Origin of the sequence: Modestobacter italicus (assembly GCF_019799965.1) — a bacterium.
Classification (GTDB): Bacteria; Actinomycetota; Actinomycetes; order Mycobacteriales; family Geodermatophilaceae; genus Modestobacter; species Modestobacter italicus_A.
On sequence record NZ_JABGCJ010000008.1, the window covers coordinates 1 to 57,381 of the forward strand.

At 74.9% G+C, this 57,381-nt stretch carries 47 protein-coding genes (1 of these 47 only partly in view); 26 read left to right on the plus strand and 21 right to left on the minus strand.

Annotated features, from left to right (window positions below; translation table 11 throughout):
• Nucleotides 1–316: 316 nt before the first annotated feature.
• Together HLA93_RS17930 and HLA93_RS17935 are read right to left on the minus strand one after the other, a co-directional pair.
• The gene (locus HLA93_RS17930; RefSeq protein WP_222195804.1) at nucleotides 317–1,519 is read right to left on the minus strand and encodes an alpha/beta hydrolase family protein; all 1,203 of its coding nucleotides are present in this window, start codon (nucleotides 1,517–1,519) and stop codon (nucleotides 317–319) included.
• Between the two features lie 116 nt (nucleotides 1,520–1,635).
• Nucleotides 1,636–2,385 carry a hypothetical protein gene (locus HLA93_RS17935; protein WP_308128224.1) on the minus strand — a complete coding sequence of 250 codons (750 nt, stop codon included), beginning with the start codon at nucleotides 2,383–2,385 and terminating at the stop codon, nucleotides 1,636–1,638.
• A gap of 250 nt (nucleotides 2,386–2,635) precedes the next feature.
• Between HLA93_RS17935 and lysS the strand changes: the two genes are divergently transcribed.
• Together lysS and HLA93_RS17945 are read left to right on the plus strand one after the other, a co-directional pair.
• Nucleotides 2,636–6,070, plus strand: coding sequence for a lysine--tRNA ligase (lysS, locus tag HLA93_RS17940; protein ID WP_222195806.1), 3,435 nt, complete (start codon nucleotides 2,636–2,638; stop codon nucleotides 6,068–6,070).
• A gap of 34 nt (nucleotides 6,071–6,104) precedes the next feature.
• Nucleotides 6,105–7,523, plus strand: a complete 1,419-nt coding sequence (locus HLA93_RS17945; protein WP_222195807.1) for an amino acid permease — start codon at nucleotides 6,105–6,107, stop codon at nucleotides 7,521–7,523.
• A 5-nt stretch (nucleotides 7,524–7,528) separates the two neighbouring features.
• Here HLA93_RS17945 and HLA93_RS17950 read toward each other — a convergent pair whose 3' ends face one another.
• A complete protein-coding gene (locus tag HLA93_RS17950; protein WP_222195808.1) occupies nucleotides 7,529–8,434 on the minus strand; it encodes a DMT family transporter in 906 nt (301 codons plus the stop codon).
• Entirely contained in the window at nucleotides 8,431–9,636 is a 1,206-nt protein-coding gene (locus tag HLA93_RS17955) for a cation:proton antiporter (RefSeq protein ID WP_222195809.1), read from the minus strand. The genes HLA93_RS17950 and HLA93_RS17955 overlap by 4 nt, the downstream gene beginning before the upstream one ends.
• A gap of 344 nt (nucleotides 9,637–9,980) precedes the next feature.
• Here HLA93_RS17955 and HLA93_RS17960 point away from each other — a divergent pair, with 344 nt between their 5' ends.
• The 3 genes from HLA93_RS17960 to HLA93_RS17970 all read left to right on the plus strand — a co-directional run bounded on the left by HLA93_RS17960 (nucleotide 9,981) and on the right by HLA93_RS17970 (nucleotide 14,059).
• Entirely contained in the window at nucleotides 9,981–10,376 is a 396-nt protein-coding gene (locus tag HLA93_RS17960) for an STAS domain-containing protein (RefSeq protein ID WP_222195810.1), read from the plus strand.
• A complete protein-coding gene (locus HLA93_RS17965) occupies nucleotides 10,373–10,987 on the plus strand; it encodes a hypothetical protein (RefSeq protein ID WP_222195811.1) in 615 nt (204 codons plus the stop codon). The genes HLA93_RS17960 and HLA93_RS17965 overlap by 4 nt, the downstream gene beginning before the upstream one ends.
• Before the next feature lie 420 nt (nucleotides 10,988–11,407).
• On the plus strand, nucleotides 11,408–14,059 hold the full coding sequence (locus HLA93_RS17970) for a helix-turn-helix transcriptional regulator (RefSeq protein ID WP_222195812.1): 2,652 nt from the start codon (nucleotides 11,408–11,410) through the stop codon (nucleotides 14,057–14,059).
• Nucleotides 14,060–14,078: 19 nt separating this feature from the next.
• Here HLA93_RS17970 and HLA93_RS17975 read toward each other — a convergent pair whose 3' ends face one another.
• From HLA93_RS17975 to HLA93_RS17990, 4 genes are all read right to left on the minus strand, one after another.
• Nucleotides 14,079–15,920 carry a LamG domain-containing protein gene (locus tag HLA93_RS17975; protein WP_222195813.1) on the minus strand — a complete coding sequence of 614 codons (1,842 nt, stop codon included), beginning with the start codon at nucleotides 15,918–15,920 and terminating at the stop codon, nucleotides 14,079–14,081.
• Nucleotides 15,921–15,975: 55 nt separating this feature from the next.
• The gene (locus tag HLA93_RS17980) at nucleotides 15,976–18,006 is read right to left on the minus strand and encodes a LamG domain-containing protein (protein WP_222195814.1); all 2,031 of its coding nucleotides are present in this window, start codon (nucleotides 18,004–18,006) and stop codon (nucleotides 15,976–15,978) included.
• 302 nt (nucleotides 18,007–18,308) lie between these two features.
• On the minus strand, nucleotides 18,309–20,087 hold the full coding sequence (locus HLA93_RS17985) for an alpha-keto acid decarboxylase family protein (RefSeq protein ID WP_308128225.1): 1,779 nt from the start codon (nucleotides 20,085–20,087) through the stop codon (nucleotides 18,309–18,311).
• Between the two features lie 267 nt (nucleotides 20,088–20,354).
• Nucleotides 20,355–20,840, minus strand: coding sequence for a DUF1269 domain-containing protein (locus HLA93_RS17990; RefSeq protein WP_246627036.1), 486 nt, complete (start codon nucleotides 20,838–20,840; stop codon nucleotides 20,355–20,357).
• A gap of 126 nt (nucleotides 20,841–20,966) precedes the next feature.
• Between HLA93_RS17990 and HLA93_RS17995 the strand changes: the two genes are divergently transcribed.
• Entirely contained in the window at nucleotides 20,967–23,882 is a 2,916-nt protein-coding gene (locus HLA93_RS17995) for an AfsR/SARP family transcriptional regulator (protein ID WP_222195816.1), read from the plus strand.
• Between the two features lie 339 nt (nucleotides 23,883–24,221).
• Here HLA93_RS17995 and msrA read toward each other — a convergent pair whose 3' ends face one another.
• On the minus strand, nucleotides 24,222–24,734 hold the full coding sequence (msrA, locus tag HLA93_RS18000; RefSeq protein ID WP_222195817.1) for a peptide-methionine (S)-S-oxide reductase MsrA: 513 nt from the start codon (nucleotides 24,732–24,734) through the stop codon (nucleotides 24,222–24,224).
• 186 nt (nucleotides 24,735–24,920) lie between these two features.
• Nucleotides 24,921–25,352: a VOC family protein gene (locus HLA93_RS18005; RefSeq protein WP_222195818.1), complete on the minus strand. Its 432-nt coding sequence runs from the start codon at nucleotides 25,350–25,352 to the stop codon at nucleotides 24,921–24,923.
• 98 nt (nucleotides 25,353–25,450) lie between these two features.
• Between HLA93_RS18005 and HLA93_RS18010 the strand changes: the two genes are divergently transcribed.
• Nucleotides 25,451–26,518, plus strand: a complete 1,068-nt coding sequence (locus HLA93_RS18010; protein WP_222195819.1) for a helix-turn-helix transcriptional regulator — start codon at nucleotides 25,451–25,453, stop codon at nucleotides 26,516–26,518.
• 156 nt (nucleotides 26,519–26,674) lie between these two features.
• Complete coding sequence (locus HLA93_RS18015; protein ID WP_222195820.1) at nucleotides 26,675–28,030, plus strand: aminotransferase class V-fold PLP-dependent enzyme; 1,356 nt, start codon at nucleotides 26,675–26,677, stop codon at nucleotides 28,028–28,030.
• Between the two features lie 15 nt (nucleotides 28,031–28,045).
• Here the strand turns inward: HLA93_RS18015 and HLA93_RS18020 are convergent, their stop codons facing one another.
• Nucleotides 28,046–28,858, minus strand: coding sequence for a MerR family transcriptional regulator (locus HLA93_RS18020; RefSeq protein ID WP_222195821.1), 813 nt, complete (start codon nucleotides 28,856–28,858; stop codon nucleotides 28,046–28,048).
• Nucleotides 28,859–29,217: 359 nt separating this feature from the next.
• Here HLA93_RS18020 and HLA93_RS18025 point away from each other — a divergent pair, with 359 nt between their 5' ends.
• From HLA93_RS18025 to HLA93_RS18040, 4 genes are all read left to right on the plus strand, one after another.
• Nucleotides 29,218–30,201: a VanZ family protein gene (locus tag HLA93_RS18025; RefSeq protein WP_222195822.1), complete on the plus strand. Its 984-nt coding sequence runs from the start codon at nucleotides 29,218–29,220 to the stop codon at nucleotides 30,199–30,201.
• Nucleotides 30,202–30,205: 4 nt separating this feature from the next.
• Nucleotides 30,206–30,403 carry a hypothetical protein gene (locus tag HLA93_RS18030; protein ID WP_222195823.1) on the plus strand — a complete coding sequence of 66 codons (198 nt, stop codon included), beginning with the start codon at nucleotides 30,206–30,208 and terminating at the stop codon, nucleotides 30,401–30,403.
• 149 nt (nucleotides 30,404–30,552) lie between these two features.
• A complete protein-coding gene (locus HLA93_RS18035; protein WP_222195824.1) occupies nucleotides 30,553–31,956 on the plus strand; it encodes a threonine/serine ThrE exporter family protein in 1,404 nt (467 codons plus the stop codon).
• Between the two features lie 267 nt (nucleotides 31,957–32,223).
• Nucleotides 32,224–32,403 (plus strand): hypothetical protein, encoded by a 180-nt coding sequence (locus HLA93_RS18040; RefSeq protein WP_222195825.1) that lies wholly within the window; start codon nucleotides 32,224–32,226, stop codon nucleotides 32,401–32,403.
• Between the two features lie 79 nt (nucleotides 32,404–32,482).
• Here the strand turns inward: HLA93_RS18040 and HLA93_RS18045 are convergent, their stop codons facing one another.
• From HLA93_RS18045 to HLA93_RS18055, 3 genes are read right to left on the minus strand one after another with little or no spacing between them, the layout of a single operon-like run.
• Nucleotides 32,483–33,325 (minus strand): SDR family NAD(P)-dependent oxidoreductase, encoded by an 843-nt coding sequence (locus HLA93_RS18045; protein WP_222195826.1) that lies wholly within the window; start codon nucleotides 33,323–33,325, stop codon nucleotides 32,483–32,485.
• On the minus strand, nucleotides 33,322–34,251 hold the full coding sequence (locus HLA93_RS18050) for an alpha/beta fold hydrolase (RefSeq protein ID WP_222195827.1): 930 nt from the start codon (nucleotides 34,249–34,251) through the stop codon (nucleotides 33,322–33,324). The genes HLA93_RS18045 and HLA93_RS18050 overlap by 4 nt, the downstream gene beginning before the upstream one ends.
• On the minus strand, nucleotides 34,248–35,762 hold the full coding sequence (locus HLA93_RS18055; protein WP_308128226.1) for a flavin-containing monooxygenase: 1,515 nt from the start codon (nucleotides 35,760–35,762) through the stop codon (nucleotides 34,248–34,250). The genes HLA93_RS18050 and HLA93_RS18055 overlap by 4 nt, the downstream gene beginning before the upstream one ends.
• A gap of 82 nt (nucleotides 35,763–35,844) precedes the next feature.
• Here HLA93_RS18055 and HLA93_RS18060 point away from each other — a divergent pair, with 82 nt between their 5' ends.
• The 4 genes from HLA93_RS18060 (at nucleotide 35,845) to HLA93_RS18075 (ending at nucleotide 39,544) form a co-directional block, all read left to right on the plus strand.
• On the plus strand, nucleotides 35,845–37,092 hold the full coding sequence (locus HLA93_RS18060; RefSeq protein WP_308128227.1) for a PucR family transcriptional regulator: 1,248 nt from the start codon (nucleotides 35,845–35,847) through the stop codon (nucleotides 37,090–37,092).
• 69 nt (nucleotides 37,093–37,161) lie between these two features.
• Nucleotides 37,162–37,935, plus strand: a complete 774-nt coding sequence (locus tag HLA93_RS18065) for an ABC transporter ATP-binding protein (protein WP_222195830.1) — start codon at nucleotides 37,162–37,164, stop codon at nucleotides 37,933–37,935.
• Nucleotides 37,932–38,696, plus strand: a complete 765-nt coding sequence (locus tag HLA93_RS18070) for an ABC transporter permease (RefSeq protein WP_222195831.1) — start codon at nucleotides 37,932–37,934, stop codon at nucleotides 38,694–38,696. The genes HLA93_RS18065 and HLA93_RS18070 overlap by 4 nt, the downstream gene beginning before the upstream one ends.
• Before the next feature lie 26 nt (nucleotides 38,697–38,722).
• Nucleotides 38,723–39,544, plus strand: a complete 822-nt coding sequence (locus HLA93_RS18075) for a MerR family transcriptional regulator (RefSeq protein WP_222195832.1) — start codon at nucleotides 38,723–38,725, stop codon at nucleotides 39,542–39,544.
• Here HLA93_RS18075 and HLA93_RS18080 read toward each other — a convergent pair.
• Nucleotides 39,523–40,098: a hypothetical protein gene (locus HLA93_RS18080; protein WP_222195833.1), complete on the minus strand. Its 576-nt coding sequence runs from the start codon at nucleotides 40,096–40,098 to the stop codon at nucleotides 39,523–39,525. The genes HLA93_RS18075 and HLA93_RS18080 overlap by 22 nt on opposite strands.
• A 172-nt stretch (nucleotides 40,099–40,270) precedes the next feature.
• Between HLA93_RS18080 and HLA93_RS18085 the strand changes: the two genes are divergently transcribed.
• Nucleotides 40,271–41,560, plus strand: a complete 1,290-nt coding sequence (locus HLA93_RS18085) for a HupE/UreJ family protein (RefSeq protein ID WP_222195834.1) — start codon at nucleotides 40,271–40,273, stop codon at nucleotides 41,558–41,560.
• A gap of 16 nt (nucleotides 41,561–41,576) precedes the next feature.
• On the opposite strand, the gene HLA93_RS18090 is transcribed toward HLA93_RS18085, so the two are convergent.
• The 4 genes from HLA93_RS18090 to HLA93_RS18105 form a co-directional block, all read right to left on the minus strand.
• Complete coding sequence (locus HLA93_RS18090; protein WP_222195835.1) at nucleotides 41,577–42,014, minus strand: MerR family transcriptional regulator; 438 nt, start codon at nucleotides 42,012–42,014, stop codon at nucleotides 41,577–41,579.
• Nucleotides 42,014–43,489: a SulP family inorganic anion transporter gene (locus HLA93_RS18095; RefSeq protein ID WP_222195836.1), complete on the minus strand. Its 1,476-nt coding sequence runs from the start codon at nucleotides 43,487–43,489 to the stop codon at nucleotides 42,014–42,016. Before HLA93_RS18095 ends, HLA93_RS18090 begins: the two co-directional genes overlap by 1 nt.
• 187 nt (nucleotides 43,490–43,676) lie before the next feature.
• A complete protein-coding gene (locus HLA93_RS18100; RefSeq protein ID WP_222195837.1) occupies nucleotides 43,677–45,362 on the minus strand; it encodes a ribonuclease J in 1,686 nt (561 codons plus the stop codon).
• Nucleotides 45,363–45,488: 126 nt separating this feature from the next.
• Complete coding sequence (locus HLA93_RS18105) at nucleotides 45,489–47,774, minus strand: diguanylate cyclase domain-containing protein (RefSeq protein ID WP_222195838.1); 2,286 nt, start codon at nucleotides 47,772–47,774, stop codon at nucleotides 45,489–45,491.
• A 196-nt stretch (nucleotides 47,775–47,970) separates the two neighbouring features.
• Between HLA93_RS18105 and HLA93_RS18110 the strand changes: the two genes are divergently transcribed.
• Genes HLA93_RS18110 through HLA93_RS18120 form a run of 3 tightly spaced genes read left to right on the plus strand, consistent with a single transcriptional unit; the run spans nucleotide 47,971 to nucleotide 50,752 of the window.
• On the plus strand, nucleotides 47,971–49,077 hold the full coding sequence (locus HLA93_RS18110) for a Gfo/Idh/MocA family protein (RefSeq protein WP_222195839.1): 1,107 nt from the start codon (nucleotides 47,971–47,973) through the stop codon (nucleotides 49,075–49,077).
• On the plus strand, nucleotides 49,074–50,009 hold the full coding sequence (locus HLA93_RS18115; protein WP_222195840.1) for a PmoA family protein: 936 nt from the start codon (nucleotides 49,074–49,076) through the stop codon (nucleotides 50,007–50,009). Before HLA93_RS18110 ends, HLA93_RS18115 begins: the two co-directional genes overlap by 4 nt.
• Nucleotides 50,006–50,752, plus strand: coding sequence for a cupin domain-containing protein (locus tag HLA93_RS18120; RefSeq protein ID WP_222195841.1), 747 nt, complete (start codon nucleotides 50,006–50,008; stop codon nucleotides 50,750–50,752). The genes HLA93_RS18115 and HLA93_RS18120 overlap by 4 nt, the downstream gene beginning before the upstream one ends.
• Here HLA93_RS18120 and HLA93_RS18125 read toward each other — a convergent pair.
• The gene (locus HLA93_RS18125; RefSeq protein ID WP_222195842.1) at nucleotides 50,719–51,810 is read right to left on the minus strand and encodes a 2-hydroxyacid dehydrogenase; all 1,092 of its coding nucleotides are present in this window, start codon (nucleotides 51,808–51,810) and stop codon (nucleotides 50,719–50,721) included. The genes HLA93_RS18120 and HLA93_RS18125 overlap by 34 nt on opposite strands.
• Nucleotides 51,811–52,396: 586 nt before the next feature.
• Here HLA93_RS18125 and HLA93_RS18130 point away from each other — a divergent pair.
• The 3 genes from HLA93_RS18130 (at nucleotide 52,397) to HLA93_RS18140 (ending at nucleotide 55,694) form a co-directional block, all read left to right on the plus strand.
• Nucleotides 52,397–53,035, plus strand: coding sequence for an HD domain-containing protein (locus HLA93_RS18130; protein ID WP_222195843.1), 639 nt, complete (start codon nucleotides 52,397–52,399; stop codon nucleotides 53,033–53,035).
• A gap of 192 nt (nucleotides 53,036–53,227) precedes the next feature.
• The gene (locus HLA93_RS22115) at nucleotides 53,228–54,346 is read left to right on the plus strand and encodes a transglycosylase family protein (protein WP_308128228.1); all 1,119 of its coding nucleotides are present in this window, start codon (nucleotides 53,228–53,230) and stop codon (nucleotides 54,344–54,346) included.
• 130 nt (nucleotides 54,347–54,476) lie between these two features.
• A complete protein-coding gene (locus HLA93_RS18140; protein WP_222195844.1) occupies nucleotides 54,477–55,694 on the plus strand; it encodes a 3-deoxy-7-phosphoheptulonate synthase in 1,218 nt (405 codons plus the stop codon).
• Between the two features lie 40 nt (nucleotides 55,695–55,734).
• On the opposite strand, the gene HLA93_RS18145 is transcribed toward HLA93_RS18140, so the two are convergent.
• The gene (locus HLA93_RS18145; RefSeq protein WP_222195845.1) at nucleotides 55,735–56,013 is read right to left on the minus strand and encodes a hypothetical protein; all 279 of its coding nucleotides are present in this window, start codon (nucleotides 56,011–56,013) and stop codon (nucleotides 55,735–55,737) included.
• Nucleotides 56,014–56,272: 259 nt separating this feature from the next.
• On the opposite strand from HLA93_RS18145, the gene HLA93_RS18150 reads away from it, so the two are divergent.
• From HLA93_RS18150 to HLA93_RS18160, 3 genes are all read left to right on the plus strand, one after another.
• A complete protein-coding gene (locus HLA93_RS18150) occupies nucleotides 56,273–56,725 on the plus strand; it encodes a helix-turn-helix transcriptional regulator (RefSeq protein WP_222195846.1) in 453 nt (150 codons plus the stop codon).
• A 5-nt stretch (nucleotides 56,726–56,730) separates the two neighbouring features.
• Nucleotides 56,731–57,141 (plus strand): VOC family protein, encoded by a 411-nt coding sequence (locus tag HLA93_RS18155; RefSeq protein WP_222195909.1) that lies wholly within the window; start codon nucleotides 56,731–56,733, stop codon nucleotides 57,139–57,141.
• Between the two features lie 69 nt (nucleotides 57,142–57,210).
• A protein-coding gene (locus HLA93_RS18160; RefSeq protein WP_308128229.1) for an excinuclease ABC subunit UvrA crosses the window boundary here: on the plus strand, nucleotides 57,211–57,381 show its 5' portion. It continues 2,196 nt past the right edge of the window; only the first 171 of its 2,367 coding nucleotides appear in the window; it begins with the start codon at nucleotides 57,211–57,213; its stop codon lies off the right edge, out of view.

A 57,381-nucleotide genomic window follows, 5' to 3' on the forward strand; every position in this document is an offset into this window, starting at 1 on the left:
GGCGAAGCGCGCGGCGACTACGACCACGTCGTCGCGACCCTCAACCACCTCGACCCGCACGGCCACTGACGCCCTCGAGCCCGTGCGAGGCGCGGCATCGCCGCTCCGGGACATGACCTCCGCCTGATGCAGGCACCGGTCGAGCTGCCCGACCCCGCCGAGCAGGAGGTTCTGCGCCGACTGGCCCGCGACGACGACCGCACGGTCGCCCTCGTCGCATCGGGGTCCTCGACGAAGGCCCCGGGAGGACGACGGATGAGCGTGGACCACGGGCCCCGCCACCGGTCGGGCGCCGGGCCCGCCGCCGTCGGGTCGCTCAGGCGGGGACGCAGTCGTCGAGCCAGTCGAAGACCCGCTCGTTGCGCAGCCCCACCGCCGCCGGCTCGCAGTGCGAGTCGGCCCCCTCGTCGGCGGTGAAGGGCAGCAGCGTCACCGGGCAGTTGAGGGCGGCGGCCATCCGGGCGGACTGACCGGGCCAGAACTGCTCGTGCTCCGGATCGGTGACCAGCATCGGGCAGGTGATCGCGGCCAGCTGCTCGTCGGTCAGCGCGTACTCGCGGGCGGCGGTGAAGAAGTCGAACGGTGACGTGACGCCGTAGGGCCGCATCCGCCACTCCATCATCGTGCGGGTCGCGGGGGACAGCTTCAGCGCCCACGCCATGTCCCGGTCGAACTGCTCCCGCTTCCCGGCGTCCAGCAGGTCCACGAGGAAGTGCGGGAGCTGCTGGAGCATCGTCGTGGAGACGTCGACCACCCCGGGGTCGGCGACCGCGGCCGCGATGCGGTGTTCGTGGGCGGCCGCCCGGGGGACCCAGTAGCCGCCCTGGCTGATGCCCATGACCGCGATCCGTTCCGGGTCGACGGCCGGCAGCGTCACCAGGTGGTCGATGACCGGGGTGAGCACGGCCTCCCAGTCCGGGCGGAAGGGCAGGCCCTGCCGCATCAGCGCGGCGTTCTGCCCGGGGCCGTCGTAGGTCACGGCGGTCCAGCCGCGGGCGAGGGCCTCGGCGATGCACCGTGACCAGGCGCCGGTGACGGAGCCGTCGCTGCCGTTGGTGTGGACCAGCGTCCGCCGGGCGTCGTCGGCCGACGCTCCGCGGAACAGGTAGCCGGGCAGGGTGGTCCCCTCGTAGGGGACGGCGATGCGCTCCACCGCGACGTCGCCGACGGCCGCGGTCAGGTCGACGAACCGGTCCCAGGCGTGCCGATGGGACTCCCACAGGTCCGTGGCGTCGCCGGGGCCGTCGGCCTTGTCGGCCGCCTCGGACCAGTAGCTCGACGCGCGCAGCCAGCGGGCTGCAGCGGTCCGGACGTGCCCGGCTCGTTCGGCCGCGCGCGCCTCCCCGGCGACCCGCTCGGCGGTCGCCGTCCACTGCTGGACCCAGGCGCGCGCGGAGCGGTTCGGGATCCGGTCGACGGTCGTCAGGACCTCGCCGACGTCGGCCGCGCGCGACCAGGTGCTGCCGAGGACGCCCTCCACGGCGAACTGGAAGTCGTCGTCCTTGAAGAAGGCGTGCACGGGGTTCTCCGTTCCGCTGGGGTGGTGCCCGGTCGGTGCACTGTCCCGGCGCCCGCTCCAAGACCTCTCCAACCGCACCACGCCGGCGTGCCCGATCGGGTGGCGGCGGCGCCGCGTCAGCGCGTGACGGCGTCCGGGGCGCGGGGCGCGGCGGAGGGCGGGACGACGGCGAACAGGTCGACGAGGGCGTCCCAGCGGTTCCGGCGCCCGGCCGGGAACCGGCTCCTGCTGCGGGCCGCCCGGCGGCCGCCGGGCGGGTACCAGCGGCGGGCCCACGGCGACGTCGGCCGCGCCAGGCGCACGGATGCGACGGCGGCGACGAGGGGGACGAACACGCCCAGGACGCCGAGCACGACCCGCCCCTTCAGTATCGAGACGACCGCGAAGCAGAGGTTGAGCAGGACGGTGAGGGCCAGGACGCCCTCACCTCGAGCCCGGTCGGCGTCGAACGGGTTGGCGCCGATGAGCAGCATGCCGCCGACGACCGTCGCGAGCAGGACCGCGTCCACCGAGCTGCGGCCCTCCCGCGCCCAGTACACGTCCTCCAGGTGCACCCAGAGCGCGAACTCGTCGAGCGTGAGGGCCGCACCGGCGCCGAAGAGGACGGCGAGCAGGCCGGCCCACGCACCGTCCGGCCGGTAGGCGAACTCGACGGTGCCCGTGCCCAGCAGCAGGAAGATGCCGTACACCTCGTGGTGCACGTGGACCCCGCCGACGCTGGCGTCCCGGAACGGGCCCCGGCCGGTGCGGATCGTGTGCGTGACGAACCGGGTGACCAGGAAGGTCACGAGGAACCCCAGCACCAGCCAGGCGACGAGCTCCCGCCGGCCGGTCAGCGCCGGCAGCAGTTCCGGTCCCCAGTCCACGTCCACCTCCCCGCGTCCACCTCACCGCGTCCACCGCCTGCGTCACCGCTGCGGACGTCCCGGTCGGGGCGAGCCCGGCTCAGCGTGCGGGCAACTGCTCCAAGCGTGCGCCAACGGCAGCCGCCGTGGCCGCCCGGGCGACGGGCCCGCGGCTGGCGGGAGGGCTTGGAGCCGGGTTGGAGGCGCTGCCCCGACAGTCCTGCCACGGAGACGCCGGGGACGACGCCGGCCAGGTCGGAGGGAGGACCGGGTGGACAGCTCCATCGCGGGCGGGTCGGCGGACGGCGGTCGGGTGCCCGGTGCGCCGGCCACAGACCGGGGGGCCGGCCAGCGGGCGCGGCGGCTGGCGAAGCTGGAGGCGCTGCGGGCCCGTGGCGTGGGTGCCTACCCCCACCGGTTCCCCACGGACACGGCGGTCACCGACCTGCGCGCCGGGCACGCCGCGCTGGCTCCCGACGAGTGGACGACGCACCGGGTGCGCCTGGCCGGGCGCATCGAGCTGATCCGCCGTCAGGGACACCTGACCTTCGCCTCGCTGCGTGACCGCACCGGCGCGGTCCAGCTCTTCGTGGACAGCTCCGTGCTCGGCGCGGACCGGCACGCCGAGTTCGACGACGTCGACCGCGGCGACTGGCTCGGGGTCGAGGGCACGGTGATGCGGACGCGCCGCGGTGAGCTCTCGGTGTGCGTCGAGGACTTCGCCGTCCTGGGCAAGGCGCTCCTCGAGCCGCCGGACAAGCACCACGGCCTGACCGACGTCGAGACCCGGCTGCGGCAGCGCTACGCCGACCTGGAGGTCAACGAGCGGACCCGGGAGGTGTTCCGGATCCGGCACGCGGCCGTGCGCGCGATCCGGCACCACCTGGAGGACCGCGGGTTCACCGAGGTCGAGGGCCCGGTGCTGCAGACCATCCAGGGCGGGGCGAGCGCCCGCCCCTTCGTCACCCACCACAACGCGCTCGGCCTCGACCTCTACCTGCGGATCGCCCTGGAGCTCCACCTCAAGCGGCTGATCGTCGGTGGCATGGAGCGGGTCTTCGAGATCGGCCGGGTGTTCCGGAACGAGGGCGTCGACACCCGGCACAACCCGGAGTTCACGATGCTCGAGGCCTACCAGGCCTTCGCCGACCACGGCGACATGATGGACCTGGTCGAGGGCATGGTGACCGCGGCCGCCCGGGCGTCGCTGGGCGAGGACCTCACCGTCCACCACGGCGGGCAGGCCATCGACCTGGGCGCGACGCCGTGGCCGCGCCGGCGCTTCGCGGACATGATCGCCGAGGCGACCGGCGACACGATGCACCCGGCCATGCCGATCGCGGAGGCCCGGGCGGTGCTCGACCGGCTCGGCATCCCGTACGAGGCCGGCTGGGGCGCGGGGCGGCTGATGAAGGAGGTCTACGACGAGCGGGTGCAGCACACCATCGTCGGCCCGGTCTTCTGCACCGACTACCCGCGCGAGGTCTCGCCGCTCGCGCGGACGCACCGGGACGACCCCGCCTACGTCGAGCGCTTCGAGCTGATCGTCGCCGGCTTCGAACTGTGCAACGCCTACTCGGAGCAGAACGACCCGGTCGAGCAGCTGGCCGCCTTCGAGGCCGAGGCCCGGGCGAAGGCGCACGGCGACCCGGAGGCCGGCGACGTCGACCTGGACTACGTGCGGGCCCTCGAGCGCGGCATGCCCTGCACCGGCGGCCTGGGCATCGGCATCGACCGGCTGGTGATGCTGCTGGCCAGCGTGGACTCCATCCGCGAGGTGATCCTCTTCCCGACCCTGCGGCCCGAGTCCGGTCCACCGCCGGGCGGGGGAGCGCCCGGCGCGCCGCCGCCCCCCGCGGCCGGCGCCGGGCCGGAGGACGACGGCGCGCCGCCGGCCTCGGTGACGGCCCTGCCGCAGCTGGCCCCGTCGGCGGGCCCGGTCCCCACCGCGCCTGCGCGGGCGGGTGCCCACTGCCTCGCCGTCCGCCTGCTCGCCGGCCTCACCGCGCTGTGCGGCGTGCTGCAGCTGCTCGTCCACCTCCCCGTGCTGCACGACCGGCTCGGCGGTGGAGCTCCCGCGCTGGACCCGCTCTGGGTGCCCGTCGCCGGGACGGTCGGCTCGGTCGTCGCCGGCGCGCTGCTGCTCGTGGTCGCCGACCAGCTGGCGAGGCGGCGCCACCGCGCCTGGCAGGTGGCGGTCGCGCTGTTCGCACTCGCCGCCGTCGCCCACGTGCTCAAGGGCCCACACCCGGTCGCGGTGGCGATGTGCGTCGGGATGCTCGTGGCGCTGCTCCGCCACCGGTCTGCCTTCCGCGCACCCGGCGACCCGCCCTCGCTGCTGCGGGTCGCCCGCTTCGTGCCGGTCCACCTCGGCGCCGTGCTGCTGTTCGGTCTGACCACGTTGTGGGTCGAACGGGATCGCCTGGAGCCGGCGCTGACCCCCGGCGGTGCGCTGCAGACGGTGCTGGGCGGGCTGGTGGGCATCGACGGCCCGTACACCTACCGGTCCGCCCTCCTCGCCGAGTTCCTGCCCGCGGCCCTGCTCGCGCTGGGGGCCACCGGGTCCGTGCTGCTCGCCGTCCTGCTGTTGCGGCCGGTGGTCGCGAGCCGGCCGCACACCGAGGAGGACTGGGAACGGGCCGGCCGCCTGGTGCGCACCTACGGCTGGGACACCCTCGCGTACTTCTCGCTGCGCGACGACAAGAGCTTCTTCTTCGCCCGGGACGGCGAGGCGTTCCTCGCCTACACCTACCTCGGTGGCCACGCGCTGGTCTCCGGTGACCCGGTGGGCAGCCGGGAGTCGGTGGTCCGGGTCCTCGACGAGTTCCTCGCCATGTGCGACGAGCGGGGGTGGACGCCGGCCCTGCTGGCGGCCCGCGAGGCGAGCATGCCGCTGTACGCATCCCGCGGGTTCACGTCGGTGTACCTGGGTGACGAGGCGATCATCGACTGCCGCCGGTTCACCTTGGAGGGGGCGGCGCACAAGGGCCTGCGGGCCGCCGTCCGGCGGGTGGGCCGCACCCACTCGTTCCGGTTGGTCGCCGAGTCCGACGCGCCGCCCGCGCTGGTCGAGCAGCTCAACGCGATCAGCGCCCGGTGGCGGGGCAAGCACCCCGAGCGCGGCTTCACCATGTCGCTGTCCCAGGAGGTGCGGGGGGACGGGGCGAATCCCGAGTTCCTGCTCTGCGTCGCCGTCGGCCCCGACGGGGTCCCGGGCGGGTTCCTCCGGCTGGTGCCCGCCTACGGTCCCTCGTTCGGCTACACGCTGGACCTGATGCGCCACGACCCCGACTCCCCGAACGGGATGACGGAGTTCCTCATCGCCTCCACGGCCGTCGCGCTGCGCGGTCGCGGGGTGGCCCGGCTGTCGATGAACTTCGCGATGTGGGGCCGGTTGTTCGACGACGACGTGCCGGTGACGCCCGGGCAGCGGGTCGCCCGGTGGGCGGTGGGGGTGCTCAACCCGTTCTTCCAGATCAGGTCGCTGCGGGAGTTCAACGCCCGGTTCGACCCGGAGTGGCTGCCACGGGTGCTGGTGGTGCGCTCGGTCGCCGACCTGCCGCGGGTGGGGCTGCGCTACGCCGGTGCGGAGGGCTTCCTCTCCGTCCCCGGGCTGGGTGAGCTGCTCGTGCCGCGGGCGGTCGGTGGCGTGGCCTCGCCGTCGGAGCCCGTGCTGTCGGCACCGGTGGAGCGGACGGCGGCGTGACCGGCCGGTGCGCCCCGCGGGACGCGGGCACCGAGTGAGCGGGCCGGCGCGCACCGCCCGGCTGGGCGTGCTGGCGCTCGCGATGATCAACGTGGCGTCGATCGTCAGCGCCCGGAACCTCCCGGTGATGGCCGAGTACGGCTGGTCGATGCTCGCGCTCTTCGCGCTGTCCATCGCGGTGTTCCTGGTGCCGATCTCGATGGCCGCCGCCGAGCTGGGCACCGCCTTCCCACGCGAGGGCGGGGTGTACGCCTGGGTCAAGGAGGCCTTCGGCGGGCGCACCGGCTTCCTCGCGGTCTGGTGCGACTACGCCGAGAACGTCGCCTGGTTCCCCACCGTGCTGTCGTTCATCGCGGCGTCCCTGGCGTACGCGATCGACCCGTCGCTGGCCACGGACAAGACCTGGCTGGTCGTGGTCATGCTGGTGTTCTTCTGGGGGACGACAGCGGCCGCGCTGGCCGGCGTGCGTGCGTCGGCCCTCATCGGTGGGGTCGGCACGGTCGCCGGGTCGATCCTCCCGGCCCTGCTCGTGGTGGGCCTCGGGGCGGCGTTCCTGATGCGCGGAGAGACGTCCCAGATCCCCTTCTCGGCCGGCGCGCTCGTGCCGGACGTGCACCTGGACGACCTCGCCTTCCTCGGCGGGGTCATCCTCCTGTTCACCGGCATGGAGATGGCCGGGTTCCACGCGCGGGACACCCGGGACCCCGGCCGCACCGTGCCGCGGGCCATCGCCGTGGCAGTGGCGGTCACCGTGTCGTTCTCCGTCCTCGGCTCGCTGTTCATGGCCTTCGTGCTGCCCAGGGACGAGATCAGCCTGGTCTCCGGGACGATGGAGCTGTTCGCCAGCGTGCTGCACACCTTCTCCGCGGACTGGCTGCTCGCCCCTCTGGCGCTGGTGGTCGCCATCGGGGGGATCGCGCACCTGACGCCGTGGATCCTCGGTCCGGCCACCGGGGTGGCGGTGGTGGCGCGGGAGGGGCTGGCGCCCGCGCGGTTGGGCCGGACCAACCGCAACCACGTCCCGGTCGTGCTGCTGGTCGCCCAGGGCGTCGCCGGCTCGGTCTTCGCGCTGCTGTTCGTGGTGGTGCCCAGCGTGAGCACCTCCTACTGGATGCTGTCGGCGGTGACGGCGCAGGTCATCGTCACGATGTACGCGCTGGTGTTCGCCTCGGTCATCCGGCTGCGCTACACCCGGCCCGAGGTGCTCCGGCCCTACCGCATCCCCGGCGGGCTGCCCGGGGTCTGGCTGGTCGGCGGCGTGGGGCTGCTCGGCTGTCTGGCCTCGTTCCTGCTCGGGTTCGTCCCGCCCAGCCAGCTCGCCACCGGCAACACCGCCGTGTACGTGCTGCTGCTCGCCACGGCGGGAATGGTGCTCTGCCTGCCGCCGTTCGTGGTCGCCTTCCTGGCCCGCCGCCGGGACCGGGCGGCCCTGGCGGGGGTCCCGGCGGGCTGAGCGGGTCAGCCCACGGCGGCCGGTGCGGCCGGGACGACCGAGGCCCGGGACAGCGCGACGGTGGCGGCGACCATGGCGGTCACCAGCACCGCGATGAGCAGCCACTCCGCCCCGCCCGCCCGCAGCCGCTCCTCGAGCACGATGACGCCGAGCACGGCGGCCACGACCGGTTCGCCCACGGTCGCCGCCGGCAGCGACGCCTCCAGCGGGCCGGCCTGGTACGCCGACTGCTGGACGACGGTGCCGCCGAGGAGCGCCGCGGCGAGCAGGTAGGTGCCCCACGAGGAGAGGACGGCGCCCGGGCCGTCGCCGAGTGAGTCCACGACACCCTTGGTGAGGGCCGCGGCGAGCCCGTAGAGCAGGCCGGTGACCAGCGCCAGCAGGACCGCGCGTGCGCGGCCGCGGCGGAGCGCGGCGGCCATCAGGCACGCCGCGCAACTGGCCCCCAGCACCCCCCAGGCCGGGAGCCACTGCCGCCAGCCGACGGAGTCCACGCCCGGCGTGGGGTCACCGCTCACCACGAAGACGGCGAGCGCCACGGAGAGCACCGCCGCCCACGTCCACTCCGCCCGGCGCAGCCGCCGGCGCGCCCAGCGGGCACCCAGCGGGAGGGCGAAGAGCACGGTGGTCACGAGCAGCGGCTGGACCAGCAGCAGCGACCCGAGACCGAGCGCGGCGGCCTGCGCCATGAACCCGCCGGCGTCGGCGAGCGCGCCGGTCCACCACAGCCGCGAGCGCAGCAGCGACCGGACCAGCCGGAGCCCGCTCGCGTGCTCCTCCGGCACCGCCGCCGCCGACCGTTGCTGGGCCGCGGCCGCGAGCGCGAACAGCGCGGCCGCCAGCAGGGCGAGCACCGCCGCGAGCCAGCCGAGGCCCTCGGGCCCTCCGGCGGAGGTCGCCGGCAGGCTCATCGCGCCGGGCCCACCGGGTCACCGGGGGACGGCGCGGCCGCCGGCTGGACCGGTCGGCGGCCCAGCGCGACGACCACGGCGGGGAACACGAGGACGGTGACCATGCCCGCGCCCACGAGGGCCGCGGCGTCATCGGGTGCCATCGTTCGGCTGCGCACGGCGATCTCGGTGAGCGCGACCAGCACCGGCAGCGCCGTCGCGCTGACCAGGGCGGCCTGGCAGCGTTCGCGCGGGGCGAGCACCCGGCGGTGGACCAGCAACACCGGGCCACCCCGCACCGCGAGCATCAGCACCAGGAAGAGCGCCAGCAGCAGCGGCGCGGCGGCGATCGCGGGCAGGTCCAGGCTCATCCCCGAGTAGACGAAGAACAGCGGGACGAAGAACCCGTACCCCACGGCGTCGAGCTTGGACTCCAGCTCCGGTGCGGCAGTGCCCACCCACCGCCGCAGCACGATCCCGGCCAGGAAGGCCCCCAGCACGGCGTCCAGGTGGAACCGGTCGGTGATCGCGACCAGTGTGAGCAGCAGCAGGACCGTGCCGCGCAGGGTGATCTGGACGGTCTCGTGCTGGCCCGCGCGGACGACGTCGGCCAGCCGGCTGCCCTCCCGGACCCCGTGGCGCAGCAGGCCGAGCAACACCGCCAGCGTGGCCACACCGGACAGGGAGACCAGCGCGGCGCCCCGGCCCTGGCTGCCCAGGAAGACGGCGATGACGAGCACCGGCAACAGCTCACCGACCCCACCCGCGGCGAGCAGGTACGGCCCCAGCCGGCCACGGAGCAGGCCCTCCTCCCGGAGCACCGGCAGCAGCGTGCCCAGGGCTGTGGTGGTCAGCCCCAGCGCGACCGGGAGGAACGCCTGGACCACCCCCGCCGCGGCGAGCGCACCCACCACGGCGGCGGCCAGGCCGAAGGAGATCGCCCAGGAGAGCAGGGCCCGCCGTCCGGCGTCCTGCCGGAACAGCCGCAGGTCGGTCTCGTAACCGGCCAGCAGGAAGACGAACCCGAGCCCGACGTCGGCGAGCACCCGCACGTCCGCCGGCGCCCCGAGCCCCAGCACGTGCGGCCCGATGACGATGCCGCCGACCAGCAGCAGCACCACCTGAGGCACCGGCAGCCGCGGGAGGAGGCCGACGAGCAGGGCCGCGAGCAGCGCCACCGCGGCCACGGCGGCCAGGGTGTCGATCGACACGACGTCCTCCACCGGCGCTCCCGTCGGCTCCCGCGGCCGGCGCCGCTGCGTGCTGTGGATCGTGGCCGGAGTGCCTCCAACCCCGCTCCAAGAGCGAGGTCGGCCAACGGTGCCGCATCCAGTGCGCCGGACTTGGACTCCCGTTGGAGCAGGGGAGGAGAGCGTCTGCGCGACCTGTTCGGCGGACCTGGAGCAGCTCGATGAGCACTGTGGAGCCACCTGGGCATGGCGCGCGCCGTGCCCAGCGGAGTCGGCGCGCGCGTCGGCCGGCCTGGACCCATGGCTCGACCTCTGTTGCGCCTGACCACTCGCTGGCCCGACCCCGGGGGACACGCCGCCGGACCGAGGAGAGATCCATGACGACCGCCACGGCCGGTACCCGGCCCTCCTCCACCGGCGCCGAGGTCGTCCTCGCCCTGGACGAGGCCCTGCTCGCCGACGGGCCGGCCGACGCCCGCTGGCTGCTGCACCGCGCGCTGCTCGGCGGGGCGCGCACCATCGTGGTCGACCTGCGGTGCGTCCGGTCGCTCCCCGGGCCGGCGCTCGCCGCCCTGCTGTGCGCACACCGCAGCTGCCGCGCCCGGGGTGGGGGCCTGGTCCTGCGCGACCCGGACCGGACGACCCGGGACACCCTGCGGCGCACGGGGCTGTGGCGCGTGCTGGAGGTGCAGGACGCCCGGGGAGGTGTGGCGGTCGCCAGCCGGACCCCGGAGCCGGGGTGGAGCGGCCGCGGGGACGGTGACCGGCCATGAACCCGTCCTCCTTCGTCCTCGGCCTCCTGCCGTGGATCGTCTTCACCGTCGTGGCCGACCGGCTCGCCGCCGACGCCGTGGCCTGGAGTGCCGTGCTCGCCGTGGCGATGACCGGCGCCGCGCTGGTCCGCGGCGTCCGGCAGCACGGTCCGACGGCCCTGGACGCGGTCTCCCTCGTCCTCTTCGCCGGCATCGCCGTCGCCGGCTTCGCCGGTGGTGCGGACGTCGACGACTGGCTGGTCACCTGGGGTCGGCCGCTGGTGGGGGTCGTGCTCGGCCTGTACGTCCTGGCCACGGCCGCCTTCCGCCCCTTCACCGAGGAGTACGCCCGCCTGTCCACCCCGCGCGAGGTGTGGGGATCGCCCACCTTCCGGTCGATCAACCGGGTCATCAGCACGGCGTGGGGCGCCGGTCTGGTCCTCATCGGGGCGGCCGGGCTCCTGGTCACGGTGCTGGGCGAGCACGCCACCAGCCGCGACTCGGCGCACCTGCTCGAGCTGGCACTGAACTGGGTCGTGCCCATCGCCGTGGTCTGGGCGCTGGTCCGGTTCACCGGCGCCTTTCCCGACCGGGTCACCTCGCGCGCCCAGCAGGACCCTCACGCGGCCTGAGCGGCTCAGGGACCGGCAGCCCGGCGGCTGGTCCCCCCGGCCGGCCGGACCGTGTCCAGCGGAGGGCCCAGTCCCACGGCGATGGGTGAGGGGCGGTCGCCTGGAGCGGCGTTGGAGGCACGGCCGCGAGGGTGACCGCACCGACCGCGCCGCCGCCGCGGCGCAGTCAGGACGACCCAGGGGGAGCCCGTGACGAGCGCGCCGGAGACCAGTGGTGGACGTGGGGGAGCAGGACGACAGCGGAGCCAGGCCTCCCCGTTCGGATCCGTGGGGCAGCACCACGTCGTGGTGCGGACAGCTGCAGACCCGCTGGCCCGTCCAGCACGGTCGGAGGAGGGACCCGCCGCGTCCTCGCGGGGCCGAGGCGAGCCTGCGCTCCTGTCGGCAGCCGTGCGGTCGGCCGGTGCCGGACGACCGACCGTGCTGGTCGCCGAGGGCGGACCCGGGGTCGGCAAGACGAGCCTCCTCGACGACCTGGTCCAGCGCGCCCGCTCCTTCCGCCTGCTCGCCGCGGACGGGCTGGAGGAGGAGGACGTCCCCTTCGGGGTGCTGGCGCAGTGGGGCGTCGACGTCCGTCCGGTCCGGAGCGGCCGGCCTCTGTCGCGACTCGAAGCGGCCCGGTGCCTGCGGGACCTGGTCGACGCGGCCGCTGCGGACGGGCCGGTGCTCCTGCGCCTGGACGACCTGCACTGGGCTGACGCCCCCTCGATCGAGACGCTGACCTGGCTGCTGCGGCGCGTCCGTGACGCCCGGCTGCTGGTGGCCCTCGGGACCCGACCGCTGTCCCCAGGGCGGCACAGCGGGCTCCGACGCTGGCTGGGGGTCCCCGGGCACGCCACCCGGATCGAGCTCACCGGTCTCGACGAGGCGGCGGCACTGGCCCTCGTCCGTGCGCGCTGGCCGCGGGCGTCCGAGTCGTTGGCGCGCCGCCTGTGGCAGCACACCGGCGGCAACCCGCTGCACCTGACGGAGCTGCTCGACGAACAGGACCCGGAGAGCCTCTCGGACGTGCGGGTGCTGCCCGCGCCCGTGGAGTTCGCCAGCCGGCTGCGCGGGCGCCTCGAACGCCTCCCCGGCCCCGCGGTCGCCCTGGTCGAGGCGGCAGCGGTGCTGGGGCCCGGGTGGACGTCCCTGTACGGCGCGGCCGCCGTCGCGCAGGTGCAGCACGCGGTGGACGCGGCGGAGAGCCTGGTCGCCGAGGGGCTCCTCGAGCTGCGGGCGCACGCCGCGGAGCCGACCGTCCGGGTGGCGCACCCGCTCGTCCACGCGGCGACCTACCGGTGCATCCCTCCGCTCCGGCGCCAGGTGCTGCACGCCCGCGCCGCGGGGACGGTGACCTCCTACGCCGCGGCCCTTGAGCACCGCGTCGCGGCCGCGGAGCGCTATGACGACGTGCTCGCCGCCGACCTGGAGTCGTACGCGTGCCACGTGCACCGGCAGGCCTCGTACCGCCTGGCCGCCCTGGCGCTGTACCGGGCCAGCGCGCTGACCGCCGATCCCGAGGAGCGCCAGCGACGGTGGCTGGACGCGGTCTTCGCCAGCGCCCTGGCCCGTGACCTGACCACCGTCCGCGCCGCCCAGCCCCAGGTCGGCCGCACCTCCGACGCCGGACGGCGGATCCTCGCGCAGGGCGTCCTGGCGCTCCTCACCGGACAGCTGGCCGAGGCCGCCGCCGTCCTGGAGGCGGGTGCTCGCGGGCCGGTCGGGGAGGGCGATCCGCTGACCCGCTACCGCACCGAGGTGCTGCTCGCCTGGTGCCGCACCGGTGCCGGCTGCGGGACCCACCTGGTCCTCGACGGGCTCGAGCGCGCCGACTCCCTCGGCGTCGCCGACCCCGCGGTCGAGGCGTACCGCCTGTTCGCCCGCGGTCAGGCCACTGCCCGCGTGCACGGTCCCGGCGTCCTGCTCCGGGAGCTCGCCGAACTGCCTGAGCACCCCGCCGCGGTACCGGTCAGCGATGCCCCTGCCCTGGCCTGGCGCGGCGTCCTGCGTGCGCACACGGGGTTCCTGGAGGGTGCGGTCCGGGACCTGCGGGACGTCCAGCGCCGAGTCCGGGCGGGACACCCGGAGATCACCGACGGCGGGTTCCAGGGGGTCCTGGGCGTGGTCCACTGGCTGCGCGGGGAGTGGGATCTGGCGCGGGCCTGCTCCGGTCGCGTGCTCGACGTCCGTGCCGTCCCGGACGACGCCGCCGCACCGCTCGTGCTCAGCTGGGTCTCCCTCGCCGCGGCGTCCGCGGGGGACTTCGCCGAGGCGGACCGGCTGCTCGACCGGGCGACGTCGGAGCTGCGGGACACCCCCTGTCAGGAGGCGGTGCAGTGGCTCCTGGTGGCCGGCGTGGTCCGCGCGCACGCGGGCGGGTCCCCGGTGCAGCAGGCGGCGCTGCTGCCACGGATGCGGGCCGGCTGGCCGGGCGTCCCGCTGGCCGAGGGGTTCGTCGGGGCGCCGTGGCTGGTGCACGGCGCGCTCGCCGCGACGTGGGCCGGGGAGCTGTCCGAGGCCGAGCAGTTCCTCGCCCGGGCGTCCGACCCCCGGTCGCAGCCGGCCTGGGTGCCGGGCGCGGTCGCCTGGCTCCGCGGCCTGGTGGCCGAGACCCGCGGCGAGGCCACCCAGGCGCTGGCCCACCTGGCGACCGCCGTCGACCCGACCGTGCCCCAGCTGCCCCTCTACCGCGGTCACGCGTTGGTCGACCACGCGCGGTTGAGCCGGCGTCTCGGGAACGCCCCTGGGGCGCAGGCCTCGCTGCGCGCCGCCGCCGCCGTCTACCGCGACCTCGGGGCCGCGCCGTACGTCGAGCGGGTCGCCGCCCTGCTCGGCGGGCGGCCGGCTGACCGGGTCCGGGGTGCCGGCCACCCGGCCCTGACCGACCGGGAGCGGGACGTGCTGGCGCTGGTGACGGCCGGGATGAGCTACGCGCAGATCTCCCGGGACCTGTTCATCACCCGCCGGACCGTGGGGTTCCACCTGTCGAACATCTACGCCAAGACCGGCGTCGCCTCCCGCCACGAACTGGGTGAACTCGTGCGCGGGGGCAGCTGCGGGACCGGGCACGGGGAACCGGTCGGGCCCTGAGGTCCGGACGGGCTCGCGGTCACTCGACGTAGAGGATCGAGCAGTAGTTCTCCCCGGTGTAGGCGCCGTAGTGCGTCTTGCCGGTGAGCTGGTCGTTCACCAGCGTCAGCTGCCGGGGGCCGATCTGCACCTGCTGCCGCAGCTGCGCGAGCGCGTGGCCGCCGCTGGTGACGGCGTCGTACCAGCCCTGCCCACCCTCCCCGCCCTCCTGGACGAGGAAGGAGTTGGCGCCGGCCACCGGGATGTCGCCGAGCACGGCGAAGGGCGGCGAGGAGTCCGACTGCACGTCGAGCACGTACCCGATGCCCTGGACGGGGTCCGTGTTCTGCAGGAAGAGGACCGCCGAGGACGCCAGGTCGTAGGTGACCGGACCGAAGACCGGGCTCGTGTCGTCCTCCACCGCACGCCTCGGGGGCAGGGTGCCCTGCGGGGCGCAGCCGGGAACGGCGTTGTAGAGGTACGTGATCTGCCAGGTGAGCGTCGCGTCGGTCGTGTTGAAGATCGTCAGCTGATGGGTCCTCCGCTGCGCGATCAGCTCGATGATCGCCAGCGCGGCGGCGGCCACGGCCACGGCGACCCCGATGACCTCGACCACGGCCAGGGCGCCGAAGGCCGCCTCGAGTCCGATGCTGGCGGCGATGTCCTCCGATCCGGCGGCCGCCGCGGTGTCCACCGCGGCGGCCACCGTCTCGTCGCCGCCGGCGCCGGCCAGCGACCCGAGGTAGCGGGTCAGACCCGAGGAGACGGCGCCGGCGATCACCGCCGCCGCACCGGAGACCTCGCTCGCCTGGTCCGCGGCCACGGAGAGCCGCTGCGCGGAGAGCTCCTGCTGACCGACCGGGCCGGTCAGCAGGATGGCGATCGAGCCGGGCACGGTGACGGCGGAGCCGCTCCCGGGTGGCGGCGGACCGACCTGGACACGGACCTCCACGCTGCAGGACCCCAGGGTGGCCCGGCGCACCACGTACCCGGGCCGGGGGAGGGGGCTGGTGAGGATGGTGCAGTCGTGCAGGTCGCCGGCGCCGCCGTCGACGAGGTTGATCGGGGCGTTGCTGGTGGGGTCGAAGGTGGTGGCCAGGATCAGGCCTTGTTGGGTGAGGGCGGCCAGTTGGGTGGTGAGGGTGCCGTCGACGGCGGCGTACTGGAGTTGCTGGATCTCCGGCCCGGTGCGGGCGGTGTGCCACAGGCGCAGGTCGAAGAGCTGGCCGGTGTAGCCGATGGCGTCGCCGAAGCCGGCGCCGATCTGGCAGGGGCTGGTGGCGGGTTGGCCGGTGGGCATGGTGACCGGGGTGGGTTCGGTGGTGGGCTGGCCGTCTTTGTAGAAGGTGATCGTGCCGGCGTCGATGACGGCGGCGATGTGGTGCCAGGTGCCGTCGAGGACGGGGGTGGTGTCGGCGGAGGCGTGGGAGCCGCCGGTGCCGGTGGTGCTCCAGTAGAGGTGGATGCGGCTGTCGGTGTCGATGGACAGGCGGGGGGCGGCGCCGTCACCGGCCTGGCCGAGGTAGATGGTCTGGCCGCTGCCGGCGTCGGGGGTGGCCGAGGAGCTGATCCACACCTCGATGGTGGCCGCGTCGCTGCTGAGGGCGGACACGTCGACCGCCACGTCGGCCCAGCCGTTCGGGTCGGGGAACGACAGACACGACCCCGTCGCCTGCACCGCGTCGGTGAAGGCCGATGCGCCCTGCGCCGTGATCTGGCTCAGCACGTCCTGGCGGGCGAGCTGCCCCTGGTAGTACTGGGCGACCCCGCTGCCGCCGAGCAGTGCTGATCGCATCGCCTGCTGGAAGGGCTCGTCCAGCACGGTCCAGGGGCCCGGTGCGGGGGTGGACGTGCTGGTGTCGCGGGAGACGGTGATGGCCATCGGTGGGCCTCCTGGGTGGGCGACGGGCCGTGTGCCGCTGCGGGAGGACCGCGCCTCAGCGGGCGGTGCCGGTCGGAGCCGCCGTCTTGATGTAGAGGAGGGTGTTGTAGTTGTAGCCCTGGAACCCCGCGTAGGTCGTCTGGCCCTTCAGGGCGTCGGCCACCAGGTGGAAGTCGATCTGCTCCCCGCCGATCGAGACGGTGTACTGCTGGTCGAGCTGGTCGGACGGGGTGCCGGCGAGTGTGGCGTTGAAGTACGCCTGGTCGCCGGCACCGGCGCTCAGACCCAGGCTGTTGGCGCCCACCAACGGCGCGGACAGCAGCAGGCACTGGGGGACGTCGGTGCTCCCGGCCTGCCGGACGAGGATGCACTGGTCGATCGGCTGGTCGGCCAGGGGCCCGTCGCCCTTGCCGTTGGCGAACAGCAGGTTCACCGCAGCCACCGTCTCCTGCGTGATGGGGCCGAAGATGGGGCTCACGTCTCCGTTGACGGTGCTCTTCTTCGGGAAGGGGCGCCAGTCGCCGTTCTGGCCACCGTCGCTGTTGACCCAGTAGGAGCCGTCGTTGAGGTAGCCCAGGGACCACTCCAGGTCGAGGTCCGTCTCGTTCCACATGGACACCGACATGGTCGTCGGGTGGAAGAGCGCGAAGATCCCGTCGACGAGGGCAGAGAGGACGGCGAGGACCGCCGTCACCCTGCCGAAGATCTCCACGGCCTTGATGACACCTTCCACCTCCACGACGTCGGCCACCGCCTGCTCGTAGCCCTCGTCGGACATCAGCTCCTTGGTGTAGAGGTCCTTGGCGTCCGAGGCGGTGGACTTCAGGCCGTCCAGCTTGGCGGTCAGCCCCTTCACCACGGCCTTCTCCACCAGGAACGCGAGGGTCGTCCCGATCCCGCTCCAGGTGGTCGCCTTCTCGATCTTCTGGACGACGAGCGCCGAGTCCCCCCGGGTGCTCGAGATGATCTGCGCGGTGGCACCGCCGCCGGTCGGGACCGGGTCGCCGGGGTCACCGCCCACCTGGGGGGTGAGCGCCGCCCGGCACTGGATCTGGTGGACGATGCCTGCCGAGTCCGTCCACTCGGCCACCTTGACCGGCCGCCCGCTGGTGTCGGTCGCGTCCCCCCACCCGTCCTCACCGCTGGTCTGCAGGCTGGTGAAGAAGCCGTTCGCCAGCATCTGGTCCTGGACCAGGCCCGCCCACGCGGTCGAGTCGCCGGCGGCGGCCTGCATGCGGGTGGTGGTGGCGTCGGTCATGACGTTCCAGCTCCCGTACACGTCGGACGCGAAGGAGCCGAAGGTGATCGTCGGCCGGTCCTGGGGGAGGGGGCTGGTGAGGATGGTGCAGTCGTGCAGGTCGCCGGCGCCGCCGTCGACGAGGTTGATCGGGGCGTTGCTGGTGGGGTCGAAGGTGGTGGCCAGGATCAGGCCTTGTTGGGTGAGGGCGGCCAGTTGGGTGGTGAGGGTGCCGTCGACGGCGGCGTACTGGAGTTGCTGGATCTCCGGCCCGGTGCGGGCGGTGTGCCACAGGCGCAGGTCGAAGAGCTGGCCGGTGTAGCCGATGGCGTCGCCGAAGCCGGCGCCGATCTGGCAGGGGCTGGTGGCGGGTTGGCCGGTGGGCATGGTGACCGGGGTGGGTTCGGTGGTGGGCTGGCCGTCTTTGTAGAAGGTGATCGTGCCGGCGTCGATGACGGCGGCGATGTGGTGCCAGGTGCCGTCGAGGACGGGGGTGGTGTCGGCGGAGGCGTGGGAGCCGCCGGTGCCGGTGGTGCTCCAGTAGAGGTGGATGCGGCTGTCGGTGTCGATGGACAGGCGGGGGGCGGCGCCGTCACCGGCCTGGCCGAGGTAGATGGTCTGGCCGCTGCCGGCGTCGGGGGTGGCCGAGGAGCTGATCCACACCTCGATGGTGGCCGCGTCGCTGCTGAGGGCGGACACGTCGACCGCCACGTCGGCCCAGCCGTTCGGGTCGGGGAACGACAGACACGACCCCGTGGCCGATGCATCGGCCACGCGCTCGGATGAGGCAGGGATCAGGTCGCCGAACGGGAGGCCCGTCAGCACGGCGCGCTGGTTCGTCTCGGTCATGTCCGTCTCCTCGTGGGGTGGGAAGGGGCTGCGTGCCGGGCACGGCAGGTCGCCGGGTCAGGCAGGTCCGTGCGGCGCGTGAACCGCCCGGACCGGTGGCGCCGTCCGGCGTCCGTGCGACGTCCTCGGCACGGGGGCGACGGGGACGGGGCACGTGGTGTCCGGTCACGGAGATGGTCGCGCTGGCACGAGCTCGGCACCCCGTGCATTTCGTACAGTCCTGACCGGTCGCCACGCGGGTCGTGCTGCGGCGGCACGACGACACCGCCTGCAGCCACCCGTCCTCGCAGGAGCCCCACCGGTCAGGCGCCCGTGTTCGGTGCGCCGAGGGCGCGGGTGAGCGTGGCGAGCAGCACCGGGACGTCGTCGCGGGGGACGACCGCCTGCACGAGGGCGAAGCCACCGGGGTCGTCGGCGGCCTCGCGGTAGGCCTGCCGCAGCGCGCCGACGGTGCTGGCCCGGTCGACGCGGATCCGCTCGCCGCTGCAGAAGAGGCGGGCGAGGGCGGTCCAGTCCCAGCGGGTGACATCGTTGTACGGCTGGTCGGCGCCGTGGATGGCCCGCTCGACGGTGTAACCGTCGTTGTCCACCACGACCACGAGGGCAGGCAGCCGCTCCCGGAGCACGGTGGCGAGCTCCTGGACGGTCATCTGGGCGGCGCCGTCGCCGATGAGCAGGACACCGCGGCGTCCGGGCGCGGCGGCACCGGCCCCCAGCAGCGCGGGCAGCGTGTACCCGATGGAGGCCCACAGCGGCTGTCCGACGAAGGTCACGCCGGGCGGCAGCCGGTGCGGCGCCATGCCGTAGAAGGACGTCCCCTGGTCGGCGAGGACGACGTCGCCCGGGCGCAGCGCGGCCGTGGTCTCCCGCCAGAGCGCGGCCTGGGTCAGCGGGGCGGAGTCCTCGTCGGCCGGTCCGGGGGGCGGGTCCTCCGGTGGGGGCATCGGACCGGTGGGGAGGGCCGCGACCAGCGGGCGCAGCGCGGCGAGCGCGGCCGGCAGCTCCAGCGGCGCGAACACGGCTGCTCCGACGCGCGCCGACCGCGGGGACAGGTCGATGGTCCGGGCGCGGGAGATCCGCTGGCTGGACAGGCCGCTGTTGAGGTCGGTGAACTGCACGCCGGCCAGCACGAGCGCCGCGGCGTCCTCCACGACCGCCCGGGTCGACTCCGAGCTGCCGGCCGCGCCGGCGTAGGTCCCGGCGAACCCGGGGGCCGCCTCGTCGACCAGGCTCTTCGCCCACGGGGTGGTGGCGTGCGGCAGGGGTCCGGCGGCGAGCAGGCCGGCGAGCTCGTCCACCGCGCCGAAGCGGTGCACGAGGAGGCCGGCGAGCACCGCGACCCGGTCGGTGGACCCGGCCCCGGCGAGGAGCTGCGCGGCGGCGGCGGTGAAGGCCTCGAGCACCTCGGGGTCGGTGCCGTCGGCGTGCAGGGGGAGGGGCGCAGTCGCACGTTCGGCGGGCAGTTCAGCGACGTCCGCCGGGACGAGCAGGTACCCGGGCAGCCGGCTGTCCCGGACCTCGGTGAGCACGCGGTCGATCTCCTCGACGGCGGTGCCCGGGGCCAGGACGGCCCGGGCGCAGGTGATGTCGGTGTGCATGGCCACGAAGTGCCCGAACGTCCCGTCGCCCAGGGTGTGGTGCAGCGCGCGGTGCTCGGCCTGCCGCGCCAGCGCGGGGGCCCCCACCACGTGCACCACGGGCACGTGCTCGGCGTAGCTGCCGGCGACGGCGTTGATCGCGCTGAGCTCACCGACGCCGAAGGTGGTGCACAGAGCCGCCAGACCGCGCAGCCGCGCGTAGCCGTCCGCCGCGTAGCCGGCACCCAGCTCGGTCACGCACCCGGTCCAGCGCACGGTCGGGTGTCCGGTGACGTGGTCGAGCAGCCGGAGGCTGTAGTCGCCGGGCACACCGAACACCCGGTCGACGCCCAGCTCGGCCAGCCGGTCGACCAGGTGGTCGGCGACGGTGTAGGGGGCTGCGCCCACGATCGGTGCGTCGGCTGCCTCCGGGGTGGCCACGCCGGTGGGGTCCACGGTGGTCACGTCGGCGGGCTGGGCTGCGTCGTCCTGAGGTGCCTGCACGGCCTGGGGTCCTCTCTGCGGCCGGCCCGGAGGACCAGCAGCCCGGGGGCGGTCCGCCGGACGTGCGGATGCTGCGGGACAGGGGTCCAACCCCGCTCCAAACGGCGACGGGACGAGCCGGCAGCCGGCTGGAACGGCGTCGGAGGGGTTCCCGCGGCGGCGGCCCTGCGATCACAGCGCCATCGCAGCGGGGCGACGCCGATCCAGGGGAGGACCCGTGACCGACGCCTGCCCGGGCGGTGACGGGCGACCTCCGATCGGCGGAGCTCAGCCGGCGAAGACCCGGCGCATCCTGCGGAGCTGGTCGGCGGTGAGCTCCGCGCGGGTCAGCGACGGCCGCAGGACACGCAGCGCTCCGTCGGCGGTCTCGCACGCCTGCTCCCCGGCCAGCACGGCCAGGGCCGTGGTGCCGCGGGTGGTCACCCGGCGGACGTCGGCGGTGAAGGCGTCGGTGACGCCGACCCCGGCCAGCCCCGCGCCCAGCCCGGTCGCGGGCTCCCCGTCGAGCTCCTGGAGCGCCGGGAGGAGGAACACGACGGCCAGCAGGACGGACCAGAAGTCGCCGCCGACCGCGTCGTGCAGAGCGATGCTGTGCAGCTCCCGGACGTGCGGGCGCCTCCCGCCGGGCGCCCACGCCAGGACGGCCCCGTCGTCCACGGACACCGTGCGGCGGGCACTGAGCACGCCGAGTGCGTGCTCGGCACGCCGAGCCGAGTCCCCGTCGGGGAAGGTCCACACCGCCAGGCTCGCCATCACCGTGCCTCCGTCCCGTCGTCCTCGCCGTCCGTACCGGGTCAGCCTGCGGGCGACCTCTCCAACGACTCTGGAACCGCGTCGAAGACGCTGGTCGGCAGGGGGTGGTGCTCGTAGGGTGCCCTCGTGCGGTACCGGGATCTCGGCCCCTTGGTGATCGAGGTCGACGGTGCCGACCACCCGCCGCCCGGGCCCAAGCCCGCAGCGCTCCTCGCCGCCCTGCTGGTGAACGTCAACCGGCGGGTGTCCGTCCCGGCCCTGCTGGAGGTCGTCTGGGGCGACCACCTCACGGCCAAGGCGGAGGCGACCCTGGAGTCGCACGTCTGGCGGCTCCGGCGATTGCTGGAGCCCAGCCGTCCCCGTGGCCGGGCCCCGGCCGTCCTGGTCAACGACAGCGGCGGCTACCGGCTCCTCGCACGCCCGGAGCAGATCGACTCGGCCCGCTTCGAGCAGCTTGCCGACGAGACGCGCACCCTGGCCGGGGCCGGCGACCCGGCCGACCTGCTGGCGCGGTGCGAGGAGGCGCTGGCCCTCTGGCGCGGCGCCCCCTACCAGCAGGTGGCCGAGCAGGAGTGGGCCGCCCCGTTCCTGGCGCGCCTGGAGGAGATGGCCACCGAGCTCCGCGAGCGGCGCATCGACGCACTGCTGGCCACCGGGTCGACGGACCGGGCCCTGAGGGACGTCGCCGGGCTGATCGAGCAGACGCCGTTCCGCGAACGGCTGTGGGCCCAGCGGATGCTCGGGCTGTACCGGGCCGGCCGCGTCGAGGAGTCGCTGCAGGCCTACCGGCGTGCCCGCGACAAGCTGCTCGACGAGCTCGGCGCCGAGCCCGGCACGGACCTGCAGACCCTGCACCGGCGCGTCCTGGACCAGGACCCCGCGCTCGACCTCCCTCGGCCGGTGGGGGCCGGGACGCGCACGGGACCCGGCGGATCCCCGGACGGCGTGCCCCCCGACGGCGTCCCCGCGCGGGCGACCCACCCGGTGGAGGTGCACCTCCCCGCCCGCGCCGACCCGCTGATCGGCCGGCGGTCCGACCTGGATGCGCTGGGCGACCTGGTGACGACCAGGCAGCTGGTCACGGTGACCGGAGCGGCCGGCTGCGGCAAGACGAGGCTCGCGGTCGAGGTGGCCGCCACCGTCGCCGGGGCCTTCCCCGACGGGGTCTGGTTCGTCGACCTCGCGGCGGTCGACCGGCCCGAGCTGGTCCTCGACGTCGTCGTCACCACCATCGGGTTCGCCGCACCGGCGGTGGGCAACGTCGTCGAGGCGCTGCGCAGCTACACGCGGGACCGGCGGATGCTCCTCGTGCTGGACAACGCCGAGCACCTCCTGCCCGCCGTCGCCGACGTGGTCACCGCCGTGCAGGCCGACGACAGCAGGTGTGCGCTGCTGGTGACCAGCCGCGAGCCGATCGCCACCGGTGGTGAGCTCATCTGGCCGCTGGGGCCGTTGCCGTTCGACCGGCAACCGGACCCCCTCGTCCCGGAGCCGACCGCGGACACCGAGGAGCCGGCACCGGCGGTCGAGCTCTTCCTCGCGCGCGCGCAGGCGGCGGACCCCATGGTGGTCATCGACGAGGAGGCGATGCAGACCGTGCGGCGCATCTGCCGGCGCCTCGACGGTCTCCCGCTGGCCATCGAGCTGGCCGCCGCCCGGGTGCGCTCGGCGACGCTCCCCGAGATCGCCGAGCAGGTGTCGGCCGACGCCAGCGCCCTGCGGCGACTCGGCCGCGCGACCGCCGACCACCGGCAGAGCGTGCGGGCGGCGATCGAGTGGAGCCACCGCCTCCTGAGCTGCGAGGAGCAGGCGGTGCACCGCCGGCTGTCGGTGCTGCCTGGTCCGTTCACCCGGCCCGCTGCCGCGGCCGTGGCCGGGGTGGACCCGGTGGCCACAGCCGACGTGCCGGAGCTGCTGGCGATGTTGACGCACCGGTCGCTGCTCACCCCGCTCCGGGCCGGACGGGCAGGCGGTCCGTCGCTGTTCAGCCAGCTGGCCACCGTTCGGGGGCACGCCGCCCACGCCTTGACGGCGGCCGACGAGACCGACGCCGCCGTGCGCCGGCGGGACGCCTGGGTGGCCGGTCTGCTGGCCGGCCGGCCGCGGGTGAGCCGGCCGGGTGGCGACTTCTACGACGCGGTCGCCGACGCGTACCCGACGGTCCGGGCGACGCTGCATCGGGTCCTGGTCGACGAGCCGGACGCCGCGGCCGGTGGCCTGCTGTCGGCCCTGACGATGTTCTGGTACTACCGGGCGCACTCCCTGGAGGGCCAACGCTGGCTGCGGCTGGCGCTCGGGCGGCACGAGCTGACCCCGCCGGACGCTGCGCTGGCCCACCTCGCGCTCACCGCGCACGCGCTCCTGCGAGGCCGGTCCGACCTCGCCGGGCCCCACCTGGACGCGGCGCTGGGCCTGGTCCCCACCGTCCCGGGCGACCGCCTGGTCGACCTGGCCGAGGTGATGGGCGCCGTCGCGCTGGCCGCGGAGCTCCAGCAGGCGTACGACCAGACGGAGCTCCTGCTCGCGGCGGTCGCCGAGCTCGCTGCCGCCACCGGCGACGCCGACGTCGCGCTGGTGTCGACGGCCCTGGCGCTGTTGCCGACCCCGTCCGCGGCGGGCGACCACTCGGCCGACGAGGCCGACGACCTCCACCGGCAGGCGTGCGCCGAGGAGAACGGGCTGGCGGCCTGGGTCGCGGCCACCGCCGCGGCGCGGCGGGCACGCACACCCGAGGACGCCCTCCGGTGGACCGACCGGCAGGTGGAGCTCCAGGTGCTGCTCGGGGCGCAGGACAGCGGCCTCCTCGCGGAGCTGCGCGCCGGTCTCATGGTGGCCGCCGGGCAGGACCGCGACGCCGTCCGGTTGTTCGCCGCCGCCCGGCTGTACCTCCGCCGGGCCGGGCTGAACTGGCCGATGATCCCGACCACCCGCGAGCTCATGCGGCAGGCCCACCAGCGGCTCGGCGCCGTCGCGTACGAGCAGGCCTGGGACGAGGGCGGGCGACGCCAGGCGCCGGAGCTGATGGCCGAGCTGCGCGGCTGACGTCCGGCGACCGCCGGCCCCGAACTCGGTACCGGGCCGAGGGCCGCACGGCCACCACCGGACGGGGATGGAGGACCGGACCCGGACCACCCCGGGGGAAGCCCCGCTCCAGCGCGCAGCTGCTGCAGCAGCGCGGCGTGCCGGGGCCCCACCTGATCGCGAGCGTTGATCATCACACCCCGCGCGGCGATGCTCGCGCGGCTGTCGGGGATCGACGCCCAGGCGGGGACCAGGTCGAGGAGCGCCTCGTCATCCACTCCGTCCCCTGGTCGCACCGAGGACCGCGATCAGGCGTCCCGGCGTGCTCGTCCGGGACGCCCGATCAGGGACCTCAGGTCATCAGGCGGTCTGCGCCTCGCGGCGAGGGAGCACCCAGTCGGGCCGCACGTAGTGGCAGGTGTACCCGAAGGGGATCTTCTGCAGGTAGTCCTGGTGCTCCTCCTCGGCCTGCCAGAACGCTCCGGCCGGCTCGACCTCGGTGACGACCTTGCCGGGCCAGATGCCCGAGGCGTCGACGTCGGCGATGGTGTCGAGCGCGACGCGCTGCTGCTCGTCGCTGGTGTAGAAGATCGCCGAGCGGTAGCTGCGACCGATGTCGTTGCCCTGCCGGTCCTTCGTCGACGGATCGTGGATCTGGAAGAAGAACTCCAGCAGCTCCCGGAACGAGATCACGTCGGGGTCGAAGACGATCTCCACCGCTTCGGCGTGGTCGCCGTGGTTGCGGTAGGTGGCGTTCGGGGTGTCACCTCCCGAGTAGCCGACGCGGGTGGAGAGCACGCCCGGGCGCTTGCGCAGCAGGTCCTGCGCGCCCCAGAAGCAGCCGCCGGCGAGGATCGCGGTCTCAGTGGTCATGGGTGCCTGCCTCTCTGTCGAGTACGCCGGGACAACACCGCGACCGGTGTCGGTGCTTCCCTCCCGCTCACCGATGCCGGCTCCTGGCCCGGGCGGCGGGTCCGGGGAACGGCAGGACTCTGGGCAGTGCGGTCCACCGGGCGCTGGGAGCGGGGGAGTGGTGGCACCCCGCCCCCAGCGCAAGGGTCAGCCGTTGTAGGGCGGGAGGACGTCGAGCACCCAGGTCACGCCGAAGCGGTCGGTGACCATCCCGTAGAGCGGGGCGTAGCCGGCCGGGGCGAGCTCGGCCCGGACCGTGCCGCCGACCACGAGGGCCTGCCAGTACCGGGTGACCTCCTCGGTGTCGGTGCCGCGCACCGAGACGTAGACAGCGTCGGTGCCGGCGTCGAAGGCCCGCTTCGGGGGGACGTCGAAGGCCATGACGGCGAAGCCGTTGGGGGCCTGGACGCCGCCCCACTTGACCTGCTCGGCCACCGCGCCGTCGGCGTCGTCCCGCTCGTCCCCGCCCTGGGCGAAGGTGAAGGCCATGACCTCCCCGCCGAAGACGGCGGCGTAGAAGTCCAGCGCCTCGCGGGCCTGGCCGCGGAAGTTCAGGTGCGTGGTGGTGGTGATGCTCATGTCGGTCTCCTCGGTCCCGCCACCCTCGTGGTGGCGACGACAGGAGACTCGCAGCGGTAGCGGACAGGAAACGTCCTCTACTTTCGGCATCATGGGGCATGCCCGAGAAGAACGGCACCTCGTCCCGGTTGCTGACCCTGCTGTCGCTGCTGCAGGCCCGCCGCGACTGGCCGGGCAGCACCCTTGCCGAGCGGCTGGACGTCACCCCACGCACCGTGCGCCGGGACGTCGACCGGCTCCGCGCGCTGGGGTACCCCGTCCAGGCGTTCAAGGGCCCCGACGGTGGCTACCGCCTGGACGCCGGCTCCGACCTGCCGCCGCTGCTGTTCGACGACGACCAGGCCGTCGCCCTCGCCGTCGCCCTGCAGCTGGCCACCACCAGCGGCGCGGGGATCGGCGAGGCCGCCGCTCGCGCGCTGACCACGGTCCGCCAGGTGATGCCCGCCCGGCTGCGGCACCGGGTCGACGCCGTCCAGGTCACCCCCGTCACCCCAGGCGCCGGTCCCGAGGTCGGTCCGGGGGTCCTGGTCGCGTTGACGGCAGCCATCCGCGCCCGCGAGGTCGTGCGCTTCGACTACGCCGCCGGTGGTCAGGCGGCCTCGGTCCCGGGGACGGGCGAGCCCGGGCCGGCCCTCGGGAGCGACACCTTCCGCCCGCCCCGGCGAGCAGAGCCGCACCACCTGGTCACCCGGAACGGCCGCTGGTACCTCGTCGGCTTCGACCTGGACCGGGCGGACTGGCGTACCTACCGCTGCGACCGGATCACCCCCCGCACCCCGAACGGGCCACGCTTCACCCCCCGCGAGCTGCCCGGCGGTGACCTCGCCACCTTCGTCAACGGCGTCTTCCGGGGCAGCCCTGCCGGCGCCGACACCTGGCCGTGCACCGGCACCGTCGAGCTCGGTCTGCCGGCCGACCGGGTGGCCCCGTTCGCCCACGACGGCGTCGTCGAGCCCCTCGGCCCCGACCGCTGCCGGCTCACCCTCGGCGCCTGGTCCTGGGTCGGCATCGCCGCCGCCGTGGCCCGGTACGACACCGACGTCCTCGCGGTCAGCCCTCCGGCTCTCGCCGACGCCTTCCGCACGCTGTCCGCCCGGTTCGCCTCAGCCGCCTCGGTCGCGGCCGCCCCCGCCGGGGCCGGCCCTGACGGCTCCGACCGGCCGTGACGGCTCGGGCCCTCGTGCGGTGTCCTCGGCTGCTCGTCGCGCCTTGAGTCCGTCCCCACCCAGCGCTGGGCGAGGGGGGGTCCCGGCGGCCGATGGGGTGTCGTCGCCCGTCGTCCGGTGTCTGTGGTGAGAGGCTGCCGGGCGGTCACCCCGACGGTGACCGGTGATGACGGGAGCCCGGTGGCGATGACGTCCTTGTTCGGCACGGGAGACCTCTCCCAGCGTGACCTCCTCATCGGCGCCGACCTGCGGGTCGCCGTCCAGGGTGAGCCGCGCCGGTACGTCGACCTCGACGCCGCGGCCACCACGTCGGCCTCGGCGGGCGTCCTCCGTGCCGTGCAGGAGTTCCTGCCGTGGTACTCCAGCGTCCACCGGGGCGCCGGCGCGAAGTCGCAGTACACGAGTGCCCGCTACGAGCGGGCCCGGGAGGGCCTCCTCCGCTTCGTCGGCGCCGACCCGGCCACGCACGTGGCCCTCTTCCCGAAGAACACCACCGAGGGCCTCAACCTGATCGCCTTCCGGCTGGGCCTGACCCGGGACGACGTCGTCGTCACCACCGCGGTCGAACACCACGCCAACCTGCTGCCCTGGCGGCGGCACGCGCAGCTGCGGGTCGTCGACGTCGACCGGTCCGGCACCTTCGACGTCGACGCCGTGGTCGCCGCCCTCGACCAGCGGCCCACGCCGCGGGTGCTGGCGGTGTCCGGAGCGTCCAACGTGACCGGCTGGCTGCCCGACCTCGCCGCGATCGCCGCGGCGGCCCGTGACCGGGGCGTGCTCGTGGTGGTCGACGGGGCGCAATTGGTGCCGCACCGCCCGGTGGACGTGGTCGCGCTCGGCATCGACGTGCTCGTGTGGTCCGGGCACAAGATGTTCGCCCCGTTCGGCGCGGGCGGCCTGGTCGCCGACCGACGGCTGCTCGCCGACGGCGAGCCCTTCCTCGTCGGGGGCGGTGCGGTGAAGGCGGTCTCGGACACCGACGTCGTCTGGGCCGACACCCCCGACCGGGACGACGCGGGCACGCCCAACGTCGTCGGCGTCGTGGCCCTCGCCGCTGCCGCCGAGGAGTTGGCCGACGCGGGGGAGCGGAACCGGCTCCACGAGGACCTGCTCGTCCGCGCGCTGGACGACGAGCTCGCCACCGTTCCCGGGCTGCGCCGCCTGGGGCCCACCTCCGGCGACCGCCTCCCGGTGGCCGCCTTCGTCATCGACGGGATGCCGCACCGGGAGGTCGCGGAGCGGCTGGCCCGGGAGCACGGCATCGGGGTCCGCAGCGGGTGCTTCTGCGCCCACCCGTACCTCAGCCGACTGTTCGGCCTCACCGCCGGCGAGGTGCAGCAGTTCCACGACGACGCCCGGGCCGACCGCACCGACCGGCTGCCCGGCGCGGTCCGCGTGAGCTGCAGCGCAGCCACCCCGCTGGCCGACGTCGCCACGCTGGGGGAGGCGCTGCGCGCCCTCGGCGCCCACTCCCCGCAGCTGACCGCGGCGGACGTCGGTCAGCTGCGCTGACGTCGGGCCGGGGGCTCAGCGCGGGGCCACCCGGAAGACGGGCCAGCCGATCTCGGTGCGCCACTCGGCCGGGTGGGGGGTGTCGCGCGGACCGACCAGGTAGGTCTCGCGCACCGGGCCGGCCACCGCCAGCGCGTTGGCCACCACCCACCTGCCGAGCTGGCCGTACGTGACGTCGATGTCGTCGTGCTCTCCGACGTGGACGGTGACGGCGAGCTCGGCCGCCGGCAGGGTGACCGGGTGCACCCGGCCGCTGCGCGGCGGGTTCGCCGTCGGCCGGTACACGAGCACGTGCCCGTGGCCGTCCTCGAACAGAGCGTTGTCGTACAGCCCGCCCGGGGCGCCGCTGGGCTCGGAGACCACGGCGTCCAGCTCGGCCATGGCGCCGGCGTACCAGGCGAGGACGTCGTCGTGGTGCACGTCGTCCTCGACGGCGGCCACCGTGACGGCCGGCACCGCACTCAGCTCGACGTCCAGCGGCGCCGGCTCCGGGCGGAGCAGCCGGCGCAGCGACACCACCGCGGCGCGGGTGCGGTCCAGCTCGGACTCGAGTCGCTGCAGGTGGTCGGCGACCAGCGCGGCACGGGTGCCCGGGTCGGGCGAGCGCAGGATGCGCTCGACGTCGGGCAGCGGGACGTCGAGCTGGCGCAGCCGGTGGATGACCTGGGCGGCCGGGATCTGCTCCGCGTCGTAGTACCGGTAGCCGGTCGCGTGGTCCACCGTCGCCGGCTCCAGCAGTCCGGCGTCGTGGTAGCGACGCAGGGTGCGCACGCTGAGGTGGGTCAGCCGGGAGAACTCGCCGATCGACAGCACGCGTGCACTCTGCACCCTCTCCCCGGGGGAGGGTCCAGTGCTCGACCCACCGGTTGCAGGACGGCGCCCGGTCGGTGCTGGACCGCACCGGCAGCGATCCACCCCAGCCGGAGGGCTGGGCGGTGCAGCGGGCGACCCGGGCGAGCGCAGTCCGGTCGTGGCCGCCCTCGCGGAACAGGGCCTCGGCGGGGCCGGGATCGCCGGGGGGTCCTCGTCGGCGGCGCGCTGGTGGTCCTGCGGGAGCTGCAGTGTGGACGTGTCGTGGGTGTATGCGAAAACGCAGACGCTGCTGCCACGCCCGGCCGACTGCACTGGTACCCGTCCACCAGTTCCCGTGCCGCAGCGGCTCTGCCGAGCGGGGGAGGAGTCCTCCCATGCCCACCACCGCCCACCGTGTGACCACGACGCCGCATGTCCGTGGCCCAGGCCTGCTCGTGCCGGCCGCGCTCGTCGTGCTGCTGGCGATCGGGGTCGTCACGCTCGGCCCGTCCTGGTTCGTCGCCGACGCCCGCCGCGCGGTGACGGCCGGTGTCCAGGCGCTGGCCGCCCCGTGGCCGGGCGCGGTGCACCGGGCGCAGGTCGAGGCCGTGGCGAACGTCCTGCTCTTCGTGCCGGTGGGTGCCCTGGCGGCGCTCGCCCTCCGGCGGTCCGGTCCGGTGCTGCCGATGGCCCTCGGGGCCGGGGCGTCGGTGCTCGTCGAGCTGGCGCAGACCGCGCTGCCCGGCCGGGTGCCCGACCTCGTCGACGTGGCCACCAACACCACCGGCGCCGTCCTGGGGGTCGTGCTCGCCACCGTGTGCCTGGCCGTCCGGCGCCGGCTCAGGGATCGGCGACCCCGGCGGTGGGTGCTCTCCGCGCTGGTCGCCGCACCGCTGCTGGTGGTGGGCCTGGCCGGGTGCTCGTCGGGCGGCGGCGTGCTGACCGCCGAGCACGGCCACGTCGAGGAGGGGGAGGAGCTGTCGGCGTTCGCCGACGTCCCGGCCATCACCCGGCTGGACGACGCGCTGCGCCGAGCGGTCCAGGACGCGGCCCGGGAGGCAGCCGCCGACGGGGTCGAGCTGCACGTGTCCAGCGGATGGCGCAGCGCCGCCTACCAGCAGTCGTTGTTCGACGCCGCGGTGGAGCGGTACGGCAGCCCGGAGGCGGCGCGGGAGTGGGTGCTGGGCCCGGAGGAGTCCTCCCACGTGACCGGCGACGCGGTCGACATCGGTCCCACGGACGCGATGAGCTGGCTGACCCAGCACGGCTCGGACCACGGGCTCTGCCAGACCTACGCCAACGAGATGTGGCACTTCGAGCTCGCCGTCGAGCCCGGTGGCCAGTGCCCCGCGGCGGCGACCGACCCCGCCGCGGGCTGACCCCGTGCGCTCTGACAGCGAACCGGCCAGCGTCGTCGCGGCCCGCCAGCTCGCCGCCGAGGCACACGCGCGCCGTCTCGTGTCCGCCCGGCCCGGTCGCTCCCGTCCTGCAGCGCGCGCCGGGACCGGGTCGGGGGACGACGTCGCGGACCGCGAGGTCCCGGTGACCGGCGGCGCACGGGAGGGACGCCGCGACCGTTGACCCGCAGTCCCGGTGGGCCATCCGACGGCCGGGCCGTCGGGGTCGCTGTGGTGGCGGGCGGACGTGCGGCGGGCGCGTGTACCGAAGACCACAGCCAGTTCACCGGCCGTCACCCGCGGACCCCTGGCGCCGCTGCCTAGCCTGGCGGCGTGTACCCCACGCCCCCGGACCGGAGACAGCGGCTCGCCGGCCTGCCGGACAAGGCGCGGAGGGCGGTCGCCGGCTCCGGGCCCCCGACGGAGCCCTTCACGCTGCGGACCCAGCCCAGCGCGGTCGACGCCGCCACCGCGCACGTGGCGATCAAGCTGGCGCTGCGGATCGGTGAGTCGATGATGGCCGTCGGGGCCTCCGCCGCCGACGTGACCGCCGCGGTGCTGCGGGTGGCGGCGGCCTTCGGGCTGAACGACTGCCAGGTCGACGTCACGTTCACGTCGCTCACGATCAGCTACGACCCCGACGACGCGACACCGCTGGTGCTGATGCGCATCGTGCGCCCGCGGGGATCGGACTACACCCGACTGCGCGGGATCACCGACGTCGCAGCTGCGATCAAGACCGAGGGCCTGACCGTCGGTGACGCGCACCGCCGGCTGGACGACGTGCTGTCCGCCCCGCACCCCTACCGGCGGCAGATCCACGCCCTCGGCTGGTCGGGCATGGCCGGCTGCGTCGCCTTCCTGCTCGGCGGCGGCTGGCTGGTGGCCCTGGTCGCCCTGGTCACCACGGCGACCATCGAGCAGATGATCCGGGTGCTCGGCCGCCGCGGCCTCCCGACCTTCTTCCAGCAGGCTGCCGGCGCAGCGGTGGCCACGGGTGCTGCCGTCCTCCTCGTGGTCGCGGAGGTCGAGGTCCGCGCCTCCCTGGTGGTGGCCGCCGGGATCGTGGTGCTCCTGGCGGGCCTGTCACTGGTGAGCGCCGCCGAGGACGCGATCAGCGGCTTCCCGGTCACCGCCGCGGCGCGGGCGTTCGAGGTGCTGACCCTGACCACCGGCATCGTCGTCGGCATCGCCGCCGTGCTGGACCTGGCGCAGCGGGCGCAGGTCCCGCTGCGGGTGGTCGACCCGTCGACGTCCAGCGTCCCGTACGCCGTGGCGCTGGCCTCGGCCGCCGGCATGGCCGGGTTCTGGGCCCTGGCCTCGCACGCCCGCCCGCACGCGATCGGCGTCGCGACGGTCGCCGGCGCGCTGGCGTGGACGACGTCGTCGGTGACCGGCTCGTTCGGCGCGGGTGCCGCGGTGTCGAGCGCGGCGGCGGCCGTGGTCGTCGGCTTCCTGGGGGAGGCCCTGCCCGATCGGCTGCGGGTCCCCCCGCTGCTGGTCGCGGTGTGCGGGATCGTCCCGCTGCTGCCCGGGCTCACCATCTACCGGGGTCTGTTCGCGATCGTCGTGGAGACCGACGTGTTCAGCGGGCTGAACGCGCTGGTGGAGGCCGCGGCCATCGGGCTCGCCCTGGCCGCCGGTGTCGTGCTCGGCCGGTACTTCGGCCGGCCGCTGGGCGGCGGGCGCGACCGGTTCGACCGGCGGGTGCGACGCCGGGCGACCAGCACCGGCTGAGGTCGGTGGCGGGCCCGGGCCCGTCGACCGCGCCCTCCTGCTGGTGGGGGTCCACCGGACGGCCCGCCGGCCGCGTGACCGGTGTGCGCCGAGGGCGTCCTGCGGCCGGCCGGGCCGCCACCGTTGCGCCCGGGCGCCGACTTCATTGCGATGCCGTGTCGGTCGCGCCGGCGGTGTCGTGTCGCCTGGCGGCCGGCGTCCCCGGCGGACCACTCTGCGGTCACCGACGCAGCAGTGCAGCTGCCGTCCCACCGTGGAGGTGTTCTCGTGTCCGAGCTCCTGGACCACTCGGTTCCCCTGCAGGCCAGCGCGCTGGCCCGGATGTCCTGCTGTGTCGCCTGCGGCGGGCAGTCGGTCGGCGACCTCCCCGGCGAGTTCGACCCCCGGGAGTGGGTGGCGGGCCTGGTCTGCCTGGGGTGCGGCCACCACTGGTCGGTCAGCTGCTGATCAGCGCCTGCCCCCGACGCACCGCCGGGCGGCACCCGGCACGGCCCCATGGGCGGTGCCCGGTGTCACTGGGCAGGCGTCACGAGGGAGATGCCCGCCGCTGCAACCGGGCGGCGATCCGCGGGTAGGTGGCCGGGAACAGCCGCACCAGCAGGTCGACGGCCTTCGCGTCGTTGCCCACCAGGATGCGCGGCTTCCCGGCCTCTACGCCGTCGACGACGATCCGGGCCGCCTGCTCGGCCGGCATCCGGAGCAGCTTCTCGTTGTAGACCCGCATCCGCGCCTCGTCCTCGGGCGTCACCTGCCCGTCTGCCCGGGAGTGCTCGAACGCAGCGGTGGCGATGTTGGTCCGCACCCCGCCGGGGTGCACGACGCTCACCTGCACCGGGTGCCCGGCCAGCAGCATCTCCGCGCGCAGCGCCTCGGTGAACCCGCGGACGGCGAACTTGCTCGCGCTGTAGGCGTTGATCGACGCCTGGGCCATGATCCCGTTCAGGCTGGACACGTTGACCACGTGGCCGTCGCCGGAGGCGATCAGGTGCGGCAGGAACGCCTTCGTCCCGTGCAGCACGCCGAACAGGTTGACGCCCAGGATCCGGTCGTAGTCGGCCCAGTCGCTGTCCAGCACCGGGCCGCCGCCGGCGACCCCGGCGTTGTTGTAGACCTGGTGGACGACGCCGAAGTGCCCGGCCACCGCGGCCGCGTGGTCGACCACCGCGTCGCGGTCGGTGACGTCGAGGCGGGTGCTGTGCACCTGTGCGCCGAGGGCCTCCGCCCGGGCGGTGGTCGCGGCCAGCCCGGCCTCGTCGACGTCGGAGACGGCCAGCCGCGCGCCGCGCCGGGCCAGCTCGAACGCCAGCTGCCGGCCGATGCCCGACCCGGCGCCGGTGACGACGGCGACCTTGCCCTGCACGCTGCTCATCGGGGGGCTCCTGCGGTCGGGAGCGGAGCGCCGGTGCTCCGCGCGAGGTCGGTGGTCAGCTCGACGAGCTGGTCGACGACGCCGGGGGCGAGGTGGTGGCCCATGCCGGTGATCTCCACGTGCCGGGAGCCCGGGATCGCCGCCGCGGTGGCCCGGCCGCCGGTCGGGTGCACCATCCGGTCGGTCGAGCCGTGCACCACCAGCGTCGGTGCGGTGATCCGCCGCAGCTCCGCGGTGCGGTCGCCTGAGGCGTGGATGGCGCTGATCTGGCGGGGGACGCCGGCCCGCGCGCGCAGGCCGCCGCCGCGGTCCCACAGCCCGATGGCCCAGGCCCGCTCGAGGTCGTCGTCGGGCAGGAACTGCGGCGAGCCGATGTGCCCGAGCAGCGCCAGGTGCCGCTGCACCGACTCCTCGACCGTGCGCGCCGGGGGCCTGGCCATCCGCAGCAGCGTCGACCGGGCCGGCTGGCCGACCCGCCGGTCGCCGGTGGTGGAGAAGATCGAGGTGAGGCTGGCGACCCGGCCGGGGTGCCGGGCGGCGACGGTCTGGGCGATCATCCCGCCCATCGACATGCCGACCAGGTGCACCCGCTCGACCGCGAGGTGGTCGAGCAGGCCGACGGTGTCGGCGGCCATGTCGGCCAGGTCGTAGGCGTCCGGCCGCGGCCGGGCGAGCAGCTGGCGCAGCCGCCCCGGTGGTGGCGTGGCGATCGAGCTGGACCGGCCCACGTCCCGGTTGTCGAACCGGACGACCCGGAAGCCGCGGTCGGCGAAGCCGTCGACCATCCGCTGCGGCCAGGAGGTCAGGTCGATGCCGAGGCCGGCGACCAGCAGCAGCGGGACGCCGTCGTCCGGGCCGGCCGTCCGGTAGCAGATCCGCGGGCCGGCGGGCAGGTCGACGAACCGGTCCGGGTCGGCGGCGGTCACGCGGCCACCTCCGCGGCCGCGCCGCTGCGGGTGAAGACGAGCTCCGGGTCGACGACGCTGTCGACCCGGAGCAGCTTGACGTCCGACCGGTAGTCCATCGAGGTGAGCCACGGCATCCGGTCGCCCTGCCGCGGCAGCTGGTGGACAGCCCGCTGGACGTAACCGGCCGCGAAGTCGAGGAACGGCCGGGTCGGCATGTCCGGGTCGCTGGGCTCGGGGCGGACGCTGTCGTAGCCGTGCGCGTCCAGGTGGCTGAGCAACCGGGTGAAGTGCTCGCAGAGCAGCCCGATCTTCAGCGTCCAGGAGCTGTTGGTGTAGCCGACCGCGAAGGCGAGGTTCGGCACGCCGGACAGCATCATCCCCTTGTAGGCGACGGTCTCGGGCAGCCGCACCTCGCGGCCGTCGACCGTGAGCCGCACCCCGCCGAACGCCTGCAGGGCCAGCCCGGTGGCGGTGACGATCACGTCGGCCGGCAGCTCCCGGCCCGACGCCAGCAGCACCCCGGTCTCGGTGAAGGTGACGATCCGGTCGGTGACCACCTCGGCGCGGCCCTCCCGGATGGCGCGGAACAGGTCGCCGTCCGGAACGGCGCACAGCCGCTGGTCCCACGGGCCGTACGGCGGGTTGAAGTGCTCGTCGACCGGATAGCCCTCGGGCAGCTGCTTGGCGTTGACCCAGCGGATCAGCTTCCGCGCCCGCTCCGGGTGCCGCTGGCAGAACTGCCAGACCAGCCGGCCCTTGGCGATGTTTTTGCGGCGGATCAGCGGGTGGGCGCGTTCGTCGCCGAGCACCCGGCGCAGCCGGTTGGCCAGCTTGTCCTCGGCCGGGACGGGCATGACGTAGCTGGGCGTGCGCTGCAGCATGGTCACGGCCGCGGCGGTCTCCGCGAGCGCCGGGACGAGGGTGACCGCGGTGGCACCGCTGCCGATGACGACGACGCGCTTGCCGGCGGTGTCGAGGTCCTCGGGCCAGTGCTGCGGGTGCACGATCTGGCCGCCGAACCGCTCGCGCCCCTCGAAGTGCGGGGTGTGGCCCTCGTCGTAGCGGTAGTAGCCGCCGGCGACGAACAGCCAGCCGCAGGTCAGCGCCGTCCGGTCGCCGGTGTCGGTGCGCTCCATCTCGACGGTCCACCGGGCCTGCACCGAGGACCATGCGGCGGCGACCACCCGCGAGTGGAAGCGCACGTGGTCGTCGATGCCGTGCTCGGCGGCGGTGCTGCGCAGGTAGTCCAGGATGCGGTCGGCCCCGGCGATGGACTGGGGGTCACGCCACGGCGCGAACTCGTAGCCGAAGGTGTGCAGGTCGGAGTCCGACCGGATGCCGGGGTAGCGGAACAGGTCCCAGGTGCCGCCGGTCGCGGCGCGCGCCTCCAGCAGCGCGAAGGTGCGCTGCGGGTGGTCGCGCTGCAGGTAGTACGCGGCGCCGATGCCGGAGAGGCCGGCCCCGACGATCAGCACGTCGAGGTGCTCGGGGGCCGTGCGGGGGCCGGGGGCGTCGTCGAGGGGCGGCACCCCTCGACCCTGGGTGACCCGGGCCACTGCCGGCCACCGCGGTCTGCACATGGATCGGCGGCGGCTGGTGCACGATGCACCGGTGACCCGGGACTGGACGCCGCCGTCGCCGACCGTCCGCGAGCTCTTCCGGCGCGGCGCCGAGATCGCCCTGGACCCGCGGGCGGACTGGGTGACCGAGCTGCACACCGCCGCGCTCAGCGGCGCGGGCATGCGGCCGGTCGCCGAGGACCCGGTGCTCGCCGAGGGCACCCGGCGGGCGAACCTGGCCAACCTGCTGCACTGGGCCACGGCCAACGTGCAGCGGCCGGGGGAGCGGGTGCCGGTGGCGCTGGGGCCGGAGGTGCTCGACGGGGCCCGCGACCTGGTCCGGCGCGGGCTCGACCACGTCGGTCTGGACGCCTACCGCACCGCCCAGGGCGTGGCCTGGCGCCGCTGGATGGACATCTGCTTCGACCTCACCGCCGACCCGGCGCAGCTGCGCGAGCTGCTGGACGTCTCGGCGCGGTCGATCACCACCTTCATAGACGACACCGTGGCCGCGGTCGCCGCCCGGATGGCGACCGAGCGCGCCGAGCTCACCCGCGGCGCGCACGCCGAGCGCCGGGCGACGGTGTCCCTGCTGCTGGAGGGCGCCCCACTGGCCCGGGCCCGCGCCGAGGCGCAGCTCGGCTACGGGCTCACCGGACCGCACACCGCCGTCATCGTCTGGCGGGGCACCGGTGGTGGCGGGCCCGAGCAGCTGGAGGCCGCGGCCGAGGCGGCGATGCGGGCCAGCGGCGCCACCCGGCGGCTGACCGTCGTGGCCGGCGCCGGGGCGCTGTGGGTCTGGCTGCCGGTCGGCCGCGCGCCCGAGGTGACCGCGCTGACCGCGGGCCTCGCCGGCGCCCCCGACGTCCGGGTGGCGGTGGGCCGGCCGGGCACCGACGTCGAGGGCTTCCGGCGCAGCCACCTGGACGCGGCGACCACCCAGCAGATGCTCGCCCGGCTCACCTCGCCGCAGCAGGTCGCCCGCCACCAGGACGTGCAGCTGGTCGCGCTGCTCACCAGCGACCGCACCCGGGTGGAGGAGTTCCTCGCCGACACCCTCGGCGACCTGGCCGGCGCCGACGCCGACACCCGCGACACGGTGCTCGGCTACGTCCGCGAACTGGGCAACGCCTCCCGGACGGCGCAGCGGCTCTACACCCACCGCAACACCGTGCTGCGCCGGCTGGCCCGCGCCGACGCCCTGCTCCCGCGGCCGCTGGCGGAGAACGCGGTGGCCGTCGCCGCGGCGCTGGAGGTGCTCCGCTGGCGCGGACCGGGGCCCGAGCGGCCGGGCCGGTGACCGGGGCGGGACGTGAGCCCGCGAACCGCGCTTGACCTTGACGCAGGGTCAGGGCTGCACGCTCCCGCCATGACCACTCCACCAGCCATCGCGATCGCCGGGCTGACCAAGTCCTTCGGCGACCAGACCGTGCTCGGGGGCGTCGACCTGCGCGTCCCCGCGGGCTCCGTGTTCGCGCTGCTCGGCTCCAACGGCGCGGGCAAGACCACGACCGTGCGGATCCTGTGCACGCTGCTCCGCGCCGACGGCGGCACGGCCACCGTCAACGGGTTCGACGTCGCCACCCAGCCCGCCGAGGTGCGCGGCTCGATCAGCCTCACCGGTCAGTTCGCCGCCGTCGACGAGCTGCTCACCGGCCGGGAGAACCTGGTCCTCGTCGGCCAGCTGCGCCACCTGCCCGAGCCGGGCCGGACAGCCGACGACCTGCTCGCCCGGTTCGACCTCACCGAGGCGGCCGGCCGCCGGGTGGCGACGTGGTCGGGCGGGATGCGCCGCCGCCTCGACATCGCGATGAGCCTCATCGGCGAGCCGCCGGTGCTCTTCCTCGACGAGCCGACGACGGGGCTGGACCCGCAGTCGCGGCTCGAGGTGTGGGCGACGGTCCGGGAGCTCGCCGGCCGGGGCACCACGGTGCTGCTCACCACCCAGTACCTCGACGAGGCCGAGCAGCTCGCCGACCGGATCGCCGTCCTCCACCAGGGGCGGGTCATCGCCGAGGGCAGCCTCGCCGAGCTCCGGCAACTGCTCCCACCGGCCACGGTCGAGTACGTGGAGAAGCAGCCCTCGCTCGAGGACGTCTTCCTCGCGATCGTCGGCTCCGGCCAGCAGGAGACGGACCGATGACCACCACCTACGTCGTCCGCGACACCACGACCCTGCTGAAGCGGTCGCTGCGGCACGTGCTGCGCAGCCCGGACACGATCCTCACCACCGCGATCACGCCGATCATCATGCTGCTGCTGTTCGTCTACGTCTTCGGCAGCGCGATCGACGTCGGGAACGGCCGGTACGTCGACTACCTGCTGCCCGGGATCCTGCTGATCACCATCGCCTCCGGGATCGCCTACACCGCCTTCCGGCTGTTCACCGACGTCTCCAGCGGGATCTTCGAGCGGTTCCAGTCGATGCCGATCGCCCGGCAGTCGGTGCTGTGGGCGCACGTGCTGACCTCGGTCGTGGCGAACCTCGTCTCGCTGGTGCTGGTCGTGCTCGTCGCGCTGGCGATGGGCTTCCGCTCCGGCGCCGGGCTGCTCGCCTGGCTGGGGGTCGCCGGCATCCTGGTGCTGTTCACCCTGGCGCTGACCTGGCTGGCCGTCATCCCGGGGTTGACCGCCACCTCCCTCGACGGGGTGAGCGGGTTCTCCTACCCGCTGATCTTCCTGCCGTTCATCAGTTCGGCCTTCGTGCCGACCTCGGGGATGCCGGGCCCGTTGCGCTGGTTCGCCGAGCACCAGCCGGTCACCCCGATCGTCAACACCCTGCGCAGCCTCTACGCCGAGCAGCCGGTCGGCGACGACGGCGTCCTCGCCGTCGCGTGGTGCGTGGGCCTCCTGCTGGTGGCGTACCTCGTCGCGATGGTCACCTACCAGCGGAAGATCGGCTGACACCACGAGAGGGGAGGCCCGGCGACGTGCTGACGATCAGCCAGCTCGCGTCCTACGCCGGCGTGACGGTGCGCGCCGTCCGGCACTACCACGCCAAGGGCCTGCTGCCCGAGCCCGGCCGCGACCAGTCGGGCTACCGCCGCTACGACGCCGCGGCGGTGGTGGAGCTCATCCGGATCCGCACCCTGGCCGAGGCCGGCGTCCCGCTGGCCCGGGTCCGGGAGCTGCTGGTGGCCGGCGAGGCGGAGTTCGCGGCGGCGGTCGACGAGGTGGACCGCCGCCTGCGCGCCGAGATCCGCGACCGCCAGCGGCACCGGACGCGGATCGCCCGGCTCGCGGCGGGGGAGAGCCTGGTGCTGCCGCCGGTGGCGGTCGCCTACGTCGACCGGATGCGCGAGCTGGGCTTCCCCGAGCGGCTGGTCGAGATCGAGCGGGACAGCTGGATCATGATCGCGGCCCAGGTGCCGGAGCAGCTGCCGGCGATGATGGCCATCAAGCACCGGCAGATCGAGGACCCGACGCTGCGCCGGCTCTACCTCGACGTCGGGGAGCTCGCCGACTGCACGGCCGACGACCCGCGGCTGCCCGCGCTCGCCGACCGGGTGGTCGCCTTCATCGAGGCGGCGGTCGCCCAGGCCGACGTGGACGACGACGCGGCGGGGCAGCCGGTCAGCGACGACCTGGTGGCGCTGCTCGACGAGGCCTTCGTCGAGCACTTCCCCTGCGCACCCCGGTTGTTCCGGCTGCTCGAGCAGCGCGGCTGGACCGGCTGGACGAACATCCGGCGCACCTGCCCGGAGCCTGCGGGGGCCGCTCTCGGGCGGGCTCAGGCGTCGAGGCCCGAGTAGGTCGGGGTCGCCTCCTCGCCGTCCCAGGTGACCCGGAACTCGAACGCGGTCTCCAGGTCGGCGAGGTACTGGTCGGCCTCCTCCTGGGTGATCGTCCCGTCGGCCAGCAGGGTGTCGATCGCCACGGCGTACTTCGCGACCATGCCGTCGATCAGCTCCTGCGGGTCGACGCCGAGGTCCTCGGCCACCTCGGCCAGGCCCTGGCCGGCCTCCATCCGGACGTGCAGCTCCTCGTGGGTGATGCCGAGCACCTCGTCCAGGACGTCCTGCACCGGCTGGTGACCGCGGTGCAGGTCCAGGCTCGGGTCGCCGTAGGCGTCCTGGACGAGCGCGACCAGCTCCTCCTCGGTCGTGACCGAGGAGACGTCGACCGATCCGCCGGGGCCGCCCTGCCCGCCGCCGGGCAGCCCGCCACCGCCGAACCCGGCCGCTGCCGAGCTGGACGTCGACGTGTCACTGGAACCGGCCGCGGTGTCGGTGGTGGACGTGCCGCAGGCGGCGAGGGAGAGGGTGGCGGAGAGGGCCAGGGCGGCCACGGCCTTGCGGATCTTCACGGGAGCTCCTGTCGGTCGCGGTCGTCGGGGGACGACGCGGGGTGTGGTGACCACGCTCGACGGCGGGGCTCTGTGCACCACGTGCGTCACCTGTGCGGTCCCTGGGTCCTCCCTGGACGACCCACACGGCGTCCTCAGCGTGGGCACAGCCGGCCCGGTCACGGTCGACGCCATGACGACGCGCACCCTCCGTGCCCTGCTGTCCCGGGTAATGGCCACCACCGCGCTGAGCGGTGTCGCGGCCGGGGGCGTGGTGCTGCTGGCCGCCGGCCAGGCCCAGGCGCACAGCCTCACCAGCAGCACGCTGTCCGTGCGGGTGGGGGATGAGCAGGTCGAGGCCACCGTCTCCGTCGCCGCCGACACCCTCGACGCGGTGCTCGGCGAGGCGGCCACCGACGCGGCGGTGACCGGCTACCTGGCCGACCACCTGACCGTCACCGGCAGCGACGGCAGCGTCTGGGCCGAGACCTGGTCGCCGGTGGTGCGCGAGACGGTCGAGGGCATCGACTCCTACCGCGTCGACGTGATGCTCGACAGCGGCGGCGCCGACCCGTCGTCGTTCACCCTGGCCTACGACGGCGTGATCGCCACCGACAGCTCGCACGAGGCGGTGGTCGTGCTGACCGACGCCGCCGGGGACATCTCCACCGCCGGCGTGCTCTCCGCCACCGACGACACCCTCGTGGTCGGTGACGCGGCCGCCACCGGGCTGACCGACATGGTCGGGTACGGCCTGCACCACGTGCTGGAGGGCGCGGACCACCTGCTGTTCCTGCTCACCCTGCTGCTGGTCGCCCCGGTGGTGGCGGTCGGCGGCCGGTGGCGCCGGCGGGACGGCGTGCGGCCGACCCTCGGCGCGGTGCTGGCGGTGGTCACCGCCTTCACCGTCGGGCACTCGTCGACCCTGCTGGCCTCGGCGCTGGGCTGGGTGACCGCGCCCAGCGCACCGGTGGAGGTGCTGATCGCGGTGTCGGTGGGCGTCGCCGCGGTGCACGCCCTGCGCCCGCTGGCCCGCCGCGGTGAGGTGCTGGTGGCCGGGGGCTTCGGCCTGGTGCACGGGCTGGCCTTCGCCGGCATCCTCACCGACCTCGGGCTGGCCGGCGTCACGTCGGTGCCGGCGCTGCTGGCCTTCAACGTCGGGGTGGAGCTGGCTCAGCTGCTCACCGTCGCGCTGGTGTTCCCCTCGCTGTACCTGCTCTCCCGCACCCGCTGGTACCCCCGCGTCCGCGTCGCCGGTGCGCTCCTGGCGCTGGTCGCCGCGACGACGTGGGCGCTGGACCGGCTCGGCTGGCTGGCCGACCCGCTGGCCGGGGTGGAGGAGACGCTGGTGGCCCACCCGTGGTGGGTCGTCGTCGGGGTGGCGCTCCTGGCCCTGGCTGCGCGGGCGACCGACCCGCCCGTCGGCCGTGGTCGCTGGGCGGCCCGGCGGGCCGTCCCGACGTCGGCGGGGCCGACCCGGTAGCGACGCGGCCCCGCCGTCAGACGGGGCGGTGCGTCGTCAGCTGGGCCGCCAGCGTGTCGGCGAAGCCCTCGGCGACGGCGAGCTGGTCGCGCAGCGCGGTGACCCGGGCGACGGCGGCCTCGTGGAACATCTGCAGCCGGTCGACCAGCGCCGTCCGGTCGCCGCCGGCCTGGCCGAGGTCGTGCAGCAGGGTGAGCAGCTCCTGCATCTCCTCCAGCGAGAAGCCCAGCGGCTTCATCCGCTTGATGACCTCGAGCCGTTCGACGTCCTGGTCGCTGTAGAGCCGGAAGCCGCCGTCGCTGCGGGCGGTCGGCACGACCAGCCCGGTCTCCTCGTACCAGCGGATCGTGCGCAGGCTCAGCCCCGTGCGCTCGGCGACCTGACCGATCTGCATCAGCCCGTCCCGCGCGACCTCCGGGGCCGCCGGGTCGGCGGGGCCCTTCCCGGCGGGCATCAGTGACCGCTCAGCTGACCGGCGTGCCGCTGGTAGCGGGCGGCGGAGTGGTCGCTGAGCCCGACCACGGTGGCGGTCTTGCCGCGGGTCTCGTACTTGTGGGTGATCGCGTCGAGCGCGGCCACGGTGGAGGCGTCCCAGACCTGCGCGCCGGAGAGGTCGATGACCACCTCGTGCGGGTCGCCGGCGTAGTCGAACTGGGTGTACAGGTCGTTGCTGGAGGCGAAGAACAGCGCGCCGCGCACCTGGTAGACCCGGCGCCCGTCGGTGCCGGTGGTGGCGGTGACCTGCACCAGGTGGGCGACCCGGCGGGCGAACAGCACGCAGGCGACCAGCACGCCGACCCCGACGCCGATTGCCAGGTTGTGGGTGGCCAGCGTGACGGCCACGGTCGCCAGCATCACCGCGGTCTCGCTGCGCGGCATGGTGTGGATGGTGCGCAGGCTGTGCCAGTCGAAGGTGGCGATCGACACGAAGATCATCACCGCCACGAGCGCGGCCATCGGGATGATCGCGACGACGTCGCCGAGCACCACCACGAGCACGAGCAGGAACGCGCCGGCCAGGAAGGTCGACAGCCGGGTGCGGGCGCCGGACTTCACGTTGATCATCGTCTGGCCGATCATGGCGCAGCCGCCCATGCCGCCGAACAGGCCGGAGGCGATGTTCGCGGTGCCCTGGCCCCAGGACTCCCGGGTCTTGTTCGAGGGGGTGTCGGTGATGTCGTCGACGAGCTTCGCGGTCATCAGCGACTCCATCAGGCCGACGAAGGCGATCCCGAGGGCGTAGGGCGCGATGATCGACAGCGTCTCGAGCGTGAACGGGACGTCGGGCAGCAGGAGGAACGGCAGCGTGTCGGGCAGCTCGCCCTGGTCGCCGACCGTCGGTACCGCGATGGCGGCCACGACCGTGATCACGGTCAGCACGATGATGCTGACCAGCGGCGCCGGGACGACGGTGGTCAGTCGCGGCAGACCGAAGATGACGGCCAGCCCGGCGATCACCATCGGGTAGACCAGCCACGGGACGTCGATCAGCTGGGGCAGCTGGGCGGTGAAGATCAGGATCGCCAGTGCGTTGACGAAGCCGACCATCACGCTGCGCGGGATGAACCGCATCAGCCGGGCGAAGCCGGCCAGGCCGAGCAGGATCTGGAAGACCCCGCCGAGGATGACCGCGGCGAGCAGGTGGCCCAGTCCGTGGTCACGCACCAGCGGGGCGATGACCAGGGCGATCGCGCCGGTGGCAGCGGTGATCATGGCCGGGCGGCCGCCGGTGAAGGAGATGACCACGGCCATCACGAACGAGGAGAACAGCCCGACCCGCGGGTCGACGCCGGCGATGATCGAGAAGCTGATCGCCTCGGGGATCAGCGCGAGCGCGACGACCAGGCCGGCCAGCACCTCGGTGCGGGCGACCGAGGGCGAGAGCCAGCTCGGGCGGCGGAGGGCAGGACTTGCAGGCAGGGAGGACATGCCACCGTTCCGGGTCGTGCGCGAGGGGGCGCAGGTGGAGCCGGAACAGCGGTGGTCCGGGCGAGGACGGCCAGCGGCCGTCGAATCCGGACCAACATAACCCTCACGTCAAGGAAGGGTTGCCCTCGGTCACCGGACGACCGCTGCCCTGCCGGATCCGGCAGGGCAGCGGTCGTCCGGTGCCAGCTCAGGCGTCGATGACCACCGGGATGACCACTGGCGCGCGGCGGTGGGCCCGGTTGGCCCAGCCGGCCACGGCGCGGCCGATCAGCTCCTCGAGCTGGGCGGCGTCGGTGACCCCGTCAGCCGCGGCCCGGGCGAGCTCCCGCTCGATCACCGGCACCGCGGCGTCGAAGTTGGCGGCCTCATGGACGAAGCCGCGGGCCAGGAAGTCCGGTGCCTCGGCGAGCTGCCCGGTGTCGGCGTCGACGATGGCGACGACGGTGATGACACCCTCCTCGGCGAGGGTGCGCCGGTCCTTCAGCGAGGCCTCGGTCGCCCCGCCGACGGTGTTGCCGTCGACGTAGACGTTGCCGGCGGGCACCTTGCCGGTGACCGAGACCCGGCCGTCGACCAGGTCCACCACGACGCCGTCCTCGACGATGACGACCCGCTTGGGGTCGACGCCGGTGCGGATGGCCAGGTCGGCGTTGGCCCGCAGGTGACGGGACTCGCCGTGCACCGGCATGACGTTGCGCGGCTTGACGATGTTGTAGCAGTACACGAGCTCGCCGGCGCTGGCGTGGCCGGAGACGTGCACCTTGGCGTTGCCCTTGTGCACCACGTTGGCGCCGATCTTGGTGAACTCGTTGATGATCCGGTAGATGGCGTTCTCGTTGCCCGGGATCAGCGAGCTGGCCAGCAGCACGGTGTCGCCCTCGGAGATCCTGATGACGTGGTCCCGGTTGGCCATCCGGGACAGCGCCGCCATCGGCTCGCCCTGGGAGCCGGTGCAGATCAGGCACACCTGGTCGGCGGGCAGCTTCTCCAGCACCTTCATGTCCACGACCAGGCCCTTGGGCACCCGCAGGTAGCCCAGGTCGCGGGCGATCCCCATGTTGCGGACCATCGACCGGCCGACGAAGGCGACCTTGCGGCCGTGCTCGTGTGCGGCGTCGAGCACCTGCTGGATCCGGTGCACGTGGCTGGCGAAGCTGGAGACGATGACCCGCTTGGGCGCGGTGCGGAACACCGTGTCGATCGCCGGGGTGAGCTCGCCCTCCGAGGTGGTGAACCCGGGGACGTCGGCGTTGGTGGAGTCGGTGAGGAAGAGGTCGACGCCCTCCTCGCCCAGCCGGGCGAACCCGCGCAGGTCGGTGATCCGCTGGTCCAGCGGGAACTGGTCCATCTTGAAGTCACCGGTGTGCAGCACCAGCCCGGCCGCGGTGCGGATCGCCACCGCGAGTGCATCGGGGATGGAGTGGTTGACCGCCAGGAACTCCAGGTCGAAGGGCCCCAGCCGCAGCTCGTCGCCCTCGGCGACCTGCTCGGTCACCGGGGTGATCTTGTGCTCCTTGAGCTTGGCCTCGATGAAGGCCAGCGTCAGCTTCGACCCGACGACCGGGATGTCCCGCCGCTCGCGCAGCAGGTAGGGGACGCCGCCGATGTGGTCCTCGTGCCCGTGGGTCAGCACGACGGCCACCACGTCGTCCAGCCGGTCCCGGATGGAGGTGAAGTCCGGGAGGATGACGTCGATGCCGGGCTGGTGCTCCTCGGGGAACAGCACGCCGCAGTCGACGATCAGCAGCTTGCCGGCGTGCTCGAACACGGTCATGTTGCGGCCGATCTCACCCAGGCCGCCGAGGGCCACCACCCGGAGACCGGCCGCGGGCAGGGCCGGGGGCGTCCGGGGATCTCGACGCGTTCTGCTCATGATCCTCACGCTACGTCAGGGACGGTGCGGTGCTGCGGGAGGACCGCCGACGGGGGCGCGGCTGTCGGCCCGTGGGCCGGGGTGCACCTCGCCGGCGCGCGCGGCGCCGGTGTCTGCGGCCCGGGGTCAGCCGGCGCGGCGCTTGCTGCGGTACATGGCGGCATCCGCGCGGGCGATCAGGGCTGCCGGGTCGTCGGCGTCGCCGGGGAAGACCGCAGCGCCGGAGCTGGCGCTGATCCGCAGTGCGGCGTCGGCCAGCACGAGTGGGTCGGCGAGGGCGGAGCGGAGGTGCTCCTGCACCCGGCGGACCATCTGCTCCGCGCCCGCGGCACCTCCGCCGTCCGGGTGCCCGTCCGCCGGCGGCAACCCGGCGAGGACGACGAGGAACTCGTCCCCACCGAGCCGGCCGAGCAGGTCGCCGGCGCGGATGGCCGACCGCAGCCGCCCGGCCGCCCAGACGAGCGCGGAGTCGCCGACGGCGTGGCCGAAGCGGTCGTTGATCGCCTTGAAGTCGTCCAGGTCCAGGAGCACCGTCGCCACGCTCGCGCCACTGCGCCTGGCCCGGCGCAGCTCCAGGTGCAGGTGCTCCAGCACGTGCGCCCGGTTGGGGAGCCCGGTCAGCTCGTCGTGGTGGGCCAGGTACGCCGTCCGTCGCTCCCGTTCGACTCGTGCGGTCACGTCCAGCTGGCTGCCGATGTGGTGGGTGATCTCGCCGTGCGCGTCGCGCACGGCGCTGACGTGCAGCTCGTTCCAGAAGGCCGAGCCGTCCCGCCGGTAGTTCAGCAGCACCGCGTCCACGTCCCGGCCGGCGAGCAGCCGTCGGCCGATCGGGTGCACCTGGCTCCGGTCGGTGTCCGGCCCCTGCAGGAAGCGGCAGTTGCGGCCGAGGACCTCCGCCTCGGTGTAGCCGGTCATCCGCAGGAACGCCGCGTTGGCGTAGACCAGCGGGAGGTCGGGCCGGCGGGCGTCGGCGATGACGATCCCGTTGCTGGCGACCGAGACGGCCCGGAGCATGAGCTCGGGCAGCTCGGCCTCGGCGACGCGCGGGACCGCACCGCCGGCGGCCGGTCTCTCGGGCACCGCGGCCTGCGGGGCCGTGCCCGAGGCCATCGGACGGGTCCTCTCCAGCAGCAGGCCGGCCGCCTCGAGCACCCGCGTCCGGTCGTAGGTCAGCACGTAGTCCAGCCGGCGCCCCGCGGGGTCGGCCGGGCCCAGGACGTCGGGCCCGAGGCCGCCCTCGCACCCGCCGGCCGGGACCTCGCGGGCGGCCAGTGCGGCCGCGAAGTGCGGGCTGACCACGGTGACGACCCACTGGTCGTTCAGCGGGTCGTCCGCGTCCAGGGCGGTGCCCACCACCCCGGGGCACGGCTCGTCCGGCATGCCCACGCCGGTCACCGCGGTCAGGGCGGTGACGTTGCCGAGCGTCTCGTACCGGCGCCGGGTGCGCGGGTCCATCAGGTCCGCGTGCTGGAAGTTCGCCAGGACGACGGTCTGCTCGTCCAGCAGCAGCGCCTGTCGCTCGACCTGCCCGGTCAACGAGGCCAGCAGCGGCACGCCGGCCCGCTGCGGCACCGAGGCGGCGGCGAGGACGGCGTACGGGGTGGCCAGCGGCGCGGGCTCCGCAGAGCCGTGCACCCGAGAGGCGGGCACCCGAGAGCCGTGCACCCGATCGCCGGGCGCCGGGGCGGCGGGCCGGAGCCGCAGTGGCCGCATGCGGGTCGTCGGCAGCTCCGCGGGGCGGCCGAACATCCAGCCCTGGCCGAGTCGGGCGCCCATCGCCAGTGCCCGCTCCCGGTGCTCCCCGGTCTCGATCCCCTCGGCCAGGACGACGGCGCCGGAGCGCTCGGCGTCCGCGCGGACGGCGTTGACCACCGCGGCGGTCTGCAGGCTGGTGTGCCCGCGCACCAGGGCGAGGTCCAGCTTGATCACGTCCGGGCGGAGGAAGGACACCAGCGCGAGCCCGGCCGGCTCGGCGCCGACGTCGTCCAGCGCCACCCGCCAGCCGATCTCGCGGGCGCCCCGCACGCCGCGGATGAGGTCAGCCGGGCGTTCCAGCAGGTCGCGCTCGGTCACCTCGAGCACGACCTGCGCCCGGGCGGGGGTGAGCTCGGCGAGCTCGGTCAGGTCGGTGGGGGTGAGGGAGGCCAGCGTCGCGGGCTCGATGTTCACGAAGAGCGTGCTGGGGCCGCCGGCGCCGGCGATCCCGCGCAGCGCGGCGCGCAGGCAGGCGGCGTCCAGCGAGGCGGTCGTGCCGGCCACGGCCGCGGCCGCGAACAGCTCGGTGGGGGACTCCAACGGCCCGGGCTCGCCCCGGGACAGTGCCTCCACCGCCACCAGCGTGCCGTCGGACAGGTCGACGATCGGCTGGAAGAGCGAGCGGACGACGGGCACCGGGAGCTCCGATGCCGTCATGGCCCGAGCCTGCCACGTGGCCGGGCGGCCAGCGCGCTGTCGGAGCCGTCCGCCGGGCCGGACCGGTGCTGCTCGCGGCCGTCGACTGTGGCGCTTGACACATCAGGCGCGCACCGGTTGGCTGGTCGGGAAAGCGGTTGCCGAAGATCCGCACGGATCGGCGACGGCAGCCGTCGGCCCAGATCAGAGGAGCTCCGTGACCCACTCGAAGCAGCCGGTCCGCGTCGCCGTCGTGGGGGCCGGCGCCATCGCGGACGACCGACACCTACCGGCCCTGCGGGAGATGGGGGAGCGGGTCGAGGTCGTCGCGCTGGTCGACGTGGACGAGGCCCGGGCCCGGGACGCGGCCCGGCGCTGGGACGTCCCGCACGCCTTTCCCGACCTGGCCGCGATGCTCGCCGCCGAGCAGCCGGACCTGGTGGTGCTGTGCACCCCGCCGGTCGCGCACCTGGACGGCGTGACGACCTGCCTGCGCGCCGGTGCCTGGGTGTGGTGCGAGAAGCCGCCGATGCTCTCCCTGGCCGAGCTCGACGCGGTGGCCGAGCTCGAACGCGCCGGTGGGCCGTACGCGACCTACGTCTTCCAGCACCGCTTCGGCTCCGGCGCCACCCGGCTCCGCGAGCTGGTGCGCACCGGCGAGCTGGGCCGGCCGCTGGTCGCCGTCTGCCACACCCTCTGGTACCGCGACCCGGCCTACTACGAGGTGCCCTGGCGGGGGCGCTGGGCCACCGAGGGTGGCGGGCCGACGATGGGCCACGGCATCCACCAGATGGACCTGCTGCTGTCCCTGCTCGGCGACTGGCGGGAGGTCACCGCGGTCACCGGCACCCTGGCCCGCGACGTCGAGACCGAGGACGTCGCGATGGCGGTGGTGACCTTCGAGTCCGGGGCGATGGCCACCGTCGTCAACAGCGTGCTGTCCCCGCGCGAGACCAGCTACCTGCGCTTCGACTTCACCGACGCGACCGTCGAGCTGCAGCACCTCTACGGCTACGGCGACGACGACTGGACCTGGACCGCCGCCCCACACGTCACCGATCCCCACCGGGTGGCCGGCTGGCGCGCCACGGCCGGCGTGCCCAGCGGGCACGCCGCCCAGCTGCGCAGCCTGCTGGACTCCTTCGACCGGCGCGAGCGGCCGCAGGTCAGCGGCGTCCAGGGCCGGGAGACGATGGAGCTGGTCACCGGCATCTACCGGTCGGCGGCCACCGGCCGCCGCGTCGCCCGCGCCGACCTGGTGCCCGGCAGCCCGCACTACGACCGGCTCGGCGGGGAGCTGCTCAGCGCCGGCGGTGCCCGATGAGCGCGGTGTTCCGGGTCACGCACGAGCACGGCCGCCGGGTCGTCGTCGCGGTCGAGGCGGACGGCGTCGGGCAGGGAGCGGGCCGGGTCGAGGTCGCCACCTACGACCTGGGCCGGGACGTGGCGGCCTTCGAGGCGCCCAAGCCCTACCTGCACCCGCTCCGCACCCTCTCCGGTGCTCTGGTGTCGGCCTACCGGCCGCACGACCACAGGTGGCACAAGGGCCTGCAGATGACCGTCTCGCACCTGGACGACCAGAACTTCTGGGGCGGCTTCAGCTACCGGCACGGCGAGGGCTACGTGCCGGTCGACAACGTCGGCCGGATGCGGCACGACGGGTTCGCCGCGTTCGAGGCGACCGACGCCGAGGTGTGCCTGGCCGAGACCCTCACCTGGGTGACCGCGGCCGGCCAGGACTGGGTCGGCGAGCGGCGCGAGCTGCGCTGGCACGACCTGGACGTCGAGCGCGGCACCTGGACGCTGGACTTCGCCACCGATCTGCGCAACCTCCGGGACACCGACCTGCACGTGGGCAGCCCGACCACGCACGGCCGCCCGGACGCCGGCTACACCGGCTTCTTCTGGCGCGGGCCGCGCGGCTTCACCGGCGGTGAGGTGCACGTCGCCGACCCGGACGCCCCGGCCGAGCCGATGGGCGCGTCGTCCCCGTGGCTGGCCTACGCCGGTCAGCACGACGAGGTCGACGGCGGCGCGACGTTGCTCTTCTTCGCCGGCACCAGCTCCGCGCCGGTGCCGCTGCGCTGGTTCGTCCGCCGGGAGCCGTTCCCCGCGGTCAACCCCTCGCCGGCCTTCAGCGAGGAGGTGACGGTCGCCCCCGGCGACGTGCTCTCCCTGCGGCACCGGGTGGTGTTCGCCGATCGGCCGTGGAGCCGCGCCGAGGTGGCGGCGTACGTGGCGGAGCACCCGCTGTGAGCGTTGCGGGGGCACCCGCGCCGCTCCCCGGGGCGGTCGGGCTGAGCCGGCTGTCGGTCTACCCGTGGAGCACCGAGGACGGGCTGCACGGCGGGTCGCCGCACCTGCACCTGTGCTGCTCGGAGGCCTACGTCGTCATCAGCGGCCGCGGTCGGCTGCAGACGCTCACCGTCGAGGGCGGTGCCGCGGAGCTGCCGCTGACCGCCGGGGACGTCGTGTGGTTCACCCCGGGCACGATCCACCGAGCGGTGAACGACGGGGACCTCCAGGTGGTCGTGGTGATGGAGAACAGCGGGCTGCCCGAGGCCGGGGACGCCGTCCTCACCCTGCCGGCCGAGCACCTGCGCGACCCGGACGCCTACGCCGCGGCCACCTCCCTCGCCGGCCCGGACGGGCGCCCCTCTCCGGAGCGAGCGCGCGCCCGGCGGGACCTGGCCGTGGCCGGCTTCCTCGAGCTGCGGGAGCGCACCGCGGCCGGGGACACCGGCGCGCTCACCGCCTTCCACGAGGCCGCCGCGGCCCTGGTGCGGCCCCGGGTGCCGGACTGGCGGGAGCGGTGGGCGTCCGGGGCCCTCGCCGCGGCCCAGCGCACCGGCGACCGGCTCGACGCGCTGGCCGACGGCGAGGCCCTGCACCTGCGCGGCGCCAAGGTCCACGGGCTCTCGTCTCGGGCCGAGCCGGTGCTCGGCATGTGCGGCTTCCTCTCGCCCTACCTGCCCGAGCAGGCGTCCCCGGCCGGATGAGGGCGGCCGCTCCTCGACGGCGACGGCCGCCTCTGGGCGGGCGCGGAGTCCAACGCCCCGGTGACCGCGGAGGTCGAGCCCGCCGGGCCCCGGCCCTCGGCCAGGGCCGCCTGCTCCCCGACCTCCTCGTGCGACGGGGGAGTGGCCGACGGGAGGGCCGGCCGGACGACGTTCTCCAGCGGCTCGCCGGCGGCCCAGTGCACGAGCTGGCGGGAGACCAGCGCCCGCGCGGCTGCGACCGACTCCTCGATGCCGCCGCCGACGTGCGGGGTGATGAGCACGCCGGGCGTCGTCCACAGCGGGTGGCCCGGTGGCAGGGGCTCCGGGTCGGTCACGTCCAGCGCAGCTCTCAGCCGGCCGGACGCCGTGGCGTCCAGCAGGGCGGCGGTGTCGACGACGGCGCCGCGCGCGACGTTGACCAGCAGCGCCCCGGGCCGCATCAGCGCCAGCCGGGCGGCGTCCATCAGCCCCTCGGTCTCCGCGGTGAGCGGCACCGCGAGGACGACGACGTCGGCCAGCGGCAGCAGCCCGTCCAGCTCCGCCACCGGGTGGACGCCCTCCCGCGCGTGCCGGGCCGCCCGGAGGACGTGCACGCCGAAGCCGCTGAGCCGCCGCTCGATCGCGGCACCGACCGACCCGTACCCGACGATCAGCACGGTGCGCCCGGTGAGCCCGAGGTTGCGGGTGGGCGGCGCCCACTGCTGGCGTGCCTGCGCGCCGACCATGCCGGCGAGGTCCCGCTGGGCGGCGATCATCAGCCCGACCGCCAGCTCCGAGGTCGACGCGTCGTGGAGGCCACGGCCGTTGCACAGGGTCACCCCGCCGAGCAGCCGGTCGGCGACGCGGTCGACGCCGGCGCTGAGCACCTGCACGACCTCCAGCGCCGGCATGCCGGCGGCCAGCCCGACGATCGGGTCCGGCACCTTCTCGTACGGGCCGCAGTAGAACCCGACGGCGGTGAGGTCGACCGGGGGCTCGCCGGCTCCGGTCCAGGTGGTCAGCTCCACCCCGGCCGGGGCCTCCACGCCGGTCAGCCGGCTCAGTGCCAGACGTCTCACAGGTCATCCGTCCTCAACTGGGTGCGCCGGCACGGGAGTCCGGCTCGGTCGGTCACGAACGTGGAGAGGCGTCCCGCGCGGCGGCATCCACCGAGGTCGACGCCGGTCGCCGGGCCCGGCCGCGTGAGCGGCTGGGCGACCCCGGCCCGGACGCCGGCGGTCGGCTCTGCCGTCGGTCCCGGTGTCTCCACCCCGCGAGCGTGATCGGCGCCCGTCGTCCGCTGCATCGGTCATGTGACTGGCTGCTCGACGGTCGACGGTCATGTGACCGATGTGCGGCGGTCGGCCGGTTCTCAGCGTGCTGGCATGCGACCACGCCCCCTGCGCTCGGTGTTGCCGAGGGTGACCGGCAGCCCAGGACCGGACGGCCGGCCCCGTCCGACCGCGGGGACGCACCTGGCGTCAGCGGGCGGTCAGGTCGCGGGAGCTGTCGGGGGGCGGGGACCAGGTCGAACCACTCCCAGGGCTCCGTGCCCGCGTTCCCGGCGCAGACGGTCCGGCCGGACACCAGAGGTGAACGGGCGCGGAACCGGCTCGGCACGCAGGCTCGACGGCGACGCCCTCCCCGGACCGAAGGAGCACCGCCGTGACCGAGACCATCGCCGACGTCGGCATCCCGGACTCACCACTCGCCCAGGAGGTGACCCGGTTCATCCGGGACACCTCGGGTGACCTGCTGTTCCACCACTCCCGGCGAGTGTTCCTCTTCGGCACCCTGCAGGGCCGCGCCCGCGGGCTGGAGGCCGACCCGGAGCTGCTCTACGTCGGCGCGATGTTCCACGACCTCGGTCTCGTCGCCGGTCACCGGCGCACCGACCAGCGGTTCGAGGTCGACGGCGCGGACGCCGCCCGGGACCTGCTGCTCGAGCACGGCCGCAGCGCGGCCGACGCACGCGCGGTGTGGCTGGCGATCGCGTTGCACACCACCCCCGGCGTCCCCGAGCACCTGGAGCCGGAGATCGCCCTGGTGACTGCCGGCGTCGAGACCGACGTGCTCGGCCTGGCCCTGGACCGGCTGACCCCGGAGCAGATCGCCGAGGTGACCGGGGCCCATCCCCGGCCGGGCTTCAAGCGGCAGATCCTGGCCGCGTTCCGCGACGGGTTCGCCGACCGCCCGGACACCACCTTCGGCACGGTGAACGACGACGTCCTGGCGCACTTCGACCCGGCGTTCCGCCGCACCGACTTCGCCGACGTGGTCCTCGGTTCCGCCTGGCCGGAGTGAGCGGGGTCACCGGGCAGCGACCGGCGCGGTCCTCCCTCGGGGAGCAGCGGCTCAGCGGCGTCCGCTGCTCACGCTGGACGTCGCCGAGGTCGGGCCCAGCCGTGGCCGCACCCGCCTGCTGGGCGCACACTGGGTCGGGGGACGGTCCACGCGGCGGTCCGTGACGTGCAGGGCCGACGAGGAGGACGCCGCGTGCAGGAGACGACCCCGACCGCTGGTCCGCGTGCCCGGCGGTCCCGTGACCGGGCGGCCGGTGTCCTGCTCGCCGCAGCCCTCGGCTGGGCCCTGGTCCCCGGCGTCTCCGCCGCCGCACCCTCCGACGAGCAGGTCAGCGCCGCCCAGCAGGCCGCGGACCGCGCCGCCGGACAGGTGACCGAGGCCCTGACGGAGCTGGGTGCCGCGCAGACCGCGATCGCCACCGCGGAGGCCGGAGCAGCAGCGGCCCGGGCTCGGTACGAGCAGGGCCTGACGGACCAGCGCGCCGCCGAACAGGAGGCCGCCGCCGCCGCGGTGGTGGTGCAGCAGGCCGAGCAGGAGGCGGCCGCCGCGCGCGCCGCGGTCGCCGCCCTCGCGCGGGACAGCTACAAGGGCACCACCACCTCTCCGGGTCTGCGGGCGCTGGTGACCTCCGACGACCCGGCGCAGGTGCTGGAACGGGTCGCCCTGCTGGGTGCCGTGGGCCGCAGCCAGGCCGACGTCGTCGACCGGCTCACCGGGGCCCAGCAGCAGGCCGCCGACGCCGCGGCCACCGCGCAGACCGCGCTGGCGGTCGCGGCGGACCTCGCCCAGCGGGCCGCCGCCGACCTCGCCGTGGCCGAACAGCAGGAGGACGACGCCCGGCAGCGGGCGGCCCGGCTGGAGTCCGAGCAGGCCACGGTGCGGGCCCAGCTCGACCAGGCGCGCGCCACGGTGGTGGCCCTCCAGGAGGCGCGGGCCGTCGAGCCGCCGCCCGCCACCACCCCGGAGAGCGCGCTCCCCCCGGTCCCGGCTCCGGCTCCGCCGGCTGCACCGTCGCCGCCCGCCGACCGGACCGCGGCGCCCCAGCCCCCGGCGCCCGTCCCGGCCCCGTCGGCCGGACACGACTGGGACGCCGTGGCCCGCTGCGAGTCCGGTGGCAACTGGAGCATCAACACCGGCAACGGCTACTACGGCGGCCTGCAGTTCAGCCAGCGGACGTGGGCCGGCCACGGCGGCACCGCGTACGCCGCCCGCGCCGACCTGGCCACCCGCGAGCAGCAGATCGCCGTCGCCGAGGAGGTGCTCCTCACCCAGGGCGCCGGCGCGTGGCCGACCTGCGGCAAGTCCCTCTGACCCCTGGCGGGCGCGGGGACCCTGCGCCGGGCGACCGCGGCGCTGGGGGGATGCTGAGCCGGCCGGCCGACCTCGGGTGCGGGTGGGGGTCGCCGGAGTCGCCGGGGCCCAGGACGACGGAGGAGCTCTCATGCCGACCGACCGGTTGCTGGACGACGCGGCCCGGGTGGCCGACGCCCTGCTCGAGCTGCAGACCCGGGTGAACGCGCAGGTCGACGCCACGCTGCGCGAACTGCTGCCCGAGGTCCGGCGGGGGCTGGGCGTGGCGCCCGGGCCGGACGTCGACCTCGCCGACCTGGTGAACGCCCGGATCACCGGCCTGAGCGTCGTCGTCACCCCGGCCGCCGTGGCGACGGTGGTGCCGCTGTCGGCCGAGTCCGTGGCCACCACGCGGGAGGCGCGGCGCGCGGTGACCGCGATCGTCACCGGGGCCGACGACCGGCTGGCCGTGATCGCCGGCCCCTGCTCGGTGCACGACCCGGCGGCCGCGCTGGAGTACGCCGCCTTCCTCGGCCGGATGCGGGCCCGGCACGGCGCGGACCTGGAGATCCTGATGCGGACCTACACGGAGAAGCCCCGGACCGAGGTCGACTGGAAGGGCTTCGCCTACGACCCGTTCCTGGACGGTTCCAGCCGGATCAGCGTCGGTCTCGTCGCCACCCGGATGCTGATGAGCCGGATCACCGCCCTCGGCGTGCCGGTGGCGGCGGAGCCGCTCAACGCGCTCACCCCGCAGTACGTCGACGGGCTGGTCACCTACAACGGTGTCGGGGCCCGCAACGTCACCGACCAGACGGCCCGGGAGCGGGTGAGCGGCTTCTCCTCCGTCGTCGGCTTCAAGAACTCCCCGGAGGGGAGCATCGACGTGGCCGTCCAGGCCGTGCTGACCGCGCGGGCGGGCCACCAGTTCCTCGGCGTCGACCGGCACGGGGTGAGCGCCCAGCTGTCGACCACCGGGAACGAGACCGGTCACGTCATCCTGCGCGGCGGCAAGGACGGCCCCAACCACTCGGCCGCGCACATCGCCGCCACGAAGCGGGCGCTGGCCGCGCGCGGGCTGCCCGAGGTCGTCGTCGTCGACGCCTCGCACGGCAACAGCCGCAAAGACCACCGCCGCCAGGCCGACGTCGTGCACGACCTGGCCGGACAGCTGGTGGCCGGCGAGCGCGCGATCCGCGGGGTGATGCTGGAGAGCAACCTGGTCGCGGGCAGGCAGGACCTGGACCGCCGTCACCCGGAGACCCTCGAGTACGGCGTGAGCGTCACCGACGCCTGCGTGGACCTGGAGACGACCGAACAGCTGCTGGCGGAGCTGGCCGAGGCGTCCCGGGTGCGGCGCGGAGCCTGACTCGCCGCCGTCCCGAGCCCGGTGGGACGGCGACCGGCGCTCAGGCCGTCGCCGCGAGCCGCCCGGCCGAGACGACGTCGACGGTGAGCACGCTGGGCAGCCGGTGCAGCCGGGCGGCCACCAGGTCGGCCTCGCCGGGTGCGGCGAGCAGGTCGACGCTGACGGTCCACCGATCGGCGCCGGCCTCCTCGGCCGCCAGCCGGGTGAAGACGTGCTGCCGTCCGGTGAGCAGGGTCAGGACGCGCTGCAGGCCGAGGGCGTCGGTGACGACGACCCGCACCTTGGCGGCGTCGCGGGAGTCGTGGTGCGTGGCGGGCATGGGTGCCTCCGGGCCGAGCTGGCCCTGGTCAGCGGGGAGCGACCTCGACCGACGTGCGCACGGACCCGGCGGCGCGAGAGTCAGTCGCCGACGGGCCCGCAGGTAATCAGCTGCCCGGCCACACGAGCACGGTAGCCCCTTGGTGACCGGCGCCACAACCACGCCGCGGACGTCGGCGTGGCCAGGTCGGGGGACGCGTCCACGCCGGCGCGGCACCGGACCTGGTCAGGGGAGAGCCCCCTGTGGCACGGTCACCTCCGTGACCGGCGCACCCGATGCGAGGCAGCAGCGGCTGGCCGATCTCGCACGGCTGCGACGGGTCCGCGATCGCATCGACCGCGAGTACGCGCAGGCCCTCGACGTCGAGGAGCTGGCCCGGGGCGTGCACCTGTCCGCCGGGCACCTGAGCCGGCAGTTCCGGGAGGCGTACGGCGAGCCGCCCTACGCCTACCTGATGACCCGGCGGATCGAGCGCGCCATGGCACTGCTGCGTCGGGGCGACCTCACCGTGACCGAGGTCTGCTTCGCGGTCGGCTGCTCGTCGCTGGGCACGTTCAGCAGCCGCTTCACCGAGCTGGTCGGGGTGCCGCCCAGCGTCTACCGGCGGGTGGCGGCCGGCGCGGGCGAGGGGCTGCCGTCCTGCGTCACCAGGAGGGTCACCAGACCGGTCAGGAATCGAGAAGCACCGCCGGTCGCAGCGTCCCTAGCGTGACCGGCATGGACCTCACCATCCACTCCAGCTTCCTGCCGCACACCGACCCCGACGCCTCGCTGCTGTTCTGGCGCGACGTCCTCGGCTTCGAGGTCCGCCTCGACGTCGGGTACGAGGGGATGCGGTGGATCACCGTCGGGCCGGCCGGCCAGCCCGACACCGCGATCGTGCTGCACCCGCCGGCGGCCGGGCCCGGCCTCACCGACGACGAGCGCCGCACCATCGAGGAGCTGCTGGCCAAGGGCAGCTTCTTCGGCGTCAACCTGGCCACCCCCGACCTCGACGCCACGTTCGCCGCCCTGGCGGCCGCCGGCGTCGAGGTGGTCCAGGAGCCGACCGAGCAGCCCTACGGTCTGCGCGACTGCGCCGTCCGTGACCCGGCGGGCAACATGATCCGGATCCAGCAGAGCCGCTGAGCGCCCGTGCCGGCCGATCTGCGCCAGGCTGACCGAGCGCCACCACCGCCCCGCCCGCAGAGGAGAGACGTGAGCACCGCACCGGAGCACGCCGCCGACCGCCACGACCGGATCCGCGTGCTGGGCGCGCGGCAGAACAACCTCAAGGACGTCAGCCTGGAGCTGCCGAAGCGCCGGCTGACGGTGTTCACCGGCGTCTCCGGCTCGGGCAAGAGCTCGCTGGTGTTCGGCACCATCGCC

What these genes read in the sequence shown, in the direction of transcription:
- HLA93_RS17950 (WP_222195808.1), bottom strand. Translation starts at nt 8,434, where the DNA reads ATGAGCCTGCCGGCGACCTCCGCCGGAGGGCCCGAGGGCCTCGGCTGG.
- HLA93_RS17960 (WP_222195810.1), top strand. Translation starts at nt 9,981, where the DNA reads ATGACGACCGCCACGGCCGGTACCCGGCCCTCCTCCACCGGCGCCGAG.
- HLA93_RS17965 (WP_222195811.1), top strand. Translation starts at nt 10,373, where the DNA reads ATGAACCCGTCCTCCTTCGTCCTCGGCCTCCTGCCGTGGATCGTCTTC.
- HLA93_RS17975 (WP_222195813.1), bottom strand. Translation starts at nt 15,920, where the DNA reads ATGGCCATCACCGTCTCCCGCGACACCAGCACGTCCACCCCCGCACCG.
- HLA93_RS17980 (WP_222195814.1), bottom strand. Translation starts at nt 18,006, where the DNA reads ATGACCGAGACGAACCAGCGCGCCGTGCTGACGGGCCTCCCGTTCGGC.
- HLA93_RS17990 (WP_246627036.1), bottom strand. Translation starts at nt 20,840, where the DNA reads ATGGCGAGCCTGGCGGTGTGGACCTTCCCCGACGGGGACTCGGCTCGG.
- msrA (WP_222195817.1), bottom strand. Translation starts at nt 24,734, where the DNA reads ATGACCACTGAGACCGCGATCCTCGCCGGCGGCTGCTTCTGGGGCGCG.
- HLA93_RS18005 (WP_222195818.1), bottom strand. Translation starts at nt 25,352, where the DNA reads ATGAGCATCACCACCACCACGCACCTGAACTTCCGCGGCCAGGCCCGC.
- HLA93_RS18010 (WP_222195819.1), top strand. Translation starts at nt 25,451, where the DNA reads ATGCCCGAGAAGAACGGCACCTCGTCCCGGTTGCTGACCCTGCTGTCG.
- HLA93_RS18025 (WP_222195822.1), top strand. Translation starts at nt 29,218, where the DNA reads ATGCCCACCACCGCCCACCGTGTGACCACGACGCCGCATGTCCGTGGC.
- HLA93_RS18045 (WP_222195826.1), bottom strand. Translation starts at nt 33,325, where the DNA reads ATGAGCAGCGTGCAGGGCAAGGTCGCCGTCGTCACCGGCGCCGGGTCG.
- HLA93_RS18065 (WP_222195830.1), top strand. Translation starts at nt 37,162, where the DNA reads ATGACCACTCCACCAGCCATCGCGATCGCCGGGCTGACCAAGTCCTTC.
- HLA93_RS18070 (WP_222195831.1), top strand. Translation starts at nt 37,932, where the DNA reads ATGACCACCACCTACGTCGTCCGCGACACCACGACCCTGCTGAAGCGG.
- HLA93_RS18085 (WP_222195834.1), top strand. Translation starts at nt 40,271, where the DNA reads ATGACGACGCGCACCCTCCGTGCCCTGCTGTCCCGGGTAATGGCCACC.
- HLA93_RS18090 (WP_222195835.1), bottom strand. Translation starts at nt 42,014, where the DNA reads ATGCCCGCCGGGAAGGGCCCCGCCGACCCGGCGGCCCCGGAGGTCGCG.
- HLA93_RS18095 (WP_222195836.1), bottom strand. Translation starts at nt 43,489, where the DNA reads ATGTCCTCCCTGCCTGCAAGTCCTGCCCTCCGCCGCCCGAGCTGGCTC.
- HLA93_RS18100 (WP_222195837.1), bottom strand. Translation starts at nt 45,362, where the DNA reads ATGAGCAGAACGCGTCGAGATCCCCGGACGCCCCCGGCCCTGCCCGCG.
- HLA93_RS18105 (WP_222195838.1), bottom strand. Translation starts at nt 47,774, where the DNA reads ATGACGGCATCGGAGCTCCCGGTGCCCGTCGTCCGCTCGCTCTTCCAG.
- HLA93_RS18115 (WP_222195840.1), top strand. Translation starts at nt 49,074, where the DNA reads ATGAGCGCGGTGTTCCGGGTCACGCACGAGCACGGCCGCCGGGTCGTC.
- HLA93_RS18140 (WP_222195844.1), top strand. Translation starts at nt 54,477, where the DNA reads ATGCCGACCGACCGGTTGCTGGACGACGCGGCCCGGGTGGCCGACGCC.
- HLA93_RS18145 (WP_222195845.1), bottom strand. Translation starts at nt 56,013, where the DNA reads ATGCCCGCCACGCACCACGACTCCCGCGACGCCGCCAAGGTGCGGGTC.
- HLA93_RS18155 (WP_222195909.1), top strand. Translation starts at nt 56,731, where the DNA reads ATGGACCTCACCATCCACTCCAGCTTCCTGCCGCACACCGACCCCGAC.